This is a genomic window from Kitasatospora sp. NPDC054795 (assembly GCF_053611565.1).
This window is the reverse complement of sequence record NZ_JBSHAP010000023.1, coordinates 1-56,152: the sequence shown is the minus strand read 5'-3', so window position 1 is coordinate 56,152 and position 56,152 is coordinate 1. Positions and strand designations below refer to the sequence as shown.

The 56,152-nt window shown below is 73.8% G+C and carries 50 protein-coding genes (1 of these 50 cut by a window edge); 32 read left to right on the top strand and 18 right to left on the bottom strand.

The genetic code is table 11. The features are described 5' to 3' along the window. The 8 genes from ACWGJO_RS11425 to ACWGJO_RS11390 form a co-directional block, all read left to right on the top strand. Positions 1–4,094: the 3' portion of a hypothetical protein gene (locus ACWGJO_RS11425; protein WP_452183219.1), read on the top strand. The gene continues 67 nt to the left of window position 1, outside the view; 4,094 of the gene's 4,161 nt are visible here — the last part of the coding sequence; its start codon lies beyond the left edge, outside the window; its stop codon occupies positions 4,092–4,094. A 126-nt stretch (positions 4,095–4,220) separates the two neighbouring features. Next, positions 4,221–4,643, top strand: a complete 423-nt coding sequence (locus tag ACWGJO_RS11420) for a hypothetical protein (protein ID WP_359905463.1) — start codon at positions 4,221–4,223, stop codon at positions 4,641–4,643. After that, entirely contained in the window at positions 4,640–5,530 is an 891-nt protein-coding gene (grpE, locus tag ACWGJO_RS11415; RefSeq protein WP_452183217.1) for a nucleotide exchange factor GrpE, read from the top strand. The genes ACWGJO_RS11420 and grpE overlap by 4 nt, the downstream gene beginning before the upstream one ends. A gap of 31 nt (positions 5,531–5,561) precedes the next feature. Next, positions 5,562–8,138 carry an Hsp70 family protein gene (locus ACWGJO_RS11410; RefSeq protein WP_452183216.1) on the top strand — a complete coding sequence of 859 codons (2,577 nt, stop codon included), beginning with the start codon at positions 5,562–5,564 and terminating at the stop codon, positions 8,136–8,138. Further along, a complete protein-coding gene (locus ACWGJO_RS11405; protein ID WP_452183215.1) occupies positions 8,135–8,503 on the top strand; it encodes a hypothetical protein in 369 nt (122 codons plus the stop codon). The genes ACWGJO_RS11410 and ACWGJO_RS11405 overlap by 4 nt, the downstream gene beginning before the upstream one ends. Before the next feature lie 99 nt (positions 8,504–8,602). After that, positions 8,603–8,842 carry a chaplin gene (locus ACWGJO_RS11400; protein ID WP_380547606.1) on the top strand — a complete coding sequence of 80 codons (240 nt, stop codon included), beginning with the start codon at positions 8,603–8,605 and terminating at the stop codon, positions 8,840–8,842. Between the two features lie 140 nt (positions 8,843–8,982). Next, entirely contained in the window at positions 8,983–10,614 is a 1,632-nt protein-coding gene (locus ACWGJO_RS11395) for an AMP-binding protein (RefSeq protein WP_452183214.1), read from the top strand. 81 nt (positions 10,615–10,695) lie between these two features. Next, positions 10,696–11,127 (top strand): SRPBCC family protein, encoded by a 432-nt coding sequence (locus ACWGJO_RS11390; protein WP_452183212.1) that lies wholly within the window; start codon positions 10,696–10,698, stop codon positions 11,125–11,127. A 58-nt stretch (positions 11,128–11,185) separates the two neighbouring features. Here ACWGJO_RS11390 and ACWGJO_RS11385 read toward each other — a convergent pair whose 3' ends face one another. From ACWGJO_RS11385 to lxmK, 3 genes are read right to left on the bottom strand one after another with little or no spacing between them, the layout of a single operon-like run. Then, positions 11,186–12,199, bottom strand: coding sequence for an LLM class flavin-dependent oxidoreductase (locus ACWGJO_RS11385; protein WP_452183211.1), 1,014 nt, complete (start codon positions 12,197–12,199; stop codon positions 11,186–11,188). A gap of 10 nt (positions 12,200–12,209) precedes the next feature. Continuing rightward, positions 12,210–13,262: a T3SS effector HopA1 family protein gene (locus ACWGJO_RS11380; protein ID WP_452183210.1), complete on the bottom strand. Its 1,053-nt coding sequence runs from the start codon at positions 13,260–13,262 to the stop codon at positions 12,210–12,212. Between the two features lie 52 nt (positions 13,263–13,314). Continuing rightward, positions 13,315–14,487 carry a class V lanthionine synthetase subunit LxmK gene (gene lxmK / locus ACWGJO_RS11375; RefSeq protein WP_452183209.1) on the bottom strand — a complete coding sequence of 391 codons (1,173 nt, stop codon included), beginning with the start codon at positions 14,485–14,487 and terminating at the stop codon, positions 13,315–13,317. Positions 14,488–14,787: 300 nt separating this feature from the next. Here lxmK and ACWGJO_RS11370 point away from each other — a divergent pair, with 300 nt between their 5' ends. From ACWGJO_RS11370 to ACWGJO_RS11360, 3 genes are all read left to right on the top strand, one after another. Continuing rightward, positions 14,788–14,955: an LxmA leader domain family RiPP gene (locus tag ACWGJO_RS11370; protein ID WP_452180081.1), complete on the top strand. Its 168-nt coding sequence runs from the start codon at positions 14,788–14,790 to the stop codon at positions 14,953–14,955. 175 nt (positions 14,956–15,130) lie between these two features. After that, positions 15,131–15,292, top strand: coding sequence for a hypothetical protein (locus ACWGJO_RS11365; protein WP_387731950.1), 162 nt, complete (start codon positions 15,131–15,133; stop codon positions 15,290–15,292). Between the two features lie 91 nt (positions 15,293–15,383). After that, positions 15,384–15,545 carry a hypothetical protein gene (locus tag ACWGJO_RS11360; RefSeq protein WP_452183208.1) on the top strand — a complete coding sequence of 54 codons (162 nt, stop codon included), beginning with the start codon at positions 15,384–15,386 and terminating at the stop codon, positions 15,543–15,545. 66 nt (positions 15,546–15,611) lie between these two features. Here ACWGJO_RS11360 and ACWGJO_RS11355 read toward each other — a convergent pair whose 3' ends face one another. The 5 genes from ACWGJO_RS11355 to ACWGJO_RS11335 all read right to left on the bottom strand — a co-directional run bounded on the left by ACWGJO_RS11355 (position 15,612) and on the right by ACWGJO_RS11335 (position 21,576). Next, complete coding sequence (locus ACWGJO_RS11355) at positions 15,612–18,047, bottom strand: LuxR C-terminal-related transcriptional regulator (protein WP_452183207.1); 2,436 nt, start codon at positions 18,045–18,047, stop codon at positions 15,612–15,614. Between the two features lie 49 nt (positions 18,048–18,096). Beyond that, positions 18,097–18,738 (bottom strand): TetR/AcrR family transcriptional regulator, encoded by a 642-nt coding sequence (locus tag ACWGJO_RS11350; RefSeq protein ID WP_452183206.1) that lies wholly within the window; start codon positions 18,736–18,738, stop codon positions 18,097–18,099. 242 nt (positions 18,739–18,980) lie between these two features. Then, complete coding sequence (locus tag ACWGJO_RS11345; protein ID WP_452183205.1) at positions 18,981–19,382, bottom strand: YccF domain-containing protein; 402 nt, start codon at positions 19,380–19,382, stop codon at positions 18,981–18,983. A gap of 191 nt (positions 19,383–19,573) precedes the next feature. After that, positions 19,574–20,569, bottom strand: a complete 996-nt coding sequence (locus ACWGJO_RS11340; protein ID WP_452183204.1) for a helix-turn-helix domain-containing protein — start codon at positions 20,567–20,569, stop codon at positions 19,574–19,576. After that, on the bottom strand, positions 20,566–21,576 hold the full coding sequence (locus ACWGJO_RS11335) for a helix-turn-helix domain-containing protein (protein ID WP_452183203.1): 1,011 nt from the start codon (positions 21,574–21,576) through the stop codon (positions 20,566–20,568). The genes ACWGJO_RS11340 and ACWGJO_RS11335 overlap by 4 nt, the downstream gene beginning before the upstream one ends. A 199-nt stretch (positions 21,577–21,775) precedes the next feature. On the opposite strand from ACWGJO_RS11335, the gene ACWGJO_RS11330 reads away from it, so the two are divergent. From ACWGJO_RS11330 to ACWGJO_RS11310, 5 genes are all read left to right on the top strand, one after another. Then, positions 21,776–24,523 (top strand): ATP-binding protein, encoded by a 2,748-nt coding sequence (locus ACWGJO_RS11330; protein ID WP_452183202.1) that lies wholly within the window; start codon positions 21,776–21,778, stop codon positions 24,521–24,523. A gap of 489 nt (positions 24,524–25,012) precedes the next feature. Then, a complete protein-coding gene (locus ACWGJO_RS11325; protein ID WP_452183201.1) occupies positions 25,013–25,876 on the top strand; it encodes a helix-turn-helix domain-containing protein in 864 nt (287 codons plus the stop codon). A 292-nt stretch (positions 25,877–26,168) separates the two neighbouring features. Beyond that, on the top strand, positions 26,169–27,251 hold the full coding sequence (locus tag ACWGJO_RS11320) for an LLM class flavin-dependent oxidoreductase (RefSeq protein ID WP_452183200.1): 1,083 nt from the start codon (positions 26,169–26,171) through the stop codon (positions 27,249–27,251). 17 nt (positions 27,252–27,268) lie between these two features. Beyond that, positions 27,269–27,892 (top strand): FMN reductase, encoded by a 624-nt coding sequence (locus ACWGJO_RS11315; protein ID WP_452183199.1) that lies wholly within the window; start codon positions 27,269–27,271, stop codon positions 27,890–27,892. Positions 27,893–28,488: 596 nt separating this feature from the next. Next, positions 28,489–31,176: a LuxR C-terminal-related transcriptional regulator gene (locus ACWGJO_RS11310; protein WP_452183198.1), complete on the top strand. Its 2,688-nt coding sequence runs from the start codon at positions 28,489–28,491 to the stop codon at positions 31,174–31,176. Positions 31,177–31,290: 114 nt separating this feature from the next. On the opposite strand, the gene ACWGJO_RS11305 is transcribed toward ACWGJO_RS11310, so the two are convergent. From ACWGJO_RS11305 to ACWGJO_RS11295, 3 genes are all read right to left on the bottom strand, one after another. Next, the gene (locus ACWGJO_RS11305) at positions 31,291–32,214 is read right to left on the bottom strand and encodes an aegerolysin family protein (RefSeq protein WP_452183197.1); all 924 of its coding nucleotides are present in this window, start codon (positions 32,212–32,214) and stop codon (positions 31,291–31,293) included. A gap of 98 nt (positions 32,215–32,312) precedes the next feature. Next, complete coding sequence (locus ACWGJO_RS11300) at positions 32,313–32,621, bottom strand: hypothetical protein (protein ID WP_452183196.1); 309 nt, start codon at positions 32,619–32,621, stop codon at positions 32,313–32,315. A 575-nt stretch (positions 32,622–33,196) separates the two neighbouring features. Beyond that, entirely contained in the window at positions 33,197–34,252 is a 1,056-nt protein-coding gene (locus ACWGJO_RS11295; RefSeq protein ID WP_452183194.1) for a YncE family protein, read from the bottom strand. A gap of 144 nt (positions 34,253–34,396) precedes the next feature. Between ACWGJO_RS11295 and ACWGJO_RS11290 the strand changes: the two genes are divergently transcribed. From ACWGJO_RS11290 to ACWGJO_RS11275, 4 genes are all read left to right on the top strand, one after another. Beyond that, entirely contained in the window at positions 34,397–35,305 is a 909-nt protein-coding gene (locus tag ACWGJO_RS11290; RefSeq protein WP_452183193.1) for a LysR family transcriptional regulator, read from the top strand. A gap of 100 nt (positions 35,306–35,405) precedes the next feature. Next, a complete protein-coding gene (locus tag ACWGJO_RS11285; RefSeq protein WP_452183191.1) occupies positions 35,406–35,984 on the top strand; it encodes a hypothetical protein in 579 nt (192 codons plus the stop codon). 146 nt (positions 35,985–36,130) lie between these two features. Then, a complete protein-coding gene (locus tag ACWGJO_RS11280; RefSeq protein WP_452183190.1) occupies positions 36,131–37,810 on the top strand; it encodes a multicopper oxidase family protein in 1,680 nt (559 codons plus the stop codon). A gap of 269 nt (positions 37,811–38,079) precedes the next feature. After that, entirely contained in the window at positions 38,080–40,101 is a 2,022-nt protein-coding gene (locus ACWGJO_RS11275) for an amino acid transporter (protein ID WP_452183188.1), read from the top strand. 173 nt (positions 40,102–40,274) lie between these two features. Here the strand turns inward: ACWGJO_RS11275 and ACWGJO_RS11270 are convergent, their stop codons facing one another. Then, positions 40,275–40,880 carry a transglycosylase family protein gene (locus ACWGJO_RS11270; protein ID WP_452183187.1) on the bottom strand — a complete coding sequence of 202 codons (606 nt, stop codon included), beginning with the start codon at positions 40,878–40,880 and terminating at the stop codon, positions 40,275–40,277. A 134-nt stretch (positions 40,881–41,014) separates the two neighbouring features. On the opposite strand from ACWGJO_RS11270, the gene ACWGJO_RS11265 reads away from it, so the two are divergent. The 3 genes from ACWGJO_RS11265 to ACWGJO_RS11255 all read left to right on the top strand — a co-directional run bounded on the left by ACWGJO_RS11265 (position 41,015) and on the right by ACWGJO_RS11255 (position 43,519). Further along, positions 41,015–41,611 (top strand): hypothetical protein, encoded by a 597-nt coding sequence (locus tag ACWGJO_RS11265; protein ID WP_452183186.1) that lies wholly within the window; start codon positions 41,015–41,017, stop codon positions 41,609–41,611. Positions 41,612–41,717: 106 nt separating this feature from the next. Continuing rightward, positions 41,718–42,386 carry a lysophospholipid acyltransferase family protein gene (locus tag ACWGJO_RS11260; RefSeq protein ID WP_452183185.1) on the top strand — a complete coding sequence of 223 codons (669 nt, stop codon included), beginning with the start codon at positions 41,718–41,720 and terminating at the stop codon, positions 42,384–42,386. 35 nt (positions 42,387–42,421) lie between these two features. Next, entirely contained in the window at positions 42,422–43,519 is a 1,098-nt protein-coding gene (locus ACWGJO_RS11255; RefSeq protein WP_452183184.1) for a tetratricopeptide repeat protein, read from the top strand. A gap of 60 nt (positions 43,520–43,579) precedes the next feature. On the opposite strand, the gene ACWGJO_RS11250 is transcribed toward ACWGJO_RS11255, so the two are convergent. Continuing rightward, entirely contained in the window at positions 43,580–43,909 is a 330-nt protein-coding gene (locus tag ACWGJO_RS11250; RefSeq protein ID WP_452183183.1) for a hypothetical protein, read from the bottom strand. Positions 43,910–44,098: 189 nt separating this feature from the next. Here ACWGJO_RS11250 and ACWGJO_RS11245 point away from each other — a divergent pair, with 189 nt between their 5' ends. Continuing rightward, a complete protein-coding gene (locus ACWGJO_RS11245; protein ID WP_452183182.1) occupies positions 44,099–44,950 on the top strand; it encodes a helix-turn-helix domain-containing protein in 852 nt (283 codons plus the stop codon). Between the two features lie 13 nt (positions 44,951–44,963). Then, on the top strand, positions 44,964–45,158 hold the full coding sequence (locus ACWGJO_RS11240; protein WP_452183181.1) for a DUF397 domain-containing protein: 195 nt from the start codon (positions 44,964–44,966) through the stop codon (positions 45,156–45,158). Positions 45,159–45,166: 8 nt separating this feature from the next. Here the strand turns inward: ACWGJO_RS11240 and ACWGJO_RS11235 are convergent, their stop codons facing one another. Next, positions 45,167–45,775 (bottom strand): TetR/AcrR family transcriptional regulator, encoded by a 609-nt coding sequence (locus tag ACWGJO_RS11235; RefSeq protein WP_452183180.1) that lies wholly within the window; start codon positions 45,773–45,775, stop codon positions 45,167–45,169. 57 nt (positions 45,776–45,832) lie between these two features. Here ACWGJO_RS11235 and ACWGJO_RS11230 point away from each other — a divergent pair, with 57 nt between their 5' ends. Beyond that, the gene (locus ACWGJO_RS11230) at positions 45,833–46,720 is read left to right on the top strand and encodes an alpha/beta fold hydrolase (protein ID WP_452183179.1); all 888 of its coding nucleotides are present in this window, start codon (positions 45,833–45,835) and stop codon (positions 46,718–46,720) included. Between the two features lie 75 nt (positions 46,721–46,795). On the opposite strand, the gene ACWGJO_RS11225 is transcribed toward ACWGJO_RS11230, so the two are convergent. Continuing rightward, complete coding sequence (locus ACWGJO_RS11225; RefSeq protein WP_452183178.1) at positions 46,796–47,209, bottom strand: peptidase inhibitor family I36 protein; 414 nt, start codon at positions 47,207–47,209, stop codon at positions 46,796–46,798. Between the two features lie 390 nt (positions 47,210–47,599). On the opposite strand from ACWGJO_RS11225, the gene ACWGJO_RS11220 reads away from it, so the two are divergent. Next, positions 47,600–47,737 (top strand): hypothetical protein, encoded by a 138-nt coding sequence (locus ACWGJO_RS11220; RefSeq protein ID WP_452183177.1) that lies wholly within the window; start codon positions 47,600–47,602, stop codon positions 47,735–47,737. 128 nt (positions 47,738–47,865) lie between these two features. Here ACWGJO_RS11220 and ACWGJO_RS11215 read toward each other — a convergent pair whose 3' ends face one another. Together ACWGJO_RS11215 and ACWGJO_RS11210 are read right to left on the bottom strand one after the other, a co-directional pair. After that, the gene (locus tag ACWGJO_RS11215; protein WP_452183176.1) at positions 47,866–48,561 is read right to left on the bottom strand and encodes a sirohydrochlorin chelatase; all 696 of its coding nucleotides are present in this window, start codon (positions 48,559–48,561) and stop codon (positions 47,866–47,868) included. Continuing rightward, positions 48,561–49,475 (bottom strand): uroporphyrinogen-III synthase, encoded by a 915-nt coding sequence (locus tag ACWGJO_RS11210; protein ID WP_452183175.1) that lies wholly within the window; start codon positions 49,473–49,475, stop codon positions 48,561–48,563. The genes ACWGJO_RS11215 and ACWGJO_RS11210 overlap by 1 nt, the downstream gene beginning before the upstream one ends. Here ACWGJO_RS11210 and ACWGJO_RS11205 point away from each other — a divergent pair. The 5 genes from ACWGJO_RS11205 (at position 49,468) to ACWGJO_RS11185 (ending at position 55,126) form a co-directional block, all read left to right on the top strand. Next, positions 49,468–49,629 carry a hypothetical protein gene (locus ACWGJO_RS11205; RefSeq protein WP_452183174.1) on the top strand — a complete coding sequence of 54 codons (162 nt, stop codon included), beginning with the start codon at positions 49,468–49,470 and terminating at the stop codon, positions 49,627–49,629. The two genes, ACWGJO_RS11210 and ACWGJO_RS11205, sit on opposite strands and share 8 nt — an antisense overlap. 138 nt (positions 49,630–49,767) lie before the next feature. After that, positions 49,768–50,229, top strand: coding sequence for a hypothetical protein (locus tag ACWGJO_RS11200; RefSeq protein ID WP_452183173.1), 462 nt, complete (start codon positions 49,768–49,770; stop codon positions 50,227–50,229). Then, the gene (locus ACWGJO_RS11195; protein ID WP_452183172.1) at positions 50,229–50,648 is read left to right on the top strand and encodes a cupredoxin domain-containing protein; all 420 of its coding nucleotides are present in this window, start codon (positions 50,229–50,231) and stop codon (positions 50,646–50,648) included. Before ACWGJO_RS11200 ends, ACWGJO_RS11195 begins: the two co-directional genes overlap by 1 nt. A 49-nt stretch (positions 50,649–50,697) precedes the next feature. Further along, positions 50,698–54,411 carry an HD domain-containing protein gene (locus ACWGJO_RS11190; protein WP_452183171.1) on the top strand — a complete coding sequence of 1,238 codons (3,714 nt, stop codon included), beginning with the start codon at positions 50,698–50,700 and terminating at the stop codon, positions 54,409–54,411. Positions 54,412–54,502: 91 nt separating this feature from the next. After that, the gene (locus ACWGJO_RS11185; protein ID WP_452183170.1) at positions 54,503–55,126 is read left to right on the top strand and encodes a hypothetical protein; all 624 of its coding nucleotides are present in this window, start codon (positions 54,503–54,505) and stop codon (positions 55,124–55,126) included. Here the strand turns inward: ACWGJO_RS11185 and ACWGJO_RS11180 are convergent, their stop codons facing one another. Continuing rightward, on the bottom strand, positions 55,127–55,588 hold the full coding sequence (locus ACWGJO_RS11180; RefSeq protein WP_452183169.1) for a hypothetical protein: 462 nt from the start codon (positions 55,586–55,588) through the stop codon (positions 55,127–55,129). Positions 55,589–56,152: the final 564 nt, after the last annotated feature.

The window sequence follows — 56,152 nt, the reverse complement described above, 5'->3', positions numbered from 1 at the left end:
GCCGCCGACGGACCCTGGACGCCGAGACGGTGACGAAGGCCCTGGCCGCGGCCGCCGAACGGCTCGCCGCCGGCCGGGCCGCCCAGGCCCGCCGCCGCTACGCCCGGCTGGCCCGCCGACTCGCCGACGCCCCCGAGGAACTGCGCCCGCAGCGCGGCCTCGCCCTGCTCGGCCAGGCCGAGGCCACCGTCCCCACCGGCGACCAGCAGGCCACCCTCGCCCTGCACCGCGAGGCCTACCCGCTGCTCGCCGACCCGGCCCGGCAGCTGCCCCGGTGGAGCCTGCGCCGCCTCGCCGAGGAACGGATGCGGGCCCCCGACGGCGACCTCGGCCCGCTGCTCGCCTTCCTCCGGGCCACCGCCGCGGGCGCCGAGCCCGGCGAGGAGGCCGAAGCCACCGCCCGTACCGTCGACTGGCTGCAGCACCGCTGCCGCGAAGGCGCCCCCGACCAGCGCGAACACGTCACCGCCGCCGCCCTCGCCGCCCTGCCCGGCCGGGACTGGCCCGTGCTCGCCCGGGCCGCCCTGCTGAGCGCCACCGACCGGGCCGACGAGGCCGAGGCCCTGCTCGCCGCCGCCGCCCCCACCGGCAGCGGCGAACTCTGGTTCCGCTGGGGCGCCCAGCTCTACACCCTGCACCGCGACCGACCCGCCGTCACCGCCTTCGACGAGGCCCTGCGCCGCGGCCCCGGCGAACCCTCCCCATGGGGGCGCGGCCCGGCCCTGCGCACCGACAGCCTGCTCTTCCGCGGCCTGGCCCGCCAGCGCCTCAGCGCCACCGAGGAGGCCTGGGCCGACCTCGCGGCCGCCGCCGGCGAGAGCCCGACCGACCCCCGCCCCCGCTACGCCCTCGGCCGGCTCGCCCTGCTGCTCGGCGCCGACGAACCGGCCCGGGAGCAGTTCACCGCCGCCCTGACCGTCCGGCCCGACTTCGCCCCGGCCCGGTTCGGCCTCGCCCTGGTGCACGAGCGGGCCGAACGCCCCGCCGAGGCCGCCGCCGACTACCGGGCCGGCCTCGGCGGGGCCCCCGACTGGCGCCCCGCCAGGGTCCGGCTCGGCGCCGCCCTGCTCGCCGCCGGCCAGGCCGAACAGGCCGAGCCGATCCTGCGCGCCGAGGCCGACACCGAACCCGGAAGCCGCTGGACCGCCGTCGCCGCCTTCCACCACGGCCTCGCCCGCGCCCGCGCCGACGACCCGGCGGGCGCCCTCGCCGGCTGGGAGTCGCTCGACGACGAGGACCTGGGCCCCCGCCGGGCCCTGGCCCGCGACCGGCTCGCCCGCACCCGCCTGGCCACCGACCCGACGGCCGCCCGCGAACTCTGGCAGCAGGCCACCGCCGAGCACCCGGCCGCCCCCGGCTACCGGGCCGCCCTGCGTGAAGCCGCCCTGCGCGAAGCCGCCCACCTGCTGGTCACCGGCCGGGACCACGCCGAACCGCGGGCCCGCGCCGCCGCCGCGCTCGCCCTCGCCGACACCCTGCCCGGCGCCCTCGGCCACCGCCAGGCCCGGCTGCGGGCCGCCCTCGCCCTGGCCGAGGGCACCCCGGAGCCGGTCGCCACCCTGCTCGACGCCGGCAGCGGCCTGCGCGACCGCTACCACCTGGCCGCCGTCGCCCTGCTGGCGGGCCGCCCGGCCCGGACGATCGCCCTGCTCGGCCCGCCCGACCCGGCCGGCGATCCGGCGACCGCCCGGCTGCGCGCCCAGCTCGCCGAACGGGCCGGCAACTGGGCCGCCGCACTGGACTGGTACCGGTACTTCCTGGCCTCGGGCACGGCAGCGGGTACCGCGCCCACCGGCGACTGCGCGCTCTGCGACCGCCCCGCCGCAGGCGCCTGCGGCGGCTGCGGCCGCGAGGCCTGCACCGACCACCAGCACACCCCCGAGGCCGCCGGCTCGGCCCGCTGCGTGCGCTGCGCCGCCCCCGCCCTGCGCGCTGTCCTCGACTGCGCCCGCCGGGCCGGCACCCCCGAAGAAGCCGAACCCGTGCTCGCCCGTTGGGCCGAGGCGCTCGGCGAGGGCGCCGCCGCCGCGCCCGTCCGGCTCGACCTGGCCCTGCTGCGCGCCGAACTCGGCCGGCTGGACGAGGCCCTGGCCGGCCTGCCCGCGGACGCCGGGACGGCCCGCGCCGCCGTCCTGGTCCGCCGGGCGGGCGCCGCCCTCGCGGCCGGGCGGCTCGGCCCGGCCGCCGTCGACCTGCGCCAGGCGCTCCGAATCGCCCCCGGGGACGAGCTGCCGGGCCGCGAGCGGGCGGCCGGCGCGCTCGTCCTGCTGGCCGAGCACGAGGCGCACCAGGCCGCCCTCGACGGCCGCCACCGCGAGGCCTGGGAGGTCTACCGCGAGCTGCTGGTCAAGGACCCGGCCCACCCCCGGCTGCTGCACGCCCTCGGCCTGGCCGGCTACCGGCTCGCCGCCGCCGTCGCTGCCTCCGGCACCCCTGATTCCCCCGATGCCCCCGGTGTCCCCGAGGCCCCCGACGCCCCCGGCGACGAGGTCTGGGCCTGGACGCTCGGCTGCCTGGTCGCCGCCCTGCACCAGCCCGAGCTGTGGACCGAGTCCGCTCGGATCACCGGCCGCACCGCCGAACCCCAGCGGCTGGCCGCCGCCCGCGCCGCCCTGATCGACCGCCTCCGCGACGACCTGCGCGCCCTGGACCGGGTCGCCGGGCGCAGCGGCGACGAGGTCACCGCCTGGACGCTGCGCCTCGGCATGGAGGCGCACTGCGCGGACGCCTTCACCCAGGAGGACATCCGGATCACCCTGCCCGGCCGCCCGGCCCGCCGTCTCGCGCTCGGCCCCGCCCTCGAAGGGCTGCTCCGCGACGATCCCGAACTCCCGGGCTGGGCCGAGGCCTTCGAGCAGGCCGTACAGGCCTGGCGGCGGCCCGCCGGCCCCGACGCGCCCGCGCCCACCCGGGCCCTCGGCCTGTTCGGCGACCTCGGCGCGCAGCGCTACCTGCAGCTCCAGGGCCGGCAGGCCGCCGCGGTCGCCGCCCTGGACGCGGTGCCCGAACAGCGGCGCGGCGAGGACTGGCAGTCGCTGCTCGGCGAGTCCCTGGTCAGTCAGGCCCGCGAGCACCACCGCAACCAGGACTGGCGCGAGGCCCTGGAGAGCCTCACCCGCGCCCGGTCCGTCCCCGGTGCCAGGCTGCCCGCCGAGGCTGCCGCCATCGCCGCCGAGTCCGGTCTGCGAGCGGCCCGCGCGCTGCTCAAGAACAACCTGGACGACCAGGCCGGGGCCGCCGAACTCCTGGAGAAAGCCCTGGCGTTGGCCCCCGACGACCCCGAGGTGCAGGGCGACCTCGGTGCCACCTACGCCCAGTGGGCACGCAAGATCAACAACGAGGACAAGGACTACCCCCGCGCCCTCGCCCTGCTGGAGAAGAGCCTGGAGCTGGCACCCGGCGACCCGACCGCCCGCCACTTCCTGGAGGCCGCCCTCGGCAACCGGGCCGGTCAGCTCAGCCACGCCGACGCCACCGACGCGGAACTCGTGGAGGCCGCCGAAGCCTGGCGGGCGCTGATCGAACTCAACCCCGATCCGGACCACCGGCTCGGCCTCGCCTTCGTGCTGCGCCAGCTCGCCCGCTCGGCCGCCTTCGCCGACGACCGCCGGCGCGCCGTCGAGTGGATGGCCGAGGCGCTGCGCGCCGACCCGGAATGGGAGGGCGGGGTCGAGCAGGAGGCCCCGCGCCGGGTCTCGGTGATGCTCGCCAACCACGTGGTGGACGGCATGCAGGACCAGCCGTTCACCGAGCAGGCCGCGATGCTCCAGAAGGCCAGGTCCTACGACGACTCCACCGACATCCGCCGGCTGATGGTCAGCCTCTGGCGCGGCAAGGCCATCAGCCACTACGAGGGCCGCCGCTACCGCGCGGCGATCCGGCTGCTGGAAGAGGCTCTCGAACTGTCCGGCACCGCGGAGGACACCGACAAGCTGCGCCGCGAACTCGGCATCGTCTACGGCTCCTTCGCCGTCCAGCAGGCCAATGCCCGGAAGCTGCGCGAGGCCCGGGACCTGGCCCGCCAGGCCGTCGAGTACAGCCCGGACGACGTCGAGCTGCATGTCATGCAGCTGCGGATCAACTCGCTCCGCTGACGGCAACTGCAAGGAAGTTGGCTTCGTCCCAGACCGTACGCCGCAGACCGCGGCCGGCACCCGGGCCGTCATCCGGGCCGCCGCCCCGAGCCGTCCCCGACACCGTGAGGAGAGAGACCGCCCGCCATGCCACTGAACGAACCGTCGCCGTACGAGGTCCTGGGCATCCCGCTCACGGCCGGCGTGCGCGAGATCAACCTCGCCGTCGGACCGGCGATGCGGGCCGGCCGGTACACCCGGCAGCAGATCCAGGAGGCCGCCGCGCTGCTGCGCAACCCGGACCGGCGCCTGGAGGCGGACCTCCAGCAGCCCCTCCCGCCCGAGCCGGTCGACCAGGCCGCCGAGCTGCTCGCCCCCGCGCTCGCCGAGCCGCTGCTGGTGATCGAGCGCCCACCGCTGCCGCCGGCGGCCCTGCCCGCCCTCCACCGCGCCGAGCTGGCCGCCGACTTCGCCGAGCCCGCCCCCGGCGGCGCCGACCCCGAACCGCCCGTCCCCGCCCGCTACGCGGCGGACCTGTCCGTGCTGCCGCAGATCGAGGTTCCCGAATGACCGACGCACCCACCGGCGCGCCCGCCGACTCGCCCGCCGACGCACCCACCGGCGCGCCCGCCGACGGACCTGCCGACGCACCCACCGGCGCGCCTGCCGCAGACGCGCTCGTCGGCCACCGGCGGCTGGAGGTCCCGCCCGGCGTCGAGGACGTCGACCTGGAGCAGGCGTTCGGCCGGCTGCTCTTCCGGGCCTCGCTGCTGGGGAGCAAGCTGACGGAGCAGAAGCAGGCCGCCCGGGCCGAGCAGCGCGAACTGCTGGGCATCCTGGTCGAGGTGGACGACGCGCTCGCCGCCCTCGGCCTGGACCGCGAGCTGGTGGCGCTCGGGCGCGGCGCCGGGCTGGAGGCCACCCGGCGGCGGCTGCTCGGGCAGCTCGCCAAGGCCAGGGTGCGGCCGATGCGGCTGGAGGGCATGACGGCCGACCCGGACCTGACCGAGATCGTGGGCACCGAGCCCCGCGCCGGGGTGGCGCCGGAAACGGTGGTGCGGACGGTGGTGACCGGGTTCTTCTGGGGGGACGAAGTGCTGCGCCGGGCCCAGGTGGTGGTCGCCGCGCCGGAGCCGGATCCGCGGCCGGAGCCCGGGGACGGGCCGGTGGAGGCCGCGGCGGAGGACTTCCCGCCGCCGCTCCCGGAGCCGGAGCTGCCCGAAGCCGCTGAAGCCACTGAAGCCACCGAGGCCGCCGGGACCGCCGCACCCGTCGAGCCCGAGGCGCCGGACACGCCCGGGGCCGCCGAGGCCGTCCCGCCCGCCATCGCCGCCGCGTTCGCGACCGCGCCCGCCGCGGCCGTCGACCCGATCACCCGGGCCCAGCCCAAGGCGGCCCCGCCCCGGGCCCGCCGCCGGGGCAAGGCCGTGGCCAAGCAGGCCAAGCGCAAGAAGTAGCCAGGACCACGAGGGGCAAGAGGGGAACGACATGTACCGCACACTCGGCATCGACCTGGGCACCACCAACTCTGTGGTCGCCCACCTGCGCCGGGGCGAGCCGGAGATCATCTTCAACCGGCAGAACCAGGAGGCCACGCCCTCCGTGGTCGGCAGCGGCCGCAAGGGCGAGCTGCTGGTGGGCTCCACCGCGCGCAGCCGGATCGCCGTCGACGGCGTCAACGTGATCCGCTCGGTCAAGCGCTTCATGGGCCGCAAGTTCAAGGACCCGCAGGTGCAGGCGGCCCTGAAGGAGGTGGACTACAAGGTCACCGCGGGCACCGACGGCGACGTCAACGTCTGGTTCAACGGCCGCTCGTACACTCCGATCGAGGTCTCCGCGATCATCCTGCACCGCCTCAAGGAGGACGCCGAGCAGCGCTTCGGCGAGCCCTTCCACCGCGCCGTCATCACCGTCCCCGCCTACTTCGGCGAGCGGCAGGTCGCCGCCACCCAGGAGGCGGGCCGGATGGCCGGCCTGCACGTGCTGCGGATCATCAACGAGCCGACCGCCGCCGCCCTCGCCTACGGCATCACCTCCGAGGCGGGCGACGAGGGGCGGACCGTCCTGGTCTACGACCTCGGCGGCGGCACCTTCGACATCTCCATCCTGCTGCTGGTGCCCGGCTCGGTCTCGGTACTCGGCATCGAGGGCGACAACCTGCTCGGCGGCGACGACTTCGACCGCGGGATCACCACCGCGCTGCTGGAGGACATCCGCGAGGAGTACGGCACGGAGTACCAGCCCGACCTGCGCGACCGTCCGAAGATCGCCGCCACCGCCGAGACCATCAAGATCGAGCTCTCCAACCAGGAGTCCTCCGAGGTCATCCTGCCGGGCCTGGGCGCCGGGCAGCTGGTGCTGGAGACGGAGTTCGAGCGGGCCCGCTTCGAGGAGCTGATCGAGGCCCGGATCGAGCGCACCATCGAACTGACCCACAAGGCCATCATGCAGGCCAACCTGACGGTCGGGGACATCGACGAGGTGGTGCTGGTCGGCGGCTCGACCGCGATCCCGCTGGTCGCCCGCCGGCTCGGCGAGGTCTTCGGCCCGCGCCGGATCCGGCGCGGCGTCAACCCGATGCAGTGCGTGGCGCTCGGCGCGGCCGTCCAGTCCGCGCTGGTCGGCGAGGTGGAGTGCCCCGAGTGCCGGGCCCCCGGGGACCTGTCCGCCTCCAATTGCGCCAACTGCGCCACCACCCTGCTCGGCGGCGCCCGGGTCTCCTGCCCGACCTGCCACATCCCGGTCGACGCCGAAGCCGCCGCCTGCCCCAAGTGCGAGCAAGAGCTCGACGGTTCGGGTGCCACCGGGGACGGCGCGACGGTCCCGCGGCAGACCCGGGCCACCGCCGTGGTGCACGGCGGCAACTGCCCGCGCTGCGGCACCCCGGCCGCCCCCGGCGTCACCGCCTGCGAACTGTGCGGCGAGCCGCTCAACTCGGCCGCCCCCGGCCACACCAGGGTGGCGGGCACCGCCGCCGAGGACGTGGGCCTGCGCTGCGCCTCCTGCGGCCTGGTGAACCCGCCCGGCTGCGAGGTCTGCCCGGGCTGCGGCGAGCTGGCGCAGGTCACCAACCCGTTCGACATCACTCCGAAGAACCTCGGGATCGAGCTGAACGACGGCCGCCTCGCCGTCATCATCCCCAAGAACACCAGCTACCCGACGAGTTCGCCGGTCAGCCGGGAGTTCGTGGTCTCCGGCAGCGGCCGGCAGCGGCTGGAGATCGCGGTCTACGAGGGCGAGCACGAGATCGCCCAGCAGAACGAGTTGATCGGCCACCTCACCCTGCGGCTGCCCGAGGGCCTGGGCGGCCGCACCCCGGTGGAGGTCTCCTTCGGTCTCGACCGGGACCGCACCATCACGCTGTCGGTGCGGATCCAGGGCGGCGCCGAGAAGACCGTCAAGCTGGAACGGGTCACGCTGGACCCCGAGTTGAAGGTGCAGGTCGAGGAGCAGCAGCGGCAGATCGAGTCCTTCACCGACCGCTGGGGCGGCGAGCTGACCGAGGCCGAGATGCGCGAGGCGCAGCGGCTGATGGACAGCCTGGACGACCTGGCGGCCGGGCAGACCCGGGGCCGGTCGGTGGACGCGGCGCTGGAGCGGGCCCAGCAGCAGCTCAAGGCCCAGCGCTGGGTGCGCGGTTCGGAGGCGTACCTGAGCCTGTTCATCCACTACTGCGAGAAGCACCTCGATCCGAGCGACCTGGACCGGCTGCGGTCGGTGGCCGCGGAGCTGCGGCTGCGCCGCGAGGCCGCCGACTGGGAGGGCGCGGTGCGCGCGGCCCAGCGGGCGGACGAGCTGTGCGACGCGCTCGGGCACACCATGCGGATGCTGACCATGTGCAACGTCTACGTGACCCAGAACATGGTCTCGCCCGCGCTGGGCCAGCTGATCATGGCCGAGCTGCGCGGGCTGGACGAGGCGGTGGAGGCACCCAACATGGCGGAGGTCAACACCCACATGTCGAACCTGCTGGCCCTGTACGCGCAGGCGCAGCGGGAGCTGGGCAGCGAGCCGGCCCAGGAGTCGCTCGGCCCGGTCCGCCCCGAGGAGGCGGGGCCGCGATGAGCGCCGTGGACGCCTTCCCGCAGGTGCCGGGGGTCCCGGCGGCCCCGGGGGTCCAGGGGATCCCGGACGGGCCCGAGGTGCCGTGCCTGCTGTGCAGGGTCCCGGCGGATCCGCAGACCCTGCGCTGTCCCTCCTGCCGGGAGGACCTGTCCGTGCTGTTCCGGCTGCGTTACGCCGGACGGATCGACTACAACCGGGCGCTGGACGCCCTGGCGGCCGGGAACGAGCCGCTCGCGCTGGGGCTGCTGCACCGCGCGGTGGCGGCCGAGCCCGGGCTGCATCCGGCCCGGGAGCTGCTGGAATCACTGAACGTCGCCGCTCCCGCGGTGGCGGCGCGGGTGGGGCGGGAGGCCGACACGCCCTAGGACGGGGCAATCCGGCGTGCGGAGGAGCTGATCGCTTGTGATCGTGGGCGAGGTGTGATCGTCACACTTCGACCCGCTCTGCTCACAAGGAGTGACGCAATGCGTATGCGTACCACCTTCGCCGCCACCGCCCTCGCCGCGGCCGCGGTCCTCGCCGGGGCCGGCACCGCCTCCGCCGGTGAGGCCACCGCCAACGGTGCCGCCATCGGCTCGCCCGGCATCCTGTCCGGCAACGTGATCCAGGTTCCGATCAACCTGGAGGCCAACGTCTGCGGGAACTCGATCGGCATCATCTCGCTCCTCAACCCGGTCACCGGCAACACCTGCATCAACAAGTGACCCCGTGCGCTGGGGCCGTCCGTCGACCGCGACGGCCGGCCCCAGCGCCGCGTGCGCACCCCCGTTCGGGGGTGGCGGCGCGGGGCCGGGGCCCGCGACCATGGTCCCCGTCCCGCACCGCCGTCCCCAGGAGCCAGCCCGTGCCGACCACGCCGACCCCGCGCAGCTACGCCTGCGGCACCTCGGACGTCCCGCTGCTCGGCGACACCATCGGGGAGAACCTAGACCGCGCGGTGCGCGCCTTCCCCGAGCGCGACGCCCTGGTCGACCGGGCCACCGCCCGCCGCTGGACGTACGCCGAACTCACCGCCGACGTCGACGCCCTGGCACTCGGACTGCTGGAGCTCGGGATCGCCAAGGGGGACCGGGTCGGCATCTGGGCCCCCAACTGCGCCGAGTGGACGCTCACCCAGTACGCCACCGCCAAGCTCGGGGCGATCCTCGTCACGGTCAACCCGGCCTACCGCTCGCACGAGCTGGAGTACGTGCTCAACCAGGCCGGCATCCGGCTGCTGGTCGCCGCCGAGCGCTTCAAGACCTCCGACTACGCCGGGATGATCGAGGAGGTCCGCCACCGCTGCCCGGAGCTGGAGCGCGTCCTGCTGATCGGCAGCCCCGCCTGGGAAGCCGTGACCGCCGCCGGCAGGCGGGCCGACCCCTCCCGGCTCGCCGAGCGTCAGAGCGAGTTGGCCCCCGACGACCCGATCAACATCCAGTACACCTCCGGGACGACGGGCTTCCCCAAGGGCGCGACGCTCTCGCACCACAACATCCTCAACAACGGCTACTTCGTCGGCGAGCTGCTCAACTACACCGAGCAGGACCGGATCTGCATCCCGGTGCCCTTCTACCACTGCTTCGGCATGGTGATGGGAAACCTGGCCGCCACCTCGCACGGCGCCTGCACGGTCATCCCCGCCCCCTCCTTCGAGCCCGGCGCCACCCTGGCCGCCGTCGCCGCCGAACGCTGCACCTCGCTGTACGGGGTACCGACCATGTTCATCGCCGAGCTGGCCGACCCGGACTTCGACCGCTACGACCTCGGCAGCCTGCGCACCGGCATCATGGCCGGCTCGCCCTGCCCGAGCGAGGTAATGAAGGAGGTCATCGGGCGGATGGGCATGACGCAGGTGTCCATCTGCTACGGCATGACCGAGACCTCGCCGGTCTCCACCCAGACCCGGGTCGACGACCCGGTCGAGCGCAGGGTCGCCACGGTGGGCCGGGTCGGCCCGCACCTGGAGGCCAAGGTGGTCGACCCGGCCACCGGCCGCACCGTCCCGCGCGGCGAACCCGGCGAGCTGTGCACCCGCGGCTACTCCGTCATGCTCGGCTACTGGGGCGAGCCCGAGCGCACCGCCGAGGCCGTCGACGCCGCCCGCTGGATGCACACCGGGGACCTCGCCGTGATGGACGAGGACGGCTACCTCGCCATCACCGGCCGGATCAAGGACATGGTGATCCGCGGCGGTGAGAACCTCTACCCGCGCGAGATCGAGGAGTTCCTCCACGCCCACCCGGACATCCTCGACGTCCAGGTCATCGGCGTCCCCGACACCAGGTACGGCGAGGAGCTGATGGCCTGGATCCGGATGCGGGAGGGTGCCGAGCCGCTCACCGCCGAGACCGTCCGCGCGTACTGCGCCGGCCGGCTCGCCCACTTCAAGATCCCGCGCTACGTGCACGTGGTCGAGGAGTTCCCGATGACGGTCACCGGGAAGATCCGCAAGGTCGAGATGCGGGCGGAGGCCCAGCGGATCCTGGGGCTGTAGACCCCCGGCCCGGGCCCGGGCGCCCCTCCGCCCGGGCGCGTCCGGGGAGCGCGGTGGCCCGCCCGGCGGGAGAGTGTGATCATGCCCCTCGACGTCACAGTGGAACGCCTGATCCCCCTCCCGCCCGCCACGGTCGCCGCCTACGCGATGGACTGGCGCCACGACCCCGAGTGGACCCAGGGCATCCGCGACGCCACCCTCACCCGGGAGGCCGACACCGGCGGCTTCGGCGCGGGCGCCGAGATCACCCGGACCGCCCGCTTCCTGGGCCGGACCTTCTCGTACGTGCTGCGCGTGGCACGCCACGACCCGCCGACGCTCCTCGACATGGTCTCCGTCGCCGGACCGATGCCCATGCGCGTCACCTGCACCTTCGAGCCCACCCGGGCCGGCACCTTCGCCCGCATCCGCGTCCGCGGCGGCTTCCGCCTGACCGGCCCGCTGCTGTCCCACCAGGTGCGCACCGCGCTCACCGCGGACCTGCGCGCCCTGGAGGGACGGCTCACGGGGTGACCGCCGTCCCGTACGGGCCCGCGCCTCCCCTCCCGCCGCGGGCCCTCAGGGGTGTTCCTCAGGGGGTGTTCCTCAGGGACCGGTCCGGGCCGCAGGCCTCCAGGATCTCCCGCAGGTCGGCGACCGCCGCCGGGACGCCGTAGGACTCCGCGACGGCGACCGGGTTGATCACCACTTCGTCGATACCGGCCTCGAAATGGCGCTCGATGCCGGCCCGGATCTCTCGGAGCCCGCCGAACAGGAAGACGCCCTCCTCGACCAACTCCCGGGCGGACGACACCGGGTCGGACACGTCGAGGTCCAGACCCGCCCGGCGCAGCATGTCCACGTAGTGGGGCGCACACAGGTGGAATCTGGTCCCGCGCTGGGCGAGTACCATCGCATGGCGCCCCGGCCGGTCCAGCACGGCATGGACGACGGTGACGATCCGCGGCCGCTCCCGCCCGGCGTCGCGGGCGCCCTTCTCCAGTGCCGGAGCCAGGACGTCCCGCACATAGTCGGGCGGCGTCAGCCAGGTGATCGCCGTGTCGGCCACCGAACCCGCCGCCCGGGCCATGCCGGGGCGCAGCACACCCGCGCCGACCTCCGGCGGCGTGGTTCCGGCCGGCGCCGACATCCTGGGCAGCACCACCCCGCGCATCGGGAACAGCGGCCCCGCGTGGTGGTCCAACCGCCCCTCGTGCAGCAGCCGGCGCAGGACGTCCAGGTACTCCGCCACCGCCGCCGCCGGACGGGCGTAGGGCGCGCCGTGCAGCGCGGCCACGAAGCCGGGCTCGCCCGCCCCGTAACCCACCACCGGTGGATGGCCCGTCAGCGCGCCGAGCGTGCGGGCCTGCACGGCCGCGTCGTACGGATGCCGGAGCGCCGTCAGCGCCACGGACAGGCCGACCGGGATCCGGCAGCCCGCACCCGCCAGGTACGCCAGCACATGGTGCGACTCCAACGTCATGGACTGGCCCAGCCAGAGCCGCGCGGCGCCCCCCTCCCGGACCAGCTCGGCCAGCGGCAGGACGTCCCGCGGGTCCTGGACCTGGAGGGGGTACAGCACCGAGACCTTGCGCGAACTCGTCATCCCCGCCACCTCAGACCAGCACTTCCGCGTCCGGCACTTCCGCATCCGGCGCTTCCGCGTCCGGCACGGCCGGTGCCGGCAGGGCGGGCGAGCCGAGGTTGCGGGACGGCTCGGCGGGGGACGCCGACGCCTCGCGCAGCGCCCGGGCGACCTGCTCCTCCAGCGACGGGCCCGCCGGATCGGTCGCCCGGCGCACGACACCGTCGGCGACCGCCGCCGCCCGGTGCTGGCCGAAGCTGCGCCCGCCCCAGCCGTCCCGCTCGTCGCGCGGCTCCCAGGCGAGCGCGACACCGGGGCGCAGCGGGGAGGCGAAGACCGACGCGTCCCCGGCGACTCCCGGAAGGCCCGCCACGGCGTCCGCGAGCACCGGCGCGGCGCCCGCGTCCGCGGCGTCGAGGTACACCACCGCGGCGTCCCGTCGCGGATACGACCACGGACGGGACAGTACCTTCGCCCGGTACCGCACACCCAGGCCCGCCAGCCGCTCCAGCAGGGCCCGCCACACCGGCGGGGCGGCACCGGGCTCCGCCAGGTGCACGTACAGCCGCAGCAACTCGCCGGCCCGGACCGGCGAACCGTCGGGCCCGTCGACCAGCAGGAAGCCGGGCGACAGCGCCGGACGCACCGCCGGAAGCTCGACCACGCAGGGCCCGCCGACGGCCGGCGGCCCGTCCGAGCGCACCGCACCGGGCCGTACGCCGACCAGCACCCGGCCCAACTCGACCCGCACCGGAGCGTCCGGCCTGCCGTCGGCGGCCTCGACCGGCGAGCGGAGCACACCCGCCGCGACGGTCCGGGTGTGGCCGGTGGCCGCGATCAGCTCGCGCTCGAAGGTCTCGCTGCGCCGCGACATCCGGGCCGGCCCCTCCTGGCGCACGATGCCGGCGTGCCAGCGTTCGTACAGCAGGCCGGCCAGCGCCGAGCGCAGTTCGCCCCAGGTGTCCGCGGCGACCACCAGGTCGTCGTCGACCTCGACCCGCGGCGTGCCGTCGGTGATCCGCAGGCCGCCGAGCGCCGCGCGCAGGGCCGGGGAGAGCGGAGCCGGGGAATGCTGATGGGACACGATCGTCTCCTGATCCCGTTGTCGATCCGTACGAGTGGGCGTGGGCCCGCGGTCAGTCCTGGACGAGGCCGAGCACCTCGGCGGACCGGAGCGGGTCGAGCAGAGCGTTGCGGCCCACCCCGGCGGCCCCGCGGAGGACGGCGGTGAGGCGGTGGGTGAGGGTCGCCGTGGCGATCGTGCGCTCGAACAGGTGCCAGCCCGCGTACCGGGTCACCCGGACGGTGAACTGCCTTTCGTCGGCGGCGGGTTCGGAGCGAACCCGGCGGTATCCGGACCAGAACGCGGCGATCTGCGGACGCACCGCGTCGAGCTGCTCGGCGCCACTGCGCATCAGCGCCTCGTGGACCTCGGCGGGCGGGACCGGGGTGTCCGGTCCGAGGCCCGCGAACATTCCGACGGCCGCCCGGTGGAGCCATTGTCCGACGTACGCGCCGACATCCCGGGCCGGGTCGGCGATCCGGAACTCCTCCCAGTCCGTCAGATACAGGTCGTCGCCGGACAGCAGGAACTGGTCGAGCCGCAGGTCGCCGTGGATCGGCACCGCGGGCGCGGCCGCGCTCGACCCGGCCAGTTCCCGCAGGGCGGCCCGGACCCGCTTGTCGTGCTGCAGCATCGACCACACCTCCAACTCGCCCCCGCTGGCGGCGGCGTAGTCCTCGGCGGTCAGCTCGACCAGCCGGGCGGTGGACCCTTCCCGCCCTCCGGTGGCGGGTTCGGGCAGGTCGGCGGGGTGGACCGGCATGCGGTGCAGTTCCGCGAGCGCCAGGCCGGCCCGGTGCGACAGTGCGGCGTCGAAGCGGCCCTGATCGGCGAGCAGGTTGCCCGGCACCGCGTCGACCAGGCGCTCGTGCACCAGCAGCAGGGCCCCGGGGTCGGCGCCGAGGAAGGCCGGCGAGTGCCAGTGCTCCGGAGGGCGACCGGCGGCCAGCACCTGTTCGAACGCGCGGGCCCGGTCGAAGCGTTCGGCGGCGAGCGGCTGCGCGAGCCGCTTCACGAACACCTCCCGGCCGTCGGTGGTCGGGCCCGCCCAGTTGTCGTTCCGTCCAGGCCGGCTGATGGGCGTCCGGTCCGCGAACGGTGCCACGCCCAGGCGTTCGAGAGCCTGGACGACATCGGGGACGTGGTCGAGTGGAACCGGTGCGAAGACGCCGGTGGGGTCCGTTTCGGGGACCGGCCCCGTCGGCGTTCCGGCCGTGTCCCGGATCGCGGTGATCGTCGCTGCCATGGGAGCCACCGTAGGCGGCGGCGCCCCCTGGCGGGCAGCCGCACGGTCCTGCCAGGCACGGCCCGCGGCGGGGGTGGCAGAGCCCTGCCGGACGGGGTCGTGCGCCGCACGTCCCTGCCGGACGGCGGGCGGAACGGTGAGGTTCCGACCGGATGTCGGACGTGTCGGCAGGGAACTGGCGGGAGATCCGGATTCGCCTCCCCGGGGGCGCAGTTGTCTGCCTCTGGGCGGGTGGGGGCGGTGGCTGGTGTGCTGATGGTGCTGCAACCGGCAGCGGACGTGTGATCGAACGGAGTCAGCATGGACAGCAGCGACCTGATGGGTGGTTACTCCGCCTACACCACGCCGGGTGCGGCCCGGAACGACCTGGTGTCGATCCCCGACGGGACGGAGGGGTTCACGCCCGTCGTCACCATCATCTCGGTGATCTCGATCATCGTGAGCCCGGCCACCATGTCCCTCCTGTAGGAGGGGCACTCCGGGTGTCCGGCTCGGGCCCGCACGGCACGGACCCCGTGCTGCCGCGATCCCGTGGCGGCGGGGCTCCGTGCCCCGTACGGCCCGCCGACCTGACCGAGCCCGAAGGGGCGGGGTCCCAGCGGTGCTGCAACCGGCAGCGAATGTGCGAACGAATGGAGTCAGCATGGACAGCAGTGACCTGATGGGCGGCTACTCCGCCTACACCACGCCGAATGCGGCGCGGAACGACCTGGTGTCGATCCCGGACGGGACGGAGGGGTTCACGCCCACGATCACGATCTCGATCTCGGTGTTGGTCACCGTCATCGTGAGGGGTTGCAACTGAGCCTTCGGCCCCGTGTCGTGGCGCCGGCGCGGGCTTCGGCCCGTGCACCGGCGGCGGCGGACGCCGATCGGTCCGGAACGTGGGGATTCGCGTGAACGCAAGCAGCCTGATGGGTGGTTACTCCGCCTACACCACGCCGGGTGCGGCCCGGGACGAGCTGGTGTCGGTTCCCGACGGGGCCGAGGCCAGTGTCAGCGTGACCAGTCTGGTCATCTCGTGGATCGCCTCCATCATCGCCAAGACCCTGACCTGAGCCATCGGTCGGTGTGTCGCGCCGCCGGCACGGTCCTCGGGCCGTGCCGGCGGCGGCGTTCGGCGTTCAGCGCTCCCGGGGGGCCGACGTGGTGCGGTGGACCCAGCCGGCGATCGCCACTCGGGAGGAGCAGCCGAGCTTGCGCATGGTCTCGCGGATGTGGTTCACCACGGTCCATTCGGAGATGCTCAGTTGCCGGGCGATCTGCTTGTTGCTCAGGCCCTCGGCGATCAGCCGGGCGACCTCGCTCTGGCGGGGCGTCAGCACCGCGTCGGCGGACGGCTCGGCCGCCGTGGCCCGGGGGGACGCGGCGGGCCGGTCCGGAACGGGTTCCGACGGGTCGCCGGGCGTCCGCGCGGCGACGCAGCCGAGCGCGAAGTCACGGATCAGGTCCGGAAGTTCGACCGCAGAACCGGCCGCCATGGCGGCGAGCGACTCGCGGTCGCCGAGCAGCAGCCGCCGCTCGACCCGGCCGACGGTGAAGTCGGGTTCCGTCGGGTCGTCGAGCAGGTGGCGCCGGACGGTGTGGAAGCAGCCCAGCGCCCGGGCGACCGCGGCGGCGCGGGCGGCGGGGCCCGGCAGCAGCGGGCTGCCCATCAGGGAGAGGAGCGCGCCGAGCGCGGCCGGGGCTCCGAGGGGGCGCAGCGTGGCCAGTGCGCGGTCGAGGTAGTTGGTCGAGTCGGCCGCTCGTCCCGCCGCCGCCGCGAACGCGCTCAGGTGCAGCAGCGCGAGGCCGGCGACCAGGTTGTCCCGGGTCTGGATGGCCTCGGCGAGCGCGCGGGTGGCGAGCGCGGCCGCGGTGCCCGCGGAGCGGTGGAGGAACTCGGCCAGCGCGGTGTCGAGCAGCCGGCGACGGGCCAGGTGGCCGCCGTCGGTGCCCGGTTCGATGGCCTGGTGCAGCAGCGCGAGCCCCTCGTCCGGGCGGCTCGGGGTGATGGCGATCCCGCGCAGGTGCCTGATCCTGACGGTGAGCTCGCCGTCCGCCGGGTCCTCGTGTCCCGCGTCGCCGGGCCGAACCCCGTCGAGGATGGCCAGCGCCGCTTCCGGCTCGTCGTTGCGGACGGCGGCCTCGGCCAGCAGCAGGGCCGCCCGCCAACGGCTGTCCCGGTCGGCGTCCGGGCCGCCCAGCGAGGCCAGTCCGGCGGGCCAGTCGAACGGGGTGCCGATCGCGTAGTGGTACACCCGGGACAGCTCGGCGAGGTCGAGCGCCTCTTCCGCGAGCCCGGCGGCGACCAGTGTGTCGAGCGCCCGGCGGATGTTCCCCTCCTCGCTGCGGAACGCGATGATCCCGCCCGCCTGCGGGCCGCCCGTCATGAGGCGGACGATGGATCCGGCCAGCCGGGCGTGGTGCCGGGCGTGCGCGAGCCGGACGTCCTCCAGTCCGTTCGCCGACTCGCCCGTCTGCTTGTCCGGTCGGTACGACCAGCGGCCGAAGGAGAGGTGCAGCCGGGTACGGGTGTAGCCGTCGAGACGACCCGAGGGAAGCGCGGAGAGGCGGAGCAGGTGCCGGCCGAGCAGTGACTCCAGGGCGGCCGGGTACTCGTCGAGGCCGACCCCGGAGATCTGCCGGAGCGACTCGGGTCCCGCGCCGCCGCTGAACACGCGGGCGCAGGCGAGCAGTCGGCGTCCGGCGTGGCTCAGGCCGCGCAGCGCCTCGGGTTCGGAGTCGTCCGGGCCGTACGCGTCCAGTAATCGCGCGAGGCCGTCGATGGCGGGCCGGGGCCGGTCCGGAAGCGCTCCGGCCCGGGACTGGCCGTCGAGCGCGGCCCAGAGGACCTCCGGCCCCTCCAGGGCCGCGATCCGTGCGGCCAGGCCGATCGCCCCGGGGTTGCCGTGGAGTTCCACGCAGGCTCGGGCGACGGCCAGTTGGTTGTGCCGCCCGACCTGGAAGGCGGGGTTGAAGGCGCGCAAGCAGGCCACGAAGAGCTCCACGGAGGGCACCGAGGCCAATGCCTCGACGTCGATGGCGCAGCAGTCCAGCGGCACCGGGAGCGGGGGAACGCTCCGGTGTGCGAAGCCGTCCTGCGCCACCGGCCGGCGCGTGGTGACCAGGGCCTTCACGCCCGTCCCGGCCAGCGCCCGGGCCAGCCGGGCCAGGACCTGCCGGTCGGGGTCGCGTCGCGCGCCGTCCAGCAGCAGCACGGACGGGGCGTCGTCGGATTCGCGGGTTCGGGTGATCCAGCGGCGCAGGCCGTCCGCCCAGCCGTCCCCGGGTGCCGGCGCGATCCGGCCGATCGTTCCGCCGGTGCGGGTCCGGTGGGCGAGCGCGACCTCCTCGGCGAGCCGGCTCTTGCCGATCCCCGGCGCCCCGGACAGCAGCACGCCGTCGACGTCCGGCCGTTCGAGCACGGCCAGTACCTCGGCGAGCTCGCCCGCCCGCCCGACCGTCTCCATCGGGAACGGGCCTGTGGCGGCGGGCGGTCGGGCGACGGCCGGCGGTCCGGTCCCGGACAGCCGGTCGGCCGCCGTCGCTGCCGCGACGGCGAAATCAGCGGACGTCATACGCGTCTCCAGAACGTGCCGGCGCGGTGGGTGACCCGGCCGTGTGGGTTCATTGTGACGGGCCGGTCGGCTCGGGCGTCGCGCCGATGGCGCGCATCGGCCCGGCCGGGTGGGGCTGATTTTCGATCAGAGCGCTTGCTGGGCAAGGAAGTTGGTACATCGCACGGATCCTGCGGCGGATCGGCTCCAGTGGGTACTGGTCGGCGTAGATGACGAGTTTGACCGTCACCCCTTCCAGCAGGCTGCGGAGCATGATCCCCTCCAGGTGGGGATCCTCGGCGCCGCGGGCGTGGAACAACTCGCGGAGCCGCTCCTCCAGTTCGGCGAGCAGCCGGTCCTTCCTGGCCTCCGCCGCCGCGTACAGCGGATGCGTCCCCGGATCGATCATGAGGCCCAGGGCCATCTGCTGGATGTGACGCGTGCGGTGGGCCGCCAGCAGTGCGCGGTCGATGATGGCGGACAGCCGCTCGTCCGGAGTGCCCTCGACGTCCAGGACCTGGTGGACGCCCTCCAGGTAGCGGTCCAGCAGTTCGTCCGCGAGTGCGTGCTTGGTCGGGAAGTAGTAGCTGATCAGTCCGCGCGAGACGCCTGCCTGCTCGGTGATGTCGGAGACGGTGGCCTGGTGGAAGCCCTTCCTGGCCAGGACGTCGATGGCGGCGGTGACGATCCGCTCGCGGGACGCTTCCCGCAACCGGGCGTTGACATGAGGTGAGCGAGGTGACACGCGGGCTCCAGGGCTTCGGCCGCCATGGCGGTTGACTGTACAGACATCCAGTCAACGGGACCAGACCGCTTGCTCGTTCGCCCTGGAAGTACTTCGACGAGCAGGTTCACCCCTCCGTCTCCGCCCGGCGCCGCCACGGGCCCGACCGGCGCGAACAGTGATGGCCGACGAGGATCTCCGTCCTCGCCGGCCATCGGTGCTCGTGGCGGTTACCGCGCGCCCCACTCCTGATCGGTCGGCACGATCTCGCGGCCGAGCGGCATCAGCGAGACCGGGATCATCTTCAGGTTGGCCCAGCCGAAGGGGATGCCGATGATCGACAGGAACAGCGGAATGCTGGTGATCAGGTGCCCGATGGCCAGCCACCACCCGGCGAAGACCAGCCAGATGACGTTCCCCACGCACGACGCCGGCCCGGCGTCCGGCCGTTCCACCGCCGTGCGCCCGAACGGCCACAGGATGAAGCCGGCGAGCCGGAAGGACGCGATGCCGAACGGGATCGTGACGATGAGTACGCAGCAGATGATTCCGGCGAGCGTGTAGGCAAGCGCCATCCAAATGCCGCAGAAAATCAACCAGATGACATTGAGGATGAACCTTATTGCGCTCATGCTTGGTACCTTCTCACGACCGATGGCGTTGCCCTACGACCGTGCCATGCCCGCTGGTGGGCGTGTCTACGCCCTTAGGGGTTGTTCCTCAGGGTCCGGTCCGGGCCGAAGCCTCGGGTAGGGATTTCTTCGGATTCAGCTCCCGCCGAGAAGGCCCGGGTCCGCGACGGCCGACGACCCCGCAGCTCGAATCAGCCGTTCCGGCGCATGTGGTGGACGCCGGCCTGCCAGTCACGCGGCGTTATGCCGTAGGCCGCGCGGAAGGCGCGGGTGAAGTGGCTGGAGTTGGCGAAGCCCCAGCGCCGGGCGATCCCCGCCACCCCGAGCTCCCCCGCCATCGGCCGGAGCAGGTCCCGGTGGCAGCGCTCCAACCGCTGGGTCCGGATCCACCCGCCGACCGTGGTGCCCCCCTCCTGCTGGAACAGCTTGTGGAGGAAGCGGACGGACATGAAGTTCGCCGCCGCGATCGCGGACGGTGACAGGTCCGGATCGCGGAGGTTGCGCAGGATGTACTCCTTGACCCGCTCGAAGGAGGCCGCTGTCCGTGAACCCTGCGGCCGGGCGCGCCCGGCCCGGTCGTCGACGAACAGCGCCAGCAGGTCGAGTGCCGTGGCCGCGGCCCGGCGCCCGACGGCCTCGTCCAGCTCCGCCGCCTCGTGCGCCATCCTCGACAGGTAGTCCGTCAGCAGCGCGGCGCTGCCCTCGGCGCCGCTGAACGCCGTGGCGGTGAGTGCCCGCAGGTCCTTCTCCCGCACATCCAGGTCGGCGCGGGCGAAGTGGAAGGAGGTGAAGACGAACTCCTCCTCCATCCTCTTCCGGAAGACCCGGGAGGTGTCGGTGATGGAGAACCCGCCGGGCCCGATGAGCGTCTGCCTGCCGTCCTGTTCCTTGAGGGCGGTGCCCCGTTCCTGGAGGCTGAGGACGAGCGTCGGCGAGTCGCCGTCGGCGGTCAGGTGCCTGCAGCGGGTCACCGCCTGGGGCCCGGCCTGGACCCTGGAGATCCGCAGGCAGCCCAGCCGGTCGCCGACGATCTCCCCGGGCGACGGCACCTCCTCCAGGAAGTCCACGGTCATCGGCACGAAGGTACGGGACACGGCGTCCTGCCAGCTCTCCGCCCGGTCGGAGGCGGACAGCGACGCGGTGGAGAGAGATGCGGACCTCGGGTTCCCCTCGGGTCGATCGGTCATCGGGACACCCGGCCCCGGGGGTCCCGTGGCTCGGACGGCCCGGTGCCGCCGCGGGTGTCGCGCCACTGGCTCGGTGAGATGCCGTACGAGGCACGGAAGAGCCGGCTGAAGTGGGCCGGATCGGTGAAGCCCCACCGCTGCGCCACGCCGGAGACCGTGCTGTTTCCGCTGTTCTTGTGGGAGAGGTCCTCGGCGCTCGCCTGGAGCCGGCGACGCTGGATCAGGCGGCTGACGGTGGTCCCCTCCCCTTCGAAGAGCTTGTGGAGGGAGCGAACGGACATGCGGTGCGCGGCCGCGATCGTCTGCGGTCCGAGCACCGGATCCTTGAGGTGCCGGTCCACGTAGGCGTGGATCTCCGAGATCCGGGTGCGGCGGGAGTCCTCCGCGGACGGCGCGTCACGGGCGGCCTGCTCGGTGACGAGGACGGCCACCAGGTCGGCGAAGTTGCACGCCAGCCGACCGGCGACGAGCGCCGGGCAGTCCTCGGCCGTCTCGACCAAGGCCAGCAGGGACTGCTTGACCAGGGCGGCCACCGGGCCGCCGGCGTCGGCCGCGGTGGCCGTCACCCGTTCCAGCTGCTCGTCGCGCACGCCGAAGGTCCGGCGGGGAAGCAGGCACACCCTGACGTCCACTCCGTCCGGGTAGTCGACCACATGGGGGGTCTCCGTGTACCAGAAGGAAACCGCTCCCGCGGGGACCTCGACCGTCCGGCCGTCCTGTTGCACCACGGCACCGGTGGCCCCCATGACGGCGACCACGACGTACCCCTCGGCCTGCCGGGTGCCGCGGGCGATCTCCCGCAGGCCGCGGGTGAAGCGGCGAGGGCCGGCGTGGGCCGTGATGAAGAGCAGGTGTCCCAACTGCCGGGTCGTCATCCGGCCCGGGGTCGACGCAGGCTCGTACGGGGCGATCGTCACGGGCACGGCGGCGATGGAGACGGCCCGGCTCCGGCGATGACCGGTGTTCCCGTCCTTCGGGAAACCGGCCGGGTCGGTCACGGATGTCATGGGTCCTCTCCCTCCGCTCGGCACGGCATCCAGCATGGAACACGGGATGACTTACGTCGGCGGCCGAATGACTGTGAAGCGACTGTGGGTGGTGTGTCGCCGGACACATGACTCTCAGCGCATTTCAGCCGTGCAATGCGTGCACCTACACTGCGACGGTCCAGGTCAGAGCACTGGCACAGGCACAGAGGAAGATCGGATGTCAGGCACCACACTGTTCGGCCGGGACGAGGAGCTGGCGGCCGTCGACGCACTGGTCGACGCCCTGCCCGAGCGTGGCGACGCGCTGCTGATCCACGGGGCCCCCGGGATCGGCAGGTCCGCCCTCCTGGACCATGCCGCCGCCCGGGCGCGCGCCTGCGGATTCACCGTCCTCAGGGCCTCGGGTGTCCGGGCCGAGAGCGATCTGCCGTTCGCGGGGCTGCACCAGCTGACCCACACCGTGACGGACCTCGTCGCGCGCCTGCCCACCCCCCAGGCGCAGGCGCTGCTGGGGGCCTTCGGCATGGTGGAGCCGCCCCCCGGTGCCTCCGGGCCCCAGCTCTTCGTGCTGTCCCTGGCCACCCTCGGCCTGCTCGGCGCGGCGGCCGCCGAAGCCCCCGTTCTGATGGTCGTGGACGACGCCCAGTGGCTGGACGGGCCGACCCTGGACGTCCTCGCGTTCGTCGCACGCCGCGTCGGCGCCGAACCCGTCGGCCTGCTCGTCGCCGTCCGCGAGGACCGTACGGTGTGGCGGGGCACCCCCGGCATCCGCGAACTGCACCTCGCGCCCCTGGCGCCGGTCGCGGCCGACGCCCTGCTGGACGCCCGCCACCCCGCTCTCGCCCCGGGGACGCGCCGCCGGGTGGCGGAGCTGTCGGTCGGCAACCCCCTCGCACTGACCGAGCTCCCGCTCATCCTGGGGGCGGACGGGGCACCCGCGGACTCCAGGGTGCTGCCGGAGCTTGCGCTCACCACCCGACTGGAGCGCGCCTTCTCCGTTTCGCTGGCCGACCTTCCGCCTGACACGCGGCACGCGCTGCTGGTCGCGGCCACCGCCGACGACGGCGCGCTGACCGAGGTGCTCGCCGCGGCCTCGGCGCTGACGGGCACCGAGATCTCCGTACGGTCCCTGGAACCCGCCATGGCCGCGGGTCTGGTGCGCGTCGACGGGTTCCGGATCGACTTCACCCACCCGCTGGTGCGCTCCGCCGTCCTGGGCTCGGCCCCGCTCGCGGACCGTCTCGCCGCCCACGACGCGCTTGCCCGCACCCTCCAGGGACAGCCCGACCGGCAGGCGTGGCACCGGGCCGCGGCCGGCGGCCGTCCCGACGAAGCGGTGGCGCGGCAACTGGACCGGGCCGCGTTCAGCGCGAAGGAGCGCGGCGCCGCCGCGGCCGCCCTGACCGCGCTGGAACGCGCCACCGCGCTGAGCGAGGTGCCGTCGGGCAGTGTGGCCCGCCTCCTCGGTGCCGCGGAGCTGCGCTTCGAACTCGGGCAGGCGGATCGAGTGTCGGAGCTGCTCCAGCAGGCCGAATCGCTGGGCCCGGACGTGCTGGAACGGGCCCGCGTGGTCCTGCTGCGCGAATGGCTGGAGTCGGAGTCCGACACGAGCACGTCCCGGATCCACCTGCTGGTCGCCACGGCCGAGCAGGCCGCCGAGGCCGGCGATCCCGCACTCGCGCTGCGGCTGCTGCGCGTGGCCGCGTGGCGGTGCTGGTGGGCGGACCCGGGGCGAGAGCTGCGGGAGCGCGTCGTGACGGCCGCCGAGCGGCTACCGGTCCCGGAACTCCACCCGGACCTGGTGTGCACGCTGGCGGGGGCCGCCCCGCTGGAGGCGTCGGCGACGGTGATCGACCGGCTGCGGCGCCTCGAGCGTGAGGGCGGGTACGACGTCGTGACCGCCGCCACGCTGGCCAACGCGGCCATCATGGTGAACGGGTTCGACCAGGTCACCGGATTCGCCCGCCACGCGGCGAACGGACTGCGTCGTCAGGGGCGCCGGGGCCCGCTGACCAAGACACTGGTGCTCCTCGCCCTCGCCACCGTGCACACCGCCGACTGGGAGACCGGACTCCCGGCGGCGGCCGAGGCCGCCCGGCTGGCCGAGGAGACCGCACAGCCACGGTGGCTGACCGGTGCGCGGGTGGCGAAGGCCCAGTTCGCCGCGCTGCGCGGGGACCTGGACACCGCGCTGGTCGCGATCGGCGAGGCGGAGGGCCAGGGGCTGACCGTGGTCGACCCCTCCAAGCTCGCGTACATCCAGATCACCCGCGGCCTCATCGGCCTCGCCGCGGGCAATTTCGCCGAGGCGTTCTCCTGCGTCTGGCGGGTCTTCGACCCGGCCGATCCCTCCTACCACCCGTTCATGCAGACCATGGCCATCACCGAGTTGGCCGAGGCCGCCACCGGCGACGACCAGCGCGCCATGGCGAAGGCCGCCCTGCGACAGCTCCTCACGTCCGCCGGGACGAGCGAGGTCCAGATGATCCGGGTGAGCCTGGGATTCGCCCGGGCGCTGCTCGCCGACGACGAGCACGCCGAAGAGCACTTCCGGTCGGCGTTCGACCTGGACATGTCCCGAACCCCCTTCGTCCGTGCCCGGCTGATGCTCGCCTACGGCACCTGGCTCCGGCGTCGCCGCCGGGTGATGGAGGCCCGCACCCCGCTGCGGATCGCCCGGGAGTCCTTCGCGGCCATGGGCGTGGAGCCCTGGCGCGAGCGGGCGGCCCAGGAGCTCCGCTCGGCGGGCGAGGGCAGCAGGAGCCAAGGCCGCCCCGACCGGGACCTGCTCACGCCCCAGGAGGTCCAGATCGCCCGGCTGGCGGCGCAAGGGCTCTCCAACAAGGAGATAGGCCGGCAGCTGCACCTGTCGCCCCGGACGATCGGCACGCACCTGTACCGGGCCTTCCCGAAGCTCGGGATCACCTCCCGCAGCCAGCTGAGCGAGAAGCTGGGCGCGGACTGAGCACGACCCGTTCGGTCGGGGATGTTCCGGTGGTGCACGGCGACGTGACAGCCCGTGCACCTTGCGGCTGCCGGGCCGGCCGGGAAGGGGGTTCGTCGTGGCCGTGCCCGGTCTCGGGGAGCGGCGCGGTCAGGCGGTTCCACCGACCGCCGCCGCTCCGGTCCGGGTGGCCTGACTCGGCCCGACTCCTCTGTCCTGCAAGCTATTTGGTCCTCGGTCCGAGGTGTCGTCAAGGCCTTCTCCGAGGAGTGGACGCCACTCGGGATGAGCACCGTCCAGGGCGGGCGGAGCCGCCGGAACCTCGGTTTGTTGAACGTTTGTCCAGCCGTTCCGCTCCTTGTATGAATGGCGCCAGAAGAACGTCCCCTCCTGAGCGCCCCGTTGCCGGCCCCGCCGCCCCGCCGTCCGGCGAGCCGCCCCCGCCGGCATCCGCACAGCACCACCTCCAATCGGTCGGAGTCCCCCGTGAACCAGTCGGGTCCCTCGCCCATGCTCGAAACCCCCGCGCCCGAAGCCGAAACCCACCTGCTCGACCAGGCCGCCCGCGGCGGGGACAGCGGCTGCATCGACGTCCTCTCCCCGCCGCCCGGAACCGATCCCGAGGACTGTCTCTACGTCGCCCTGCACGTCCACGGTGCGGCCTCCGTCCGACGCGGCGGTGTCAGCAGCGTGCTGGCACCGGGGGACCTGCTGATCAGCGCCACCCCGCACCCGGCGGGCCTGTTGCAGGACTCCGAGTGCCGGATGGTCCGCTTCCGTGTCCCCTGCTTCTACCTGGACGTCCGGCAGAGCGATGTCCGGCGCGCGGGCGGGCTGATGGCGCGCGGGAACAAGGGGATCGGTTCGCTCGCGTGCCAGCTCCTCCACGCCCTGGCCACCCAGGCGCGGGCCCACCGGGCCCGGCCGGACCACCTCCTCGCGTGCAGCGCCTCCGACATCGTCGCCATCCTGGTGGCCGAGTTGCTCGACCGGGAGGACCCGGAACACTCCAACGGCGCGGCCGAGCTGCTGTCCCGGATCCGCGTCCACATCGAGCAGAACCTCGCCGACCCGAACCTCTCGCCCGGATCGATCGCCCGCTCGCAGCACATCTCGGTGCGCTACCTCCACAAGCTCTTCCAGCAGGACGGAATGACCGTGGGCCAGTGGGTGCGACGGCGTCGGCTGGACGCCTGCCGTCGGGAACTGGGGCGCCCGTCCCGTCGGCAGGCCAGTGTGTCCGCCGTCGCGCACCGCTGGGGCTTCGTCAGCCACTCCCATTTCAGCCGGGCGTTCCGCGACGCCTTCGGAATCTCGCCCCGTGAGTGGCAGGCCTACGCCGCCCGGACCGAGGGCAACCACTCCGCGTCCTGATCGCGACACCGCGTGAATGCAGTGAATTGACGTTGCATCAGACAGTTGTCCCGGATCGCCGGGGCGTCCTGTTCGGCGGCGTCGGGGCGCGGCGGCCCGGGTGTTCCGCTCGCTGTGCGTCCGGGAATGTCCTGACGGCGCACGGTCGGCCGAATCGAGCCCGCCGACCGCTTCAGTGCGCTGCAGGGCCACTGGTCATGCGCTGCGGAAGTCCTTCGCGCACCGTCGGTTGCCTAGGTTTCGCCGGGCGGCCCCGTCGGGCCGCGATCAGTCAGTGGAAAGGCAACAGCCCATGCAGTTCGGGATATTCAGCGTCGGCGACGTGACGGTCGACCCGACCACGGGACGGGCGCCGAGCGAGCGCGAGCGGATCAAGGCGATGCTGGCCATCGCGCTCAAGGCCGAGGAGGTCGGCCTGGACGTCTTCGCCATGGGCGAGCACCACAACCCGCCGTTCGTCCCGTCCTCGCCGACGACCATGCTCGGCTGGATCGCCGCGAAGACCGAGCGGATCGTCCTGTCCACCGCGACCACGCTGATCACCACCAACGACCCGGTGAAGATCGCCGAGGACTACGCGATGCTGCAGCACGTCGCCGACGGCCGCGTCGACCTGATGCTCGGGCGCGGGAACACCGGCCCGGTCTACCCGTGGTTCGGCCAGGACATCCGCCAGGGCATCCCGCTCGCGGTCGAGAACTACGCGCTGCTGCACCGGCTCTGGCGCGAGGACGTGGTCGACTGGGAAGGCCGCTTCCGCACCCCGCTGCAGGCCTTCACCGCCACGCCGCGCCCGCTGGACGGCGTGCCGCCGTTCGTCTGGCACGGATCGATCCGCAGCCCCGAGATCGCCGAGCAGGCCGCCTACTACGGCGACGGCTTCTTCCACAACAACATCTTCTGGCCGCAGGAGCACACCCGGCGGATGGTCGAGCTCTACCGCGAGCGCTACGCGCACCACGGCCACGGCACGCCCGAGCAGGCGATCGTCGGCCTCGGCGGGCAGGTGTTCATGCGGAAGAACTCCCAGGACGCGGTGCGCGAGTTCCGTCCGTACTTCGACAACGCGCCGGTGTACGGGCACGGGCCCTCGCTGGAGGAGTTCACCGAGCAGACCCCGCTGACCGTGGGCAGCCCCCAGGAGGTCATCGAGCGCACCCTCGGCTTCCGCGAGGCCGTCGGCGACTACCAGCGCCAGCTGTTCCTGATGGACCACGCCGGCCTGCCGCTGAAGACGGTGCTGGAGCAGCTCGACATCCTCGGCGAGGAGGTCGTGCCCGTCCTGCGCGAGGAGTTCGCCAAGGGCCGGCCCGCGACCGTCCCCGACGCCCCCACCCACGCCACGCTCCGGGACGCCGTCCCCGCCGCCTCCTGACCAGGATGGAGTCCTCCATGGAACCGAACTCGCCGATCACCCTCGCCGTGATCTCGGGCGGGCTCAGCCTGCCCTCCTCCACCCGCCTGCTGGCGGACCGCCTCGCCGAGGCCACCTCCGCCCACCTGGCCGACACTGGCCGTGAAGTCCGGGTCCGCCTGCACGAGTTGCGCCCGCTGGCCACCCCCATCGCACACCACCTGCTCTCCGGCTTCCCCTCGCAGGCACTCGGCGGCGTCCTGGAGGAGGTGGGCACGGCCGACGCGCTGATCGCCGTGTCCCCGATCTTCTCCGCGTCCTACAGCGGCCTGTTCAAGTCGTTCTTCGACCTGCTCGACCCCGGAGCCCTGGCGGGCAAGCCGGTGCTGATCGGCGCGACCGGCGGCACCGCGCGCCACTCGCTGGCCCTGGAGCACGCGCTGCGCCCGCTCTTCGCCTACCAGCGCGCCCTGGTGGCCCCGACCGCCGTCTTCGCGGCCTCCGAGGACTGGGGCGGGGCGGGTGACGCGCGCACCGACAGCCTGCCGGCGCGGATCGAACGGGCCGGGGGAGAGCTCGCGGCGCTGACCCGCTCGGCCCTGGCGAATCCGCGGCCCGCCGACCGGCCGGCGGTGACGCCCTCCGCGCTCGGCTTCCACTGACGGAGTCCCGGGTAGGGGTTCGGCCGGCGTCAACTCCCCGTGAGGATGGTCCGGGTGCGCCGCGACGGACTTCCGGATATCGCTTTTCCCTTGGTGGCGGCGCCCGGTGGCGGAGTGCCGATGACGGGGGACTCGTCGTGGGCGAACCGGTGAACTCCCGATTCCCCCGGATCTGCCGGGCCGGCGGGCGAAAGGCGGGCCGGGGGAATCGATCCGGATCGGCGCGAACCGGTGCGTGCGCCGTGGCGGGCGGGCGCGGGTGACGGTCCGCCGTCCTGGCCGCTGCCTGCGCGGGGGCCGGTCCCGGATGCGGCCGGACGGGTTCGGAGTCGGCGCGCTCCGTTGTCGCGGGCGGAAAGTTCGTGCGTGAAACGTGATAAAAGCGGCTGGATCAAGCTCTGCCACAAACGTGATCGCGCCGTTTTCCGCGCGGCGAGTCGGTTCGTGTCGCTACTGGGTGAGGATCGGACCGGGACGGGAACGTCACGGTGTTCCTGCGGAAATGCGGATCCGGTGGCCGCGGACGGCGGTGCCCGGGCAGGGGAGGCGGGCCCGGTCCGGCGCCGCGGGTGGACAGGACGAAGGGACGGGATCGGATGCTCCTGGAGCGCGACGAGGTTCTTGGCATGGCTGCGACAGCGGCGGCGGCCGTACGGGCGGGCAGCGGGCGCTCGGTCCTGCTCTCGGCGCCCGTGGCCGGCCGGGGGCGGACCGCGGCGTTGGAGGCGATCGTCCGGCAGCAGGCCGGCGGCGACGCCATGCGCGTCGGACGGGCGCGCGGCGTACCGGAGGAGACGGCGTTCCCGTTCGGGCTGGTCCGGCAGCTCTTCGCGGACGACGAGGCCGTTCCCTTCTCGGCACCGGGCGGACCGGACGAACAGCGGCTGTTCCACCGGCTGGTGACGCGCCTGGCCCGGTCGGCCGCCGAGCGGCCGGCGCTGCTGGCGGTGGACGACCTCCACCACGCCGACGAGCCGTCCCGGCGCTGGATCGGCTACCTCGCCCGCCGCATCGCCGACATCCCCGTCCTGCTGGTGGCCACCGAGTGCGCCGACCGGTCCGGTCCGGCCGCCTTCCCGCCCGCCACGGGCGTGTCCGTCGCCCTGCGCCCGCTCAGCGTGTCGGCGGTCATCCGCATCGCCCGAGCCGCGGGCCTGGACCAGAAGGCCGCCGTGACCTGCGTCGAGGCGGGTGTCGGCAACCCGGCCCTGGTGCGGGCGCTGGTCGCCGACCTCGGTGACGGGCCGCTCCCTCGCCCGCCGTCGGCCCGGTCGCACAGCCGCTACCGCGACACGATCGCCGACTGGCTGCGGAGGGCGGACCCCTGCCTGCGCCACGCCTGCCTCGCCGTCGTCGTCGCGGCCGAGGAGGGGATGCCGGCCGGCCCCGGCCTCCTCCACCGGCTCTCCGGCCTCTGCACGTCCCGGCGTCCCCCGGGCGAGCGGTCGGTGCGCCGCCTGAGCAGGCTGCTGAGCCACCCCCTCGCGAGGGAGGCCGTGCTCGCCGCCGCCGAGCCGGAGGAGGTCGCCGAGCTGCACACGCGCATGGCGGAACTGCTCGACGAGAGCGGTGCGCCGGCGACGGCCGTGGCCTCCCGGCTCCTGCGGGTGGACCGGCCCAGCGAGGTGTGGATGGCCCGTTCGCTGGCCGACGCCGCCGAGGAGGCGATGCGCGCCGGCCAGGTCGCGGAGTCCGCCGCGTATCTGCGCCACGCGCTGAGCGGCCCGCTCGATCCCGACCGGCGTGCCGCCCTCTGCCTGCGCCTCGGCGCCCTGGAGCTTCCGAACAACGCGACCGCCGGCATCCGCAGGCTCCACACCGGGCTGGAACTGCACACCGATCTGCGGGAGCGGGCGACCGCGGCGACCGCCCTGAGCGCGGCCCTCGTCGCGGGCCGGGATCCCGACACCGCGCTGCGGGTCCTTCACCAGGTGAGCCGTGCCGCCGACGACGACGAGCTCGTCCAGGTGCTGCAGGCCCTCGGCGCGCTCGTCTCCTCCCACGACGGCGACGCCTGGCGCGGCGCCGTCGCGGGTCTGCGCGCGCTGGCCCCGACGGTACCCCCGGCCATCGAGCCGCTGGTGTGCGGACTGATCACCGAGTACGAAGCCGGGGCCGGCCTCCGGTCGGCGGCCGAGGTGCTCGCCCGGGTCCGGCCGCGCCTGGCGGTGCCGGTGGACCCGCGGCTGCGGACCGCCTGGCTCGGCAGCGCGGCCACCCTGCTGCAGTGGGCGGACCGCCTGGAGGAGGCGCGTGAGCTGACCGGCCTGTGCCTGCCCGTCCCGCCCGTCCCCCCGGACCTGACGGACGTGGGTCTGCAGTGCCTGCTCAGCGTCCGGGCCGAGGCGGCGCTCTGGGCGGGGGACTTCGACCGCGTCATCGCGGAGAACGCCGCCCTGGTGGCGGCGACCGCGGGGCAGGGCGTGCGACTGCCGCATCTGGCGGCCATGGTGGCGACGGCCCTGTGCGAGACGGGCCGGCGCGCCGGGGCGTGGGAGGCCGCGGCCCTCGCCGGCCCGTCCGGCAGCGACAGGTCCTGGGAGTGGAACGAGCTCAGCTACACCCGGGCCCTGCTGCACGCGGCGGACGGCGACTGGCAGGCCGCCCTCGACGACTACCTGCGCTGCGGAGCCGGCCAGAGCGCCCGTGACTTCGTCAGTCCGGTCGCCACGCCCTGGCGTTCCGGGGCGGCGCTCGCCCTGGTGCGGCTCGGGCGGCGGGAGGAGGCGCGCGAACTCGCCGAGGAGGAGCTGCGCCACGCCCGGACCTGGGGCACCGCGCGCACCATCGGCCGGGCGCTGCGGGCGTACGCCGCGACCGTGGGCGGCAGGCTGGCCCTGTGTTCGCTGACCGAGGGCGCCGAACTGCTCAGGCCGGGCTCCGCGCCCGTGGAACTCGTGGAGATCCTGGTCGATCTCGGCCGGGCCCACCTCGAAGCGGGCAACGGCCGCAAGGGACGCGACACGCTGCGCGAGGCGCACGCCGCGGCCCGGCGACTGGCCGCGCCCGCTCCGGAGGCCGGGGGACCGGCCGCGGTCGGCCGTCTCCTCGGTCTGACGCAGCAGGCGTTGCGGGAGGGCGGAGCGCGGAACAGGGACGGCGGACACGCCCTGACCCCCGCCGAACGGCGCGTGGCCGAACTGGCGGCGGGCGGGCACACCAACGCCCAGATCTCCTCCGCGCTCTGCCTCACCCGCCGCACCGTGGAGACGCACCTCACCAACGCCTACCGGAAGCTGCGGATCGCCCGGCGCACCCAGCTGGTGGCGGTGTTGGAGCGCTAGGAGCCGGGGTGGGTCCGGCTCCGGACCCCCGGCGGGCCGGGGACCGCGCCGCCCCCGCCCGGGGTGCGGGTGCACCCGGCCCGGACGGGGGCGGCGCCGGTTCATGCGGTGCGATCAGGACTTCGACAGGGTGAAGGAGACCGCGGCGTTGTCACCGCCGCCCCCCTGCCAGGTGCACTTGTACCCGGCCGGGGCCTCGCAGCTGTAGCTGTTGCTGCCGGTGTAGGGGTTGTTCCAGTGCACCTTCACCTTGTTCTGCTCCCCGAGCACGTCGAAGGTGACGTCGCCCTCCGTGCCGGTCATGAAGCCGTCCGACTCGCTCGCCCACTTCGCGGTGATACCGGACTGGACCATGGACGGGGGCATCCCGCCGTCGGACCAGATCCCCCACTGCAGGCTCGCGCCGGAACGGGTCAGCAGCTTGCCGGAGTTGTTGGTCAGGTTGACGGACGTGCTCCGGGCGGCGGAGAGGAGGCTGGGCGACTCCGCGGCGGCCGGGGACGCGGCGGCGAAGGACGCGCGCCCGATGCTGAACGTCACCGAGGTGTTGTCCCCGCTGCCACCGCTCCTGGAGCAGGTGTATCCGTACGGGACGGAGCAGCTGTAGTCGTTGCTGCCCCAGTAGGGGTTGTTCCAGTGCAGCTTGACCTCGCCGCCGTCGTTGAGGGTGTAGGTGATGTTCCCCTCGGTCCCGGTCGCGAAGCCGCAGGACTCGCTCTGCCAGCTGGCGGACTTGGTGTTGGGAACGTAGTCGGACGGCAGCATGTCGTTCGTCCAGCAGCCGTGGTCGAGCTTCTCCCACGTCTTGGTCAGGCCGGACCCGCTGTTGTTGGAGAGGGTGACCTTCGTGGAACGGTCCGCGGTGACCCGCGGCACGCTCGCCGACTGGCTCTCGGCGCCCGGGCGCTGCCCCGCGGACGCCTGCGGGGCGGCCTGCGCGGCCGGGGCGAGGGCGACCGCTCCGGCCGCCATCAGCAGGGCGGTGAGAGCGCCGGCGGCCGTGCGGCCCAGACCGGTCGTGGACGTCTTGCGCTGCATGGGTTTACCAACTCTCTTGGAGGCCGGGCGAGCGGACCTGTCCCGCGCTCGCCGTGTTCGCATCGGAGGGCGTCGCGGCTCGGTGCCGGCGCCGGGGGTCACTGGATGTAGAGGTCCCACTGGGCCACGCCGTTGACCCAGACCTGCTCGATCTTGTCCTTGACGGCGCTTCCGAGGCCGTACAGCACCCAGTACGCCGCCTGCGCCGCGAGGAACGATTCGTACTGGCCGGCGTAGCGCCAGATGTCGACCGCCCGCGCCGAGGCGCCTTCCTGGACGGCGGGAGTCGCGGCGGCGTGCGCCGGGGCGGGGGAGGCCGCGGCGGCGTAGGCCTGGGCGGTGCCGCCGACGAGAACCGCGGCGGCGAGAGCGGCGCAGAGCGAAGCCGCGCGAATTCGCCTGTTCATGACAAGTCCCTCCTGGTGTTCCACGTGAACGGCCGGTCACCCGTGGCGGATCGGTCCCGCCCCGGCCCGGCCGTGGGGTGCGGTGGTGATCACAGACTGGCACGCGACCGCCACGCTCGGGCATCGTGGAAAACCGCGAACTTGGCACGGAGCTCGCCCCCGGCCACCGGCGCGGACGGGACGGGGTGGCCGATCGGCCGGGCGAGCACCACCTGGTTGACGGTGGCGCCGGTCTCCTCGGCCACTTCCGTCGGCGCGGCCGGCTGCGCCCGCGCCGCCGGCCATCCGTACTGCTCGGGCAGCGGCCGGTCGGGGCGGCAGTACGAGCCGCCGAGCAGCGGGGGGTGGGCGAGCAGTGTCAGCGCCGGCCGGGCCGCGAGGTGGGAGAGCAGGGCCTCGTCGGCGTGCCGCTGGATGCCGAAGTCCGCGCCGGGCCGCGGCCGCAGGCAGCTGTGGCGCTGCTGGACGTACCGGTAGCCGGTCCACCTCGACCGGACGGCGGCTGCCCGGCGGCCGCATCCCCGCGGTCACCTCGCGGCCGCATCCCCGCGGTCACCTCGCGGCCGCTCGGGGGCTCACTCGGCGCGGGGGAGGTAGGCCAGGCCGTGGGCGCCCGGGTCGGCGAGCTTGGGGACGGTCAGGCGGGAGACGGGGGTGAGGGTGGCCAGGTCGACGACGTCGACGGTGGAGGAGACGACGCTGGCGACGTAGGCGAGGCCGCCGTCCGGGGAGGAGGTGATGGTGAGGGGGAAGAGGCCCACCTCGACGGAGCCGAGGCGGCGGTGGTCGTCGGTGGCGAACACGGTGAGGCGGCCCGGGAGTTGGCGCCCCAGGGCGGAGTCGGGGGCGGGGGCCGGCCGGACCTCGCCGGCCAGGAGCAGGCCGGTCGAGGTGAGGTGGACCGGCAGGGCCGGGGAGTCCGTCGGGAGGACGGCCGTGACGGTCGCGGTCGGGACGTCGATGACGCGGATGCCCGGCGCCGCGGCGGGGGCGGCGGAGGTGGAGAGGTACGGGCCCGCGGCGTAGACCCGGGTGCCGTCGGGGGAGACGGCCAGGCCCTCGCTGCCGGGGACCTCCACCTTGGCGGTCAGCGTCCCCCGTTCGAGGTCCACCACCGAGACGAAGGGTGCCTCCTTGTTGGTGGCGAAGCCGGTCCGGCCGTCCGGGGAGACGGCGAACCAGTGCGGGCCGGGGGCGTCGGTGTCGATCCGGCCGAGCGGGCGACGGGTCGCGGTGTCGATGACCACGACGCCGCCGGGGCGGTCCTCGCCGCCCTCCACGCTGACGTAGAGGCGGCCCCGGGCGGTGTCCAGCGCCAGCCCGTGCGGACCGTGCTCGGGGGCGAGGTCGATCACCTCGACGATCCGGCGGGTGTCGGCGTCGATGACGGTCAGCTCGGTGCGGCGGCCGCTGTTGGCGTGGTAGTAGCCCGAGTGGTACGCGCTGCTGCACCAGAGCAGCCGCTGGGTCGGGTCGAAGCACAACTCGTGCGGTTCGGCGAGGACTTGGAGGGTGTCGAGGTGGCGGTCGGTGGCGGCGTCGAAGAACGAGACGGTCGGGCCGCTCTGGCTGACGACGGCGAGGACGTCGCCGGCACGGGCGGCACGGGCGGCGCGGGAGGGCTGGGACACGAGGGCTCCGAGGGGTGGTCGTGGAGGTGACAGGTGATCACCTGTCACCTCCACCTTCGGGGGCCGGAGCCGGGGGAACAATGCAAGGATCGGCATCGGATAGTTGCGTGGAACGCAAAGACACAGCTCAGGAGCGTGTGATCGATGGACCTCAATCTGCTGCGGGCCCTGGACGCCCTGCTCCAGGAGAACAGCGTGACCCGTGCGGCCGAGCGGCTCGGCACCTCGCCGGCCGCGGTCAGCCGGATGCTGGCCCGTCTGCGCCGCGCCGTCGAGGACCCGCTGCTGGTGCGCGCCGGGCAGGGGCTGGTCCCGACCCCGCGGGCGCTCGAACTGCGGGAGGAGGTGGGCGCGTTGCTGCGCGGCTGCGACAGCGCGCTGCGCCCCGGCGCCGGGTTCGACCCCGTGCACCTCGACCGCTCCTTCACGGTGCAGGCCGGAGAGCTGATGCTGGCGCGGACGGCCGGCGCGCTCGCCGAGCGGATGCGGGCCGAGGCGCCGCGGGTCGACGTGGTGTTCCTGCCGGAGACCCTGGAGGGCGGCCCGGCGCTGCGGCAGGGCCTGGTGGACGTCGAGCTCGGTGTGCTCGGCCACCTGGACCCCGAGGTCCGCACCCGTCGGCTGATGAGCGTCCCGCTGGTCGGTCTCGCCCGCGGCGGCCACCCGCTGCTCGACGGCCGTCGGATCACCGCCCGTCGCTTCGCCGCCGCCGACCACATCGGCGTCTCCCGGCGCGGCAAGCGCCTCGGCCCGATCGACACCGCGCTGGCCGGGCTCGGGCTGAAGCGCCGGGTGGCGGTCGTCGTGCCGAGCCACACCGGTGCGATGCTGCTGGTCCGGGACAGCGACCTGATCACCCTCGCCCCGGCGGACTGGCTGCCGGACACCATCGCCGCGCTGGGCCTGCGCACCTTCCCGATCCCGCTCGAACTCGCCCCGCTGGAGCTGGGGATGGCCTGGCACCCGCGCAACGCGGCCGATCCGGGCCACCGCTGGTTCCGCGAGCATGTGGCGGCGGCGGTGCTGGGCGCGGACCAGCACGCCACGGAGTGAACAGGAGGGCGGCGCGGCCCGGCCCGGCTCGGCCGGCGGCGTAAGGTCGGGATACCCTGCGGGGGTACATATGGCGGGCGTCGGGGACGGGAGGCGGAGGATGGCGCGGTCGCGGCCGTTCGGTCCGCCGGTGCCGTGGGCCCTGCGCCTGCTGCTGCTCGCCGCGCTGCTGCTCGGCGTCGTGACCATGCACACGTTCGGCCATCCGGTCGGCGGGCACGGCGGGTCCGCCGGACACAGCGGACACAGCGGACACGGCGGGCAGAGCGGCCACGGCGGGCGCGAGGGCACCGGGACGCCGGCCCCGCCGCCGCACCCGTCGGGCGCCGTCCAGCACGGACCGGCCGCCGGGCCCGCTGCGGGCCAGCCCGCCCCGGTTCACCTTTCCGCCGACCACCTCGCCGCCGACCACCTCGCCGCCGACCACCGGGCCGCCTCCGCGGTCGGCACCGTCGGCGCCGTCGACCCCGCCGCCCCCGGCGGCATGGACCCGATGGCGGTCTGCCTCGCCGTGCTGGCCGGCTGGACCCTGGTGCTGCTCCTCACCGGCCCGCTGCTGCGCAGCAGCGGCGACGCCGCCGCCGAGGTACGGGCCCGGCTGCTGCGGGCCGTCCGCGCGCTGCCCCCGCCCGGAGGCGGACGGATCCTCCTCGCCCGGCTTTCGGTGCTGCGTCAGTAGGCGCGCGCCCGCCGTTCCGTGCCCGCGCCCGCTCGGGAGCGCCCGCGCGCACCTCCATGTGCCCGCTCGCGCCCCGCGGCGCCCGCGCACGGAACGGCCGACGCGACGCCCCGTACACCCACCTACCGCACGAGGTGCACTCCGCCATGCGCACACCCACCCGTCGTACCGTCCTCGGCGCCGCGCTCGCCGCCGCCGGGACCGGCCTGCTCGCCGCCTGCTCCTCCGATTCCATGCCGGGCATGGACCACGGGTCCATGAACCACGGCCCCGCCACCGGAGCGACCGGCCCGAGCGGCTCGGCCGGCCCGTCCGCCGCCCCGGCCGGTTACCTCGCCCCGAACGGCCCCGAGGTCGCCGCCGCCGAGGCCGCGCGCAACCCCGGCCCGGAGCGCAGGATCGCGCTCACCGCCACCGAGGCCACCCTCGACCTCGGCGGTCGCACCGTCCGCAGCTGGGCGTACGGCGACCGGCTGCCCGGCCAGGAGGTGCGTGCCACCCTCGGCGACACCCTCGCCGTCAGCCTGGCCAACCACCTGCCGCAGTCCACCTCGCTGCACTGGCACGGCCTCGCCCTGCGCAACGACATGGACGGCGTGCCGGGCGTGACCCAGGCCGACATCAGGCCCGGCGGCTCGTTCGAGTACCGCTTCGCGCTCTCCCACCCGGGCACGTACTGGTTCCACCCGCACTCCGGCGTCCAGCAGGACCGCGGCCTCTACGCGCCGCTGATCGTCGAGGACCCCGGGGAGCCGCTGGCCTACGACAAGGAGTGGGTCGTCGTCCTGGACGACTGGGTGGACGGCGTCGACGGCAGCACCCCGGACGCCGTCCTCGCCGAACTCGCCAAGGGCATGGGAGGGATGGACCACTCGGGCGGCTCCGGACACGACATGCCGGGGATGCCCGAAATGTCGGGGATGCCGGGTCACGACATGCAGGGGATGCAGGGGGCGCCTGGGACGCCTGGGACGGGAGGCGCCCCGAGCGGCGCGGCCCCCGGCCGGATGCTGATGGGCGCCCGGAGCCCGCTGCTGGGCGGTGACGCCGGCGACGTCGCGTACCCGTTCCACCTGGTCAACGGAAGGCTCGCCACCACGCCCGAGACCTTCGCCGCCAAACCCGGCGACCGGATCCGGATCCGGCTGATCAACGCGGGCGGCGACACCGCCTACCGGGTCGCCCTCGGCGGCCACGAGCTGACCGTCACCCACACCGACGGCTTCCCGGTCGAACCGGCCGCCACCCAGGCGCTGCTGCTCGGCATGGGCGAGCGCTACGACGTGCTGGTCACCGCCGGGGACGGCGTCTTCCCGCTGACCGCGCTGGCCGAGGGCAAGAACGCCACCGCCCTGGCCGTGCTGCGTACCGGCGGCGGCGCCGCCCCCGAGGCCGCCGTCCGCCCGGCCGAGCTGGACGGCCGGCTGGTCACCGCCGGGCAGCTCAGGGCGGCCCCGGGCGTGCGGCTGCCCGCCAAGGCGCCGGACCGCACGGTGAAGCTGGAGCTCACCGGGGGGATGGCGAAGGCCGACTGGGCGTTCAACGGCCGCAGGTACGACCCGGCGCAGCGCCATCCGGTGGCGGCGGGCGAGCGGGTGCGGCTGGAGTTCCGCAACAGCACCACCATGTGGCACCCCGTCCACCTGCACGGCCACAGCTTCGCGCTGCCCGGCGACGGCCCGCGCAAGGACACCGCGGTCGTGCTGCCGGGCGCGACCCTGGCCGTCGACTTCGACGCGGACAACCCGGGTCTGTGGATGGTGCACTGCCACAACGTCTACCACGCGGAGACGGGCATGATGACCGTCCTCGGCTACCGGGCCTGACCCGGGGCTCCCCCCCCGAGGAAGGGGATGCCGGACTTGACCCCCGAAATGACCCCGAACCGGCGGAACGGTTCGGGGTCATTTTCTCCCCGGCACCCCTCCGGTCGCACCGTGCCACCCCGTGCCACCTCGGCCACCCGCGCCGACCTGCGCCGTAATGACGTTTTCTTAACGCGGCCCGATGACGGATCCTTAACGGCCGTCGCATAGCGTTTCGCACGGCCGTCGCCCGACGGCGTTTTACGGGGTCTTTAAACAAGAGGTGCAAGGTGGTTTCGTCGGGTACGACGGGGACGGCGGAGACGGACGCGCCGTCGGCGCGAATACGCCTCCGCAGCTGGCTGCTGGAGGACGTGACCGCGGAGAAGCCCGCGCAGCCGACCGCGGCGGAGGGCGCCCAGGGGGCGTCGCCCGAGGGCCCGGAGGCGGGGGACTCCGCCGGGCACGGCGCGCAGGCGGGCCAGCGCTGGTGGCGGGTGATGTGCCTGACCGGCCTGGACTACTTCTCGACGCTCGGCTACCAGCCGGGCATCGCCGCCCTCGCCGCGGGCGTGCTGTCGCCGATCGCCACCATCGTGCTGGTGGTGGTCACCCTGCTGGGCGCGCTGCCGGTCTACCGGCGGGTGGCCAAGGAGAGCCCGCACGGCGAGGGCTCGATCGCGATGCTGGAGCGGCTGCTGTCGTTCTGGAAGGGCAAGCTGTTCGTTCTCGCGCTGCTCGGCTTCGCGGCCACGGACTTCCTGATCACCATCACCCTGTCCGCCGCCGACGCGAGCGCGCACCTGGTGGAGAACCCGCACCTGACCGGCTTCCTCGGCGGCAAGCAGGTGGTGATCACGCTGGTCCTGGTGGCGCTGCTCGGCGCGGTCTTCCTCAAGGGCTTCAGCGAGGCGATCGGCCTGGCGGTGTTCCTGGTCGGGACCTACCTGGTGCTGAACGTGGTCGTGGTGGCCGTCGGTCTCTGGAAGATCGTCGAGGCGCCGCACGTGGTCACCGACTGGTCGAACGCGCTGACCCTCCAGCACGGCAACCCGATCGTCATGGTCGGCGTGGCCCTGGTGACCTTCCCGAAGCTGGCGCTCGGCCTGTCCGGCTTCGAGACCGGTGTCGCCGTGATGCCGCACATCAAGGGCGACCCGACCGACACCGAGGCCGACCCGGCGGGCCGGATCCGCGGCACCCGCAAGCTGCTGACCACCTCCGCCGTGATCATGAGCTGCTTCCTGATCGCCACCAGCTTCATCACCACGCTGCTCATCCCGGCCGACCAGTTCAAGCCCGGCGGCGACGCCAACGGCCGCGCCCTGGCGTTCCTGGCGCACGAGTACCTGGGCGGCGCCTTCGGCAGCGTCTACGACCTCTCCACCATCGCGATCCTCTGGTTCGCCGGCGCCTCCGCCATGGCGGGCATGCTCAACCTGCTGCCCCGCTACCTGCCGCGCTACGGCATGGCCCCGCACTGGGCGCGCGCGGTGCGCCCGATGGTGATCGTGCTGACCCTGATCGGCTTCCTGGTCACCTGGATCTTCGACGCGAACGTGGACGCCCAGGGCGGCGCGTACGCGACCGGCGTGCTGGTGCTGATCAGCTCCGCCGCCATCGCGGTGACCATCGCCGCCTACCGCAAGCGCGAGCGCGGCTGGACCGTCGCCTTCGCGGTCATCTCGGCGATCTTCCTCTACACCACCGTGCTGAACGTGCTGGAGCGGCCGGACGGTCTGAAGATCGGTGCCTGCTTCATCGCCGGGATCATCCTGGTCTCGCTGCTCTCCCGGTTGCGCCGCGCCTTCGAGCTGCGTGTCACCAATGTGGCCATGGACGATGTGGCGGAACGTTTCATCAGGGACTACGCGCACCGCCCGCTGCGGCTGATCGCCAACGAGCCGAGCCACCGCGACGTCGCCGAGTACCGCGACAAGATCCGCCAGATCCGCGCCGACAACGACATCCCCGGCGAGGACGACCTGGTCTTCGTCGAGGTGACCGTCCGCGACGCCTCCGACTTCGAGGCCGAGCTCACCGTGCGCGGAGAGGTGCTGCACGGCCGCTACCGGGTGCTCACCCTGGAGAGCTCCAGCATCCCGAACGCGCTCGCCGCGCTGGCGCTGAACATCCGGGACCGCACCGGGCAGCAGCCGCACCTCTACTTCGAGTGGACCGAGGGCAGCCCCTTCGCCCAGTTCCTGCGGTTCTTCCTGTTCGGGCAGGGCGAGGTCGCGCCGGTCACCCGCGAGGTGCTGCGCGAGGCCGAACCGGACCGCTCGCGCCGCCCGCGCGTGCACGTCGGCTGACCGGGGCCCGTCCGCCCTGTCCAGCACGCCGACGGCCCGTCCGCTCCGAGTGAGCGGGCGGGCCGTCGGCGTGTCGCGCGGGAGCGGCGTGAACGACGGACCGCCGCCCGCGCCGGGGCGGGCGCGGGCGGCGGGTCGGTGGGGCGGTGAAGGGGTCGCGGGCGGGGACGGGGTCAGGAGGGGAGGTCGAGGACCAGGCCGGGCTCGATGAGGTCCGGGTCCTCGCCGACGGCGGCGGCGTTGAGCTCGTACAGCGCGGGCCAGCCGCCGGGGACGCGCAGGACTTCGGCGATGCCGCCGAGGGTGTCGCCCTCGCGGACGGTCCAGGTGCCGTCCTTGGACACGGCCCTGGCCGGGGCGGCGGTCGGCGGCGGCAGGACGCCCTCGCGGCCGTGGCCGCGGGTGGCGCGGGCGCCGCAGACGGGCCAGGGGGAGAGGCCGCGTTGGCCGGCCAGGTGCTCGGCGACGGCGATCTGCTGCTCGCGGGTGGCGAGGTCCGCACGCGATGCGTAGGCGAGGCCGCCGTTCTCCCGCCACGTGGGACGGTCGAACTGGAGGCCGCCGTAGTAGCCGTTGCCGGTGTTGACGCGCCAGTTGCCGCTGCTCTCGCAGGCCGCGACGCGGTCCCAGTCGTAACTGCTGCCGTCCGCCCTTCCGGGGTCGGACCCGCCGTCGCGGCCCGGTGGCGCGGCGTGGGCCGCCGGGGCGGCGGCGAGGGCCACGGTCAGGGCGCAGAGCGCGGTCGGGACGATACGGCGCAGACAGACGGTGGGAGGCATCGGCGGCTCTCGGGCTGGGGGACAGAACCTGCGCCGTCCGCGGACGACGCCCCTCCACCCATGCACGCCGGACGGGGTGTTCCGGCGCCGACACGTCCGGCAGGTCACCCGCACGGCGGCCCGGTACCACCTCGGTGGCCCGCGGCCGATCAGCCGTCACCTCGCCTTCGGGGCCGACCCCTCCCGGCAGTCGTCGTCTCCTGGCAGGTGCCGGACGCGGTGACCGCGCCCTTCGTCCGGATCGGCGTCCAGCCCGGCGACTTCGGAGCCGGTCCACCGGCGTCCACTCCTGGCGGTACCAGAACGTCGGGCTGATCAGCCTCGACGGCAACGACGTCTGCTACAACACCCCGGCCAACCTCGACTGCACCAAGGGCAAGCAGAAGAAGTGGCTGGAGAGCCGGCTCACGGCGCTCCGCGCCGACACGGGCATCGACTTCATCGTCGTCTACCCGCACCAGTGCACGTACTCCACCTGCCACGACAACGGCGCCGAACTCGGCGCGCAGCAGGACTGGGCCCCGCTGTTCGACAAGTACCAGGTGGACCCGGTGCTCAGCGGCCACAACCAGACCGTCAAGGTCACCTGGTCCAGGGTCCGCTACACCGGCTACTGCCTGGTCGCGGTCGAGGTGACCCCCGCCGCCGCGGGCCGGCCCGCCCGGATGGAGGTGCGCTCCCTGACCGAGGACGGCACGGCCGTGGACCGGGCCACCGTGCAGCGCGGCTGACCCGACCGGCACCCGGACCGGTCTGAGTACGGCTACTCAGGCGGCCGGCGGCGGCGCTCCGCGAGCATGGAGGTGTCACTTCGCCGCGGGACACGGGGGAACAGCCATGCTCAGCACGATCGCCGCCGCCCTGGTATCCGTCCTCGGCCGGCTGTCCGTCACCTCCGAGACGGCCGGCCCGGTCACCCCTGGCAGCATCGTCGCGGCCAACCACAGCTCCCTGGCCGACCCGGGAGTGGTGCTGGCCGCACTGCGCCGGCTGGGCACCGAGCCGGTGGTCATGGCCGCCGCCGGGCTGTGGCGGGTACCGGTGCTCGGCAGGGCGCTGCGGGCCGGCGGGCACATCCCCGTCCACCGCGGCACCGCCCGGGCGGCCGGCGCCCTGGACGCCGCCGCGGCGGCGCTGGCGGCCGGCCGGGTCGTCCTCATCTACGGCGAGGGCGGTCTGCCCCGGCGCCGGGACTCCCGCGACGCGGAGCCGGGCGTCTTCCGCACCGGCCTCGCCCGGCTCGCGGCGGCGACCGGCGCCCCGGTGGTGCCGCTCGGCCAGTGCGGCGCCCGCCGGCTGAGCTCGGGCGGCACCGTCAAGCAACTCGCCGGATTCGCCACCGCGCCCCTGCGCCGCCCCGCCCTCCACGTCCACCTCGGCACCCCGCTCCACCTGCCCGGCGACGTCCCCGAGGCCACCGCCGCCGCCCACCGCGCCGTCACCGCCGCCTGGCGCACCGCGGAGCGGTGTGTCAGTGCGCGGTGGGACCGTACGGAGCCTGGGTAGGCCAGGCAGGGGAACAGGCGGCTGGGGAGGCCCGTGTGAACAGTGAACCGACCATCGACTGGGAGCCGCAGTACCGGGGGAACGGCACGCGTCCCGAGGTCCTCGCGCGCTTCGAGCGGTTCGTCTCCGATCCGGACGAGGAGGGGCTGGCCGCCCTGAAGGAGTCGGCCCTGTCGGCCGACGCCCACGCGGGGGACCTGCACGCCCTGGCGTCGGCCCACCTGGTGTCGGGGCAGTTCGCGGAGGCGGTCCCGCTGCTGGAGTTCCTGGCGGACGCGGGGGCGGACGACCCGGCCGTGCGCTGCGACCTCGCCGGCGCCTACGTCCGGATCGGCAGCGTGGACCGGGCCGGACGGGAGCTGGAGCGCGTCCTCGCCGCCCACCCCGGATGCGTCGCGGCCGAGCGGCAACTCGGCGACGTCCGGGCCTGGTTGCAGTGGCACGAGGCTTCGGTGGACCTCATGCGGCAGCAGGCCGGCATCCTCTCCGAGCTGGTCGCCGACGGGACCGGCGGCGCCACTGAGTGGCTCGCCCTGGGGAGGGTGCTGCACCAGCTGGCCACCGTCCCGCGCAGCGGCGTGGACTGGCCGGACGTGGTGGCCGTCCTGGAGCGGGCGCAGTATCTCGAACCCGACCAGGAGCAGGTGCTGGAACTCCTCGCGGCGGCGGCGCACCACGCCGGAGCCGAGGCTCAGTGGCGCGCGGCGCTGCTGGAGCTGGAACGGGTCGCTCCCGGGTCCGGGCACCTCGACCACTGGCGGTCGGTCCCGCCCGCCGCGTCGCCGAACCCGGATGCCCTGCTCGCCGTCGCCGCCGATCCGGAGGAGGTTCACGGCGCCGTCCGCGACCTCCGGGCGCAGTACCGGGCGAGTCCCAACAACCCGGACGTGCTGCGCTGCGTGGTGCAGGCGGAGATCGGCACCGGCAACGTGGCCGAGGCACTGTGGCTGGCCGAGGGCCTCGCCGCCGTCGAGGGGCTCGACTTCTACGGGCACGGCGCCCTGGCGATGGTCTACGGAATGGTCGGCGACAGCCGGGCGCGGCACCACGCCGCCGTGGCGCTGGAGCTGGCGCCGGACGAGGACGAACGGGCCTACTTCCAGGCTCAGTTGGACGGTCTGAGCGTCGGCTGACGCTGATTGTGGGGCAGTGCCGCGCAGGCGTGAGGCGTCAGGCGGCTTCGGCCCGGTCCGTCACGGCGGCGGTCGGCGGGGAGAGCCAGACCAGCCGGGCGGTGATCCCGGGCCGGCGGGAGAAGTGGCGAACGGCCCGCTCGGGGGAGGGAGGGTCAGGCGCGTCCGCCCGTCGACGCCGGTGACGTGCGTCGACCCGGTGGCGTCGGCGAACCCCCAGGCCGCGACCCACCCGTCGGCGTCCGCGAGCCCCTCGTCGCACACCTGGACGACGGCGAACAGCCGGGGCGCGGTGTCGAGTACGAGCCCGCACAGCTCCTGGTCGAAGGTCGGGACCGTCGGGGGCCGGGCCGGGATCGGGCGGAGGTTTGGCGAGGGTGCAGCAGCCATGGAAGTCTCCTACGTGAAAGGAACTTGGACGCGAAGCCGCCACCACCAGTGGCAGCTCGCGAACCTGACGCAAAATCAAAAGTAGCCAGTCGGTAGTATGTAGTCCACCGCTCTTGGGGGATTCATTTCATCTCTACCCCGAAGGGTGAACGGCGCTGGCCACGGCCAGCGAGGGAAGGAAGCAAGCGGATGCCGCCCAGCAAGATTCCGCCGAGCATCCGGCAGCGTCGACTCGGCGCGGAGCTGCGCCGGTTGCGCGAGCAGGCGGGACTGTCGGTCACGCGAGCCGGGGAGCTGCACGGCACCACGCAGTCGCGCATCAGCAACATCGAGTCGGGCGGATACCCGGTGAGCGCGGACCGGGTGCGGACGCTCGCCCGGCTCTACGGCTGCGCGGACGACGCCCTGATCGAGGCGCTGACCGGCATGACCGGCGGCCGCACACGGGGCTGGTGGGAGGAGTACCGCGAGATCCTTCCGGCCGGAGCGCTCGACCTGGCGGAACTCGAACACCATGCGCGATCGATGCGGATCGCCTCCGCGATTCACATTCCGGGCCTCCTCCAGACTCCTGAACACGCGCGTGCGCTCTTCCGGGATGTCGTCCCGCCTCTCTCGCCGCCGGAAGTGGAGCACCTCGTCTCCCATCGCATCAAGCGGCAGGCGGTGCTCTATGGCGACCACCCGATCCCGCTGTCCGCAGTCGTCCACGAGGCTGCCCTGCGCGTGGGCTTCGGCGGGCGGCAGGCATCCCGTGAGCAACTGGACCACTTGCTGGCCGCAAGCGAGTACCCTCACATCGACCTCAGGGTGATTCCGTTCGGCACCGGTAGCTATCCCAGCTCTGGCGCCGGAATCGTGTACTTCAATGCCGAGGTCGAACGATTGGACAGTGTCCAGGTCGATGGAGACAGGTCCGAGTTCATCGACACCGAACCGCAGCTGATCAAGTACCGGGCAGTGATGGATCGGTTGGAGACGAGCGCGCTCAAGCCCGACGCATCCCGTGACCACATCCGCCGTATCGCTCGAAGCATCTGAGGGAGGACAGAATATGGCCGTTCACAGCTGGCAGAAGTCTTCGTTCAGTGGCGATGCCGCCAACTGCATATACCTCTCAGGAGCCGGTGGCACCGTCAGGATCCGGGAGAGCGACGAGCCCGAGAACGTCATCACCGCCACGGCGGATGCGCTCCGAGCCCTCCTTCGTGGCGTCAAGGCGGGGGAGTTCGACCATCTGACGCGATAGCCCGCCCCCTACCTGCGGCCGGGGAGGATCCGGCCCAGGTGGTAGTGCAGGACGGCGGTCGCCTCGGCCGCCGTCCGCTGGTTCAGCAGCACGCTGAGGCCCAGGCCGGCGGAGGTGGCGAGCAGGACGACGGCCTCCTGGCGCGGGTCCAGGTGCGGATCGGCTTCTCCGGCCTGCTGGGCTGCCGTCAGCTGGGCCGCCAGGAAGGCCTCCATCTCGTTCGGGGCCGCCAGGAACGGCTGTCCGCCGAGCGCCGGGTCGGTGACGGAGAGCACCGCGTACTCGGTGTAGATCAGATGAAAGGCCCGGCTCTCCTCGTCGTTGGGGACGGCCTCCAGGAGGACCGCCTCGATGATGCCGCGAGGGTGGGTGGCGGCGCCGCTCTCGCGCATGCGCCGCTGGACCCGTTCGCCCATGCGGGCGGCGAGGCGGGTCATGGCGGCGAGCAGGAGCTGCTCCTTGGTGTCGAAGTAGTACTGCACGAGGCGTACCGAGACGCCCGCCTCGACGGCCACCGAGCGCATGGTGACGGAGTGCAGGCCGCTGCTCGTCGCCGAGCGGAGCAGCGCGTCGATGATGTGGGCCCGCCGTTCCTCGTGATCCACCAGCTTCGGCATCGGGTTCCTTCCGGATATTTTTGTGGTACAACCATACCATCAAACAGGGGAGGGATCATGACCAGGACCAGCGTCGGACACTTCGTCAGCGAGGCCGCCCGGGCGAAGTTCCTTGCGGCGTACGACCGGGCGATGGAGCTGTGGCCCGGCCCGCGCCAGGAACTCGACGTCGAGACCGCGTACGGCAGCGTCCACGTCCACCGCTACGGCGCCACGACCGGCGAACCCATCGTGCTGCTGCACGGCCACGCCGGACACCCGTCCAACTGGTACCCGCAGATCGCGGCGCTGGGCGAACACCACCCCGTCTACGCGATCGACACCCTGGACGACCCCGGCCGCAGCGTGCAGCGCGCCGTCGCGGCCGGGTCGCAGGAGAACGCGGCCTGGCTGGGAGAGGTCCTGGCCGGCCTCGGACTGGAACGGGTCCACCTGGTCGGGGTGTCGTACGGCGGCTGGCTGGCGCTCAACCAGGCGATCCACGCGCCCGAGCGGCTGGCCTCGATCGCGCCGCTCGACCCGGGCGGGATCGAGAAGGTCCCCGCCCGGTTCTACGCCCACATGATCGGCGGCCTGTTCGGGATGCTCGCCCCGCGCCCGCTGCGCCCGGCGGTCGGCCGACTGCTCGCCAACCCCGCGCTCAGCGCGCCGCGCGAGATGATCGCCCCGCTGATGCTCGCCATGCGGAGCTACAAGCCGGGCAGCCGCCCGCCGGCCCGGCCGTTCACGGACGAGGAGTTGGCGTCGATCGAGCTGCCGGTGCTCGTCCTGGCGGGCAGGCGCAGTGCGCTGCTGCGGCCGCGCCAGGTGGTGGAGCGGGTCACGAGGCTGGTGCCGGGCGTGCGGGCGGAGATCCTGGAACGCGCCGGACACGGACTCAACCTGGAGCGGCCGGAGGCGGTCAACGAACGGCTGCTGGGCTTCATCGGCACCGTCGGGCGGTAGCGACGGGTGGTAGCCCAGGAAGGCCCGAAGGGCCCCCACGCGCGGTGGAGGCCCTTCGAGGTTGCTTGCGGTGCGTCAGGAGAACAGGCGGGCGTCGTTGTTCGCCGCGGCGTTGAGCGATCCCGCGTACCCGTTGTCGAAGGGCACCCAGAGGCCGTCGCTGATCTTGCTGACCCACACCGTGTGGCCGGTGTTGTTCACGATCGAGGCGGCGTTGTTGTACATCGTCACCCCGTAGCCGGAGCCGTTCGCGTAGCGGGCGAACGTGTAGTTGTGCAGGTCGAGATTCTGGTTCGGCGAGAAGTTGTCGAACGATCCCCAGCCGTTCCCCGGCGAGTTGTAGTACAGGCAGACGCTGCCGTTGGGGCAAGCCTCCGCCCCGCCCGGACCTGCGGCGTAGGCGCTCCCGGTGGCCATGGCCACCGCGCCGGCCGTCAACGCCGCCACCGCCGCGATGCCGGCCGTGCGCCGTCCGATCTTGATGTGCATTCCGTACTCCCGTCCCAGTCGACAGTGCAGGAAGGCCGGGCGGGCCGAGTCCCGTGCGGGCCACTTCCCCCGAGGCCTCGAACAGGCTGGCACGGGTGCCCCGTTCGCGCTACGGTTGCGCGCGGTTCCGCTTGTGAACAGATCTGGAGGGCGCCGGCTCGGGCTCAGGCGGCTTCGGCCCGGCTCGCCGCGGTGGCCTCCGGCCGCGCGAGCCAGATCAGCCGGGCGGTGACATCCGGCCGCCTGGAGAAGTGACGCACGGCCCGCCCGGGAGACGCGAGGGTCATACGCGTCCGCCCGTCGACGCCCCACTTCTGAGGAATCTGTATCACTGCCACCCCAAAGGGTGACGGGCCCCGACGACGGCGGTTGAGAGCGAGGAGACAGCGGATGCCGCCCAGCAGGATTCCGCCGAGCATCCGGCGGCGGCGACTCGGCGCGGAGCTGCGCCGGTCCGCTTCGCCCAGCGCGCTCGGCGCGCTCCTGTGCGGCGTCAGGGCGGGAGAGTTCGAGCACCTGACGACGTGACCTGCGCGGAGTGCACACCTCTCGGCCCGTGCCCCGGGCGTCCTGGGGCACGGGCCGGCGACATCTCCCCGGTGTGCGTGAGAAGTCGGCCGGGTCGACTTCTCGCGCACACCGTCGGGACCGGTCGGTCAGGCGGCCGACCGCACTGCCATGGCTGCCCGGGCCTCGTCGTAGCGCCGCAGGACCAGGCGGGCGACGGACGGGTGGGCGCCCAGCGGGGCGCTGGTCCAGGTGGCCGTCGTGGCGGTGGCGCGGCGGGCGAAGTGGCCGGGGGAGAGGAGGTGGCTCGCGAGGGCGATCTCGGGGTGGCCGGCCCGCCGGAGGGCGGCGACGGCCTGCTGCGGGGTGGGGGCGGCGGCCGACAGGTGCGAGGGGGTGACGGGGCGGCCGAGGTGGGCGGCCAGCAGCGCAGCCATCCGGGCGGTGTCGGCGAGCGAGGCGGGGTCGGATGAGCCGGCGCCGGCCAGTACCACGGGGGTGTGCGGTGGGGCGCCGGCTTCCGCAAGGCGGTCGGCGAGGGCCTCGGCGAGCAGCGGGTGCGGCCCGAGGGCGCCGGCGAGGTGGGTGAGTGGGAGGCCGGCGGCGGAGAGGGCCGCGGGCAGGTCGACCCGCAGGTGGTAGCCGGTGGAGAGGAACAGCGGCGCCAGGACCGGCCGAGAGTCCGCGAGTTGGGAGAGCGCCTCGGGGAGGGACGGCCGGGCGAAGTCCAGGAAGCAGCCGCGGACGGGAAGTTCGGGCCGAAGTGAGCGAACCACCCGCAGCAGCGCGCGAATCGAGGTGACAGCTGCCGGATCCCGGCTGCCGTGGGCGACGGCGAGGAGCATCAGCCCGCCGCCAGCCGGTAGCCGCGCTTGGGAACGGTCCGGATCAGCCCCGCGTGCGACCCGAGCGCTGCCCGCAGCCGGCCGACCGCCGCTTCCACCGCGTGTTCGTCGGCGCCCGCGTCCGGCCAGGCGGCGCGCAGGAGTTCGGCGCGGCTGAGCACCCGGCCGGGCCGCTCGGCGAGTGCCCGTAGGACGGCGGCGCCGCGCGGGCTGAGCCGGTGGCTCTCGCCGTCGACCAGGGCGGCGTTCCCCTGGAGAGTCAACAGGTGTCCGGGCAGCGGGACTTCGCGCCGGGAGCGGCCCGGCAGGGTGTGCTCCAGCAGCCGGACCAGAGTGCCGAGCCGTCCGCGTTCGGGGTGGAGGGCGGGCAGGCCGAGTTCGGTGAGCGGGCGGGCGCAGAGCACGCCGACGCAGACCGGCAGGACGTCCGTCCGCAGGGCGTCGAGCAGCGCCTCGTACAGGCCCTCGTCCCGCGCCGCGGCGAGCAGGGCGGTGATCGCGGGGGCGCTGGTGAAGGTGAGTGCGTGGACCTGGCGCCGCACGGTCTGGTCGAGCAGGCGGTGCACCGCCGCCGGGTCCTCCGGCGGCGCCCAGCGGTACACCGGGACGGAGATCACCTCGGCGCCGCGCTCGCGCAGTGCCGCCGCGAAGGCGTCCAGCCGGACCCCGTGCTCCTGGACCGCGATCCGCCGCCCGGCCAGCGGGCGGGCCAGCAGCCAGGTGAGCAGCTCGTCGGTGGCCTCCGAGGCCGGTGACCAGCCCTCGCCCAGCCCGCTGGCCCGGACCGCCCCGGTCGCCTTGGGGCCGCGGCTGAGCACCACCGCGCCCCGGCAGGCCTCGGTGAGTGCGGCGCCCCGGCCCCAGCCCTCGGCGGCGCTCACCCAGCCGCGCCAGCCGACCCCGGTGGTGGCCACCACGTTGATCGGGCTCGCGGGCGCGATCGGGGCGTTCGGCGGGGTGCTGGTGAACCTCGCCTTCCGGCAGTCCTTCCTGGCCGGCGGCAACAGGGACGCGGCGTACACGGGCTGCTCGGCGCTGACCTGGGCGGTCTGGCTCCGGCGGCGGTGACGGCGGTGGCGGTGGGGGTGACGGGGCGGGGCGCAGGGCGATGGGCTGTTGGTATGACGTTCGAGACGGTCCGGCGAGCGGGCCGGCCGCCGGGCGGTTAGCGTCGGCCGCAACACGTTCTCGGACCGGGAGGTTGCAGTGCAGCGGTGGATCATCCTGACGGTACTCACCTCGGCGCTCACCGGACTCACCGGCGCCGCCGTACCCGCCCTGGCCGACGATCCGACACAGACCCCCGACACCGCGGCCACCAGCGTCACCCTCGGCGACGCCACGATCGACCCCAAGCTCCCCGGCCGGATCCGGGTGGACGTCGACTACCTCTGCACCGTCGCCGACGACGCCCGCTCGCTCACCGTCACGGCGGAGCAGAAGGACCCGGAGGACACCTCGTCGATCGCCTTCGGCTCCAGCCGGACGGCGGAGACGGACGTGATCTGCGACGGGACGCCGCAGAAACGGCAGATCGTCGTCCAGTCCAAGACCACCAACTGGCTCCCGGACGTCGACGCCGTCCTCACCGCCACCGTCTCCAACATCGGCGCCAGCCCGTCGGCCGCCGCCGACGCCAAGCGGGTCAAGCTGGCCACCACCGCCTGATGCGGTCGCCCGTCCGGGCCGCCGCCCTGCTGCTGCTCGCAGCCGGTCCCCTGCTGACCGGCTGCATCAGCTCGTTCGTCGTGCCGGGGCCGGAGGAGAGCACCAGCCCCGTCGTGGCGCCGTCCGCGCCGTCGGCACCGTCGTCTCCGGCCCCGTCACCCATCCCCTTCGCGGGAGCGGTGACGATCCGCGACTTCTCCTTCGAACCCGACAACTTCACCGTCACCCCGGGCGCGGTGGTGACCGTGACCAACACCGGCACCACCACCCACACCCTCACCGCCCAGGACGGCGCCTTCGACACCGGCCCCATCGCCTCGGGCGCCACCGCCACCCTAACCGCCCCGAGCCAACCGGGTGCCTACTCGTACCTCTGCACCCTCCACCACTTCATGCGCGGGATTCTGACCGTGGCGTGAGGGGCGATTGCCCTACGCTCGTGCCCTGCACACGGGGAGGGCACGAGGGATGGCGGACCACACGGCGAACACGGTGAACGGCCCGGTGCACGGGACGGTCGTGCAGGCCGGGAACATCGAGAACCTCTTCCTCGACGGGAGCCGACCCCCGGCAGTGTCCGTCCGGGCCGAGAAGTGGGTGGATCTCGTCGCGAAATCGCCCACGTGGCGGCACGTACGGGAGGACCAGGACACCGAGCCCTACAAGCGCGTCGTGCTGGAGGCCGTCGGAGAGCTGGCTTGGTTTCGCGACTCGGTCGACACGGCGGACGACCCCTGGCAGGACCTGGGCATCGCGGAGCGCTTCGCCAAGCGGGTCGGCTGGCTGCTCGGCGAGGAGCCGCTGAAGCTCTACCCGGCCGAGGCCGCGCTGCTGGCCGTGCTCCCGTTCCTCTACCGGGTCCGCTCACTGCGCCTGGCGGCGGCGCGGGCCGCCGTCGGGCCGACCGACCTCGCGCCGTCACCCGAGCCCGACGCCGACCGATCGGCCTACGAGCAGTTCATCGAGTCCTACGACCTGCTCGTGGGCCGCACCCGAACCCGCCCCGCCTCCGCCGTTCCCCTCGGCTGGTGGCTCTTCCACCGCTGGCTCGACCAGCACGAGGACCTCGCCGACCCCGACGGCGTCCAGGAGATCCTCGACCAGCTGCCGGCGCTCGCCGAACTTGAGGAGACCTTCTCCCTCAAGCGCGTCTGCGCCCTGCTGCACGGCCTGCGCCGGGGCCCCGACGTCGGCAACCGCGACTACCTCGCCGGCCTGAGCGCTGATGATCATCTGCGGGCCCCGGGCGAACAGCACGTCCGGGAGCCACGGTTGGCGTTGATGCTCGCGCTGGCGTACGGGATGGCGATCGAGATGACCGCCCTCCCGGAGATCGTGGCCGAGCACCTCGGCATTCCGGACGAGGTCGACCTCGCCGACCTGCGCCGGACACTCGAACTGGCGGTCTGGGGCGGCTCCTACGACCTTCCCGTCCTGCGTGCGGAGTGCCACCACGAGGCGGTGGTCGAAGGACTGCGCGAGTACACGGCCAGGGCCGACGAACTCCTCCACGCCGTCCGTCGCGTCCTCCCGTCGCACCCACTCCCCACCCGCCTCACCTCGGACGACGCCGCGCCGGCCGCTGGCGCGTTCACCGGCTGGGCGCGCTTCCGCATGGACGAACGCCGGGTGCGCAGCCTGCTGATGGGCGTCGAGCTCTACCGCGACCGGGACCTGGCCGTCCGCGAGCTCTACCAGAACGCCCTCGACGCCTGCCGGTACGCCCGAGCCCGTGTGCAGTACCTGGACCGGTCACGGACCTTCCGCCTTGGGGAGTACTCCTACGACGGCCGGATCGAGTTCCGCCAGGGGGTGGACGAGGAAGGCCGCGCCTACCTGGAGTGCCAGGACAACGGCGTCGGCATGGGCGAGGAGGAGTTGCGGGGAGTCTTCTCCAACGCCGGCGCCCGCTTCGCCGAACAGCTGGACTTCAAGCTCGAACGAGCCGAGTGGCGCAAGGTGGATCCGCCCGTCGAGCTGTATCCCAACAGCCGCTTCGGCATCGGCGTACTGAGCTACTTCATGCTCGCCGACGAGATCAACGTGACCACCTGCCGCCTGGACGCCTCCGGCCAGCTGGGTCCGCAACTGGAGGTCTCCATCTACGGCCCGAGCCACCTCTTCCGCATCGCCGAGCGGTCGGAGCGGGGCAGCGCGCCGGGAACCACCGTACGGCTGTACCTGCGCGACGACATCGAGCTGGCGGAGTCGTGGTCGTGCGTTGACGTCCTCAAACGCCTCCTGGCCATCGCGGAGTTCGCCACCTCGGCGGTGCACGGCGAGCGGGAAGCCGAATGGAGGCCTGGGACCCTGCGGACTGCAGGGGAGAGCTCGGAGGAGGAGTTCGGGTTCCAGGCATCGGGCGCGGTGGTCCCGTGGGAGCACGCTCCCGACGGTGCGCAGGTGACGTGGTGCGAGTACGGCGGGGCCCTGTTGGTGGACGGACTGTTCGTCAGGCCTTCGGCGTCGGGGGAGTTCGTGAGGCCCAGCAGGGGTTTGGCCGGAGCCGTCGTGAACCTCTCGGGAAAGTGGTCGCCGAGCAGGTTGTCGGTCGACCGGCGGCTTGTCATCGACGACGTGTCCCACCACGTCCGCCGGCTTCTGGAGTCGGCGGCGGTCGATCTGGTCTCGACCGACTCGACATTGCTGAGCATGAAGTGGCTCGCGCGCGTGACGCTCGGCAACGCGGGTATCGCCGATGTCGTGGCCGCCGAATGTGTCCGGCAGGGTCGGCGGTTCGAGTACCGCGGCTTCGCATTCGATACTCGACGGACGGGATGCTGCCCTGTGGACGTCGACCTCTTCGGCGCGGTGGGAATCCCGTTGCCCAGCGGAAGGAGCGAGGTGGGGCCGGTGTCCGGCGCGCCGGACGACTCCGTGGTCCTCTGGCGGCTCCTGGCGCACGACCGGCGGAAGGAGCTGGGGGAACTCGCGGAGATCTGGCCACCGCTCCTGACCGCGGGCCGTGGACGTGTGGCGATGCCCTCCGATCAACTCGCCATGACGACGGGCGGTGGCAGCAGGACGAGGTACTGGAGTCGCTATCACGAGGCCGGCCGGAGGGACGGCGCCCCCGAGGCGGGTGGTCGGCCGGTCACGGTCACAGAGCTGATGACAGCAGCGGATGAGCGGGCCGACCCGGTAGCCGTGGTGGCCGCGGACTGGGCGCGGGCGGGGGTGGGCGTTCCCCGGGCCGTGCTCGACCTGGCGCGTGCCGTCGAGTCGGACCAGGTGTTCCTGAGGGAGACCGACGAGGGACGGAGGTTCCGCGGGTGGCCGGAGCCGGGGGAGTCCGTCGCTCCCGGGTACCTGGCCAAGGCCAGCGTCACGCTGGGTGTCCCTGTCGCTGAGATCGCCGAGGCCATGGCGGTGTACGGACTGGAAGCCGACGTCGCGGGACTTCCCCGCCTGCCGTCGAACGACGTGGCCGTGGTGCTCAGCTGCCACCTCGACGGGGCGTGGCCGTGGCTGAGCCGGGCGCACCCCGTTCCGGTCGCCCACGTGCTGCGCGTGGCGGACACGACGGGGGCCGGTGTCGCCGAGGTGCTCGGGTCCTTCGCGGGGTTCGGGTTCCCGATTCCTCGGATGCCACGCGATGCCACACCGGAGGACCTGTTCCTCTTCGACGGATCATCGGAGTGGGGCGATCCCGTGGATGTCCATTTCCGCTACGCGTTCTCCCTGCTGAGGTATTACGACATCTCCTTGAAGGAGCTGGTCCAGCGGTACCGCGCCTACGGATCACCGATGTTCCTTCCGGGCCCGGCCACACGTGTGGACCAGGAGCTCTTCCAGCCCGACAGCGTCATGGACTGGGAGGACCTGGCGATCGGGGACACGATTCCCTTCGCCAAGTTGATCACGGCGGGGTATCGCCTCCAGAGGAGCCCGGGGGAGTTGGCCCGCCATCTGAGGTCCCGGGGAATTACTGTCTCCTGTGCCGACCTGCCTCGGGAGCTGACGGACCGGCAGGCCCTGGAGATCGTCGGAGAGCTCGACAACAGTCCGCACATGGTCCGCAGGGGCATCTCGTTGGCGACACTCCTGGAGGTCTCGCGGCGAACCGGCCGGCCGATCACGCGGATCGCCGAGTGGTACCGGGAATGGGGCATCCCCACCCCCGACGTCGCCGAGTCGATCCGTGACGCCCTCGCCCGCGTCCCCATGGCCGACCCCTCCTGAGCACCGAATCCACCCGTGAACAGGGCTGCTGCAACCTTCCTCCTTGTTCTACAGTTCTGTAGAAATGAACGAACGGTGATCGGGGACGAGCATGGACAGGTCGCTTCGGCTGCCGCAGCAGGATCGGGCGGACTTCGAGACGGAGCTGGGGCGGGCGCTGGCCGCGCCGCAGGTGCGGGCGGCGCTGCGGGCCGGCGGGGACGAGGCTCGGGGTTCGGAGCGGTTGCGGCGGGCGGCGCGGGAGAACGCGGAGTTCGTGCTGGCCGCGGCGGCGCCGGAGTACGAGCGGTATGCGGCGTTGCGGGCGGACGCCGATGCGGTGGCGCGGCTGCCGGTGGCGGCGCCTCCCCGGGAGCGGGCGTCGGGGTGGTGGGGGGTGCTGGGGGTGGTCGTGCCGATCATCGCGGTGACGGCGGCGGTGATCTTCCTGCTGCTGGGCCTCGTGCTGGGGCTGGTGGAGGACCTGGAGGTGCTGGCGCACGCGCTGGTGGAGGCCGGGTGGGTGTCGGCCGGGGTGGCCGCGGTGAGTCTGCTGGTGGGCGGGCTGGGGCTGCTGGGAGCGGCCCGGGCGAGGGGTGCGGAGGCCGGGGAGGCGGCGGACGGGCCGGGGGAACTGGTGCTGGCGCGGGATGCCTGGCGGTCGGCGCTGGCGGAGCGCGGGCTGGTGCCGTACCTGGTGGCGCAGGCGAACGCGGAGACCGGTCGGCGGCGCTGATCAGGCCCGGTCGAGTCTCGCCGAGCGGGCGGCGTCGACCAGGAGCTGGGCGGCGTCCGGGGGGATGGCGAGGCGGCGGGCGATCCAGGGGGCGGGGCGGCCGGCCCGGGCGAGCATCCAGGCGGAGTACAGGTGGCCGAGCTGGGGTGCGTTCTCGGCGAGCAGCAAGGGGCGGACGGCCTCCATCGGGAAGCCTTCGAGGGCGCGGGCGCTGTACTCGTGGCCGTTGGGGCCGGGTGGGGGCAGCGGGAGCGGGCGGCGGAGGTCGATCCAGCGGCTGAGCAGTACCGCGCCGACGACCAGCAGGCCGGTGCCGGAGGCGCCGATCAGGATGCCGCCGATGACGGGGCGGTCCTCCTCCTCGGCCATGCCGAGGGCGATCTCCTCCAGGACGAGCAGGCCGAGCACGGTGAGCAGTACCGCGGCCTCGGCGGGGCGCGGGTGGGTCCGGGACGTCGTCATGCGGAACCTCTTCCTCGGCGGGGCGGCCGGGGGTTTCGGGCGGGCGCGGCGATTCACCTTCCGTACAACGGCGGTGGGCGGCCCGGGGCACGCGTCACGGCTCAGGCGGTGAAATCGCGGATCATCATTGACGGACCGTCAAGTGTGCGATGTGGGCGGCAGGTTGGCCGCAGCAGGTGGGCCAACCTGCGGAGGTCGGGACCGCGCCTCCTTCCGGTCGGGAGCGCCTGGGTGGCGTGTTCGTCGACGGGGCGAGGGGCCCGGCTGCGGGCGGGCTTCGGGCCAGCATAGCCCGGGCATGTCAGCTTCGACAGGCTTGTCGAAGTTGCGGAACCCGGGCTGCCGGTGAGCATGTCGAGGGGTGGCGGCCCGGCTACTTTGAGTACGGAACTCCGCTTCCGCGGTCGGGGCCGCGGGGGAGGGGGCCGGGAGAGGGGAGGCCGGGGCCGGTGGGGCTCGAAGGCCGGTGCGACACTTCCAACTCCGCGGCGAGGAAGAGCACTTGCCCCGTCTTCCCCCCTGCATGGTCGAGCGCCCACCCGCGCGCCCGGGCGTGGTGGCCGG

Bases quoted from the DNA above. Each gene is read 5' to 3' on its own strand.
- ACWGJO_RS11405 (WP_452183215.1), top strand. From the start codon at position 8,135: ATGAGCGCCGTGGACGCCTTCCCGCAGGTGCCGGGGGTCCCGGCGGCC.
- ACWGJO_RS11185 (WP_452183170.1), top strand. From the start codon at position 54,503: ATGGACAGGTCGCTTCGGCTGCCGCAGCAGGATCGGGCGGACTTCGAG.
- ACWGJO_RS11235 (WP_452183180.1), bottom strand. From the start codon at position 45,775: ATGCCGAAGCTGGTGGATCACGAGGAACGGCGGGCCCACATCATCGAC.
- grpE (WP_452183217.1), top strand. From the start codon at position 4,640: ATGACCGACGCACCCACCGGCGCGCCCGCCGACTCGCCCGCCGACGCA.
- ACWGJO_RS11310 (WP_452183198.1), top strand. From the start codon at position 28,489: ATGCTCCTGGAGCGCGACGAGGTTCTTGGCATGGCTGCGACAGCGGCG.
- ACWGJO_RS11225 (WP_452183178.1), bottom strand. From the start codon at position 47,209: ATGCACATCAAGATCGGACGGCGCACGGCCGGCATCGCGGCGGTGGCG.
- ACWGJO_RS11390 (WP_452183212.1), top strand. From the start codon at position 10,696: ATGCCCCTCGACGTCACAGTGGAACGCCTGATCCCCCTCCCGCCCGCC.
- ACWGJO_RS11215 (WP_452183176.1), bottom strand. From the start codon at position 48,561: ATGCTCCTCGCCGTCGCCCACGGCAGCCGGGATCCGGCAGCTGTCACC.
- ACWGJO_RS11330 (WP_452183202.1), top strand. From the start codon at position 21,776: ATGTCAGGCACCACACTGTTCGGCCGGGACGAGGAGCTGGCGGCCGTC.
- ACWGJO_RS11280 (WP_452183190.1), top strand. From the start codon at position 36,131: ATGCGCACACCCACCCGTCGTACCGTCCTCGGCGCCGCGCTCGCCGCC.
- ACWGJO_RS11410 (WP_452183216.1), top strand. From the start codon at position 5,562: ATGTACCGCACACTCGGCATCGACCTGGGCACCACCAACTCTGTGGTC.
- ACWGJO_RS11335 (WP_452183203.1), bottom strand. From the start codon at position 21,576: ATGACATCCGTGACCGACCCGGCCGGTTTCCCGAAGGACGGGAACACC.
- ACWGJO_RS11325 (WP_452183201.1), top strand. From the start codon at position 25,013: ATGCTCGAAACCCCCGCGCCCGAAGCCGAAACCCACCTGCTCGACCAG.
- ACWGJO_RS11300 (WP_452183196.1), bottom strand. From the start codon at position 32,621: ATGAACAGGCGAATTCGCGCGGCTTCGCTCTGCGCCGCTCTCGCCGCC.
- ACWGJO_RS11180 (WP_452183169.1), bottom strand. From the start codon at position 55,588: ATGACGACGTCCCGGACCCACCCGCGCCCCGCCGAGGCCGCGGTACTG.
- ACWGJO_RS11370 (WP_452180081.1), top strand. From the start codon at position 14,788: ATGGACAGCAGCGACCTGATGGGTGGTTACTCCGCCTACACCACGCCG.
- ACWGJO_RS11385 (WP_452183211.1), bottom strand. From the start codon at position 12,199: ATGACGAGTTCGCGCAAGGTCTCGGTGCTGTACCCCCTCCAGGTCCAG.
- ACWGJO_RS11220 (WP_452183177.1), top strand. From the start codon at position 47,600: ATGCCGCCCAGCAGGATTCCGCCGAGCATCCGGCGGCGGCGACTCGGC.
- ACWGJO_RS11365 (WP_387731950.1), top strand. From the start codon at position 15,131: ATGGACAGCAGTGACCTGATGGGCGGCTACTCCGCCTACACCACGCCG.
- lxmK (WP_452183209.1), bottom strand. From the start codon at position 14,487: ATGGCAGCGACGATCACCGCGATCCGGGACACGGCCGGAACGCCGACG.
- ACWGJO_RS11250 (WP_452183183.1), bottom strand. From the start codon at position 43,909: ATGGCTGCTGCACCCTCGCCAAACCTCCGCCCGATCCCGGCCCGGCCC.
- ACWGJO_RS11420 (WP_359905463.1), top strand. From the start codon at position 4,221: ATGCCACTGAACGAACCGTCGCCGTACGAGGTCCTGGGCATCCCGCTC.
- ACWGJO_RS11230 (WP_452183179.1), top strand. From the start codon at position 45,833: ATGACCAGGACCAGCGTCGGACACTTCGTCAGCGAGGCCGCCCGGGCG.
- ACWGJO_RS11285 (WP_452183191.1), top strand. From the start codon at position 35,406: ATGGCGCGGTCGCGGCCGTTCGGTCCGCCGGTGCCGTGGGCCCTGCGC.
- ACWGJO_RS11305 (WP_452183197.1), bottom strand. From the start codon at position 32,214: ATGCAGCGCAAGACGTCCACGACCGGTCTGGGCCGCACGGCCGCCGGC.
- ACWGJO_RS11195 (WP_452183172.1), top strand. From the start codon at position 50,229: ATGCGGTCGCCCGTCCGGGCCGCCGCCCTGCTGCTGCTCGCAGCCGGT.
- ACWGJO_RS11290 (WP_452183193.1), top strand. From the start codon at position 34,397: ATGGACCTCAATCTGCTGCGGGCCCTGGACGCCCTGCTCCAGGAGAAC.
- ACWGJO_RS11245 (WP_452183182.1), top strand. From the start codon at position 44,099: ATGCCGCCCAGCAAGATTCCGCCGAGCATCCGGCAGCGTCGACTCGGC.
- ACWGJO_RS11190 (WP_452183171.1), top strand. From the start codon at position 50,698: ATGGCGGACCACACGGCGAACACGGTGAACGGCCCGGTGCACGGGACG.
- ACWGJO_RS11345 (WP_452183205.1), bottom strand. From the start codon at position 19,382: ATGAGCGCAATAAGGTTCATCCTCAATGTCATCTGGTTGATTTTCTGC.
- ACWGJO_RS11270 (WP_452183187.1), bottom strand. From the start codon at position 40,880: ATGCCTCCCACCGTCTGTCTGCGCCGTATCGTCCCGACCGCGCTCTGC.
- ACWGJO_RS11355 (WP_452183207.1), bottom strand. From the start codon at position 18,047: ATGACGTCCGCTGATTTCGCCGTCGCGGCAGCGACGGCGGCCGACCGG.
- ACWGJO_RS11320 (WP_452183200.1), top strand. From the start codon at position 26,169: ATGCAGTTCGGGATATTCAGCGTCGGCGACGTGACGGTCGACCCGACC.
- ACWGJO_RS11260 (WP_452183185.1), top strand. From the start codon at position 41,718: ATGCTCAGCACGATCGCCGCCGCCCTGGTATCCGTCCTCGGCCGGCTG.
- ACWGJO_RS11315 (WP_452183199.1), top strand. From the start codon at position 27,269: ATGGAACCGAACTCGCCGATCACCCTCGCCGTGATCTCGGGCGGGCTC.
- ACWGJO_RS11240 (WP_452183181.1), top strand. From the start codon at position 44,964: ATGGCCGTTCACAGCTGGCAGAAGTCTTCGTTCAGTGGCGATGCCGCC.
- ACWGJO_RS11400 (WP_380547606.1), top strand. From the start codon at position 8,603: ATGCGTATGCGTACCACCTTCGCCGCCACCGCCCTCGCCGCGGCCGCG.
- ACWGJO_RS11340 (WP_452183204.1), bottom strand. From the start codon at position 20,569: ATGACCGATCGACCCGAGGGGAACCCGAGGTCCGCATCTCTCTCCACC.